This is a genomic window from Micromonospora sp. NPDC049051 (genome assembly GCF_043197575.1).
Lineage (GTDB): Bacteria > Actinomycetota > Actinomycetes > Mycobacteriales > Micromonosporaceae > Micromonospora.
In genome coordinates, this window is sequence record NZ_JBICTL010000002.1 from 875,016 (window position 1) to 932,686 (window position 57,671).

Below are 57,671 nucleotides of genomic sequence, written 5' to 3' on the forward strand. Positions count from 1 at the left end.
GACGCGGAGCGCCCCCGGAGCCGACCGGCCAACAACTCGAACACTACCCGCGTGGCCACCCGTGCCGCGCGGCGCCGGCTGCGTCCCGGCCGCCCGGCCGACTGGCGTCGCCGGGGTCAATCCTCTTCGCCGTACAGCCGCCGGCGCACCGAGAGCAGCTCGGTCTCCGGCCGGCCGGCCACCAGGCGCTCGCACGAGTCCAGCACCTCGCGGACGTGCGACGCCTCGGCGGCCACCACGGCCACGGCGATCTCGGCCCGACCGTGCAGGTCGAGCGCTCCGACTTCGGCGGCCGAGACCTCGAAGCGGCGCAACGCCGCCACGATCGGCCGTACGTATGATCTCTTGGCCTTGAGCGACCGGGAGTCGCCCGGCAGCAGCAGGTCGAAGACCGCGGTTCCGGTGAACATCGCCCCGGACGATACCCGTCCGGACCCCCACATGATCAAGGGGTTTACGCCTCTCGACGTAAACCCCTCGATCAGTGGTTCACCGGATCAGGAACGAGCCTTCTCCCGCATCTCGAAGGTCTCGATGACGTCGCCGACCTGGACGTTGTTGTAACCACCCAGGGTCAGACCACACTCGAAGCCCTCGCGCACCTCCGTGGCGTCGTCCTTGAAGCGCTTGAGCGAGCTGACGGTGAGGTTGTCCGCCACCACCGACCCGTCCCGCAGCAGGCGCGCCTTGGCGTTGCGCCGGATGATGCCCGACCGGACGATGCAACCGGAGATGTTGCCGATCTTGGACGAGCGGAAGACGTCGCGGATCTCCGCGGTGCCCAGCTCGACCTCCTCGTACTCCGGCTTGAGCAGGCCCTTGAGCGCCGCCTCGATCTCCTCGATGGCCTGGTAGATCACGGTGTAGTACCGGATCTCCACAGCCTCGCGGTCGGCGATCTCGCGGACCTTGTTGGCGGCCCGCACGTTGAAGCCGATGATCGTGACCGGCTCGGACGACGCGCTCGCCAGCATGACGTCGCTCTCGGTGATCGCACCCACGCCCCGGTGGATGATCCTGAGCTGGACCTCCTCCGGGATGTCGAGGTTGAACAGCGCATCCTCGAGGGCCTCCACGGAACCGGAGACGTCGCCCTTGAGCACCAGGTTGAGCGAGGTCTTCTCGCCCTCCTTGAGCTGCTCCATGAGCGTCTCGAGGGTGGCCCGGCCGCGCGAGTTGGCGAAGGACGCCGCCCGCCGCCGTGCCTGCCGCTGCTCGGCGATCTGACGCACCGTGCGGTCGTCCTCGGCCGCCAGGAACGTGTCACCGGCACCGGGCACCGCGGTCAGACCGAGCACCAGGACCGGACGGGCCGGACCTGCCTCGGCGACCTGGTTGCCGTTCTCGTCGAGCATCGCCCGGACCCGGCCGTGCGCCCCGCCGGCGACGATGGAGTCGCCCGCCCGCAGGGTGCCCTTCTGCACCAGCACCGTCGCCACCGCGCCGCGGCCCTTGTCCAGGTGCGCCTCGATGGCCACACCCTGCGCCGGACCGTCGATCGGAGCGGTCAGCTCCAGCGACGCGTCGGCGGTCAGCAGGACCGCCTCGAGCAGCTCGTCGATGCCGATGCCCGGCTTCGCCGCCACGTTGACGAACATGGTGTCGCCGCCGTACTCCTCGGCGACCAGGCCGTACTCGGTCAGCTGCTGGCGGACCTTGTCCGGGTTCGCCTCCGGCTTGTCGACCTTGTTGACCGCCACCACGATCGGCACGTCGGCCGCCTTGGCGTGGTTCAACGCCTCGATCGTCTGCGGCATGACACCGTCGTCGGCCGCGACGACCAGCACCACGATGTCGGTGACCTGGGCACCACGGGCACGCATGGCGGTGAACGCCTCGTGACCCGGGGTGTCGATGAAGGTCACCGCGCGGTCCTCGCCCTCGTGCGGCACGTGGACCTGGTAGGCACCGATGTGCTGGGTGATGCCGCCCGCCTCGCCGGCCACGACGTTCGCCTTGCGGATCGCGTCGAGCAGCTTGGTCTTACCGTGGTCGACGTGACCCATGACGGTCACCACCGGCGCACGGCTGACCAGGCGGTCCTCCGCGACCTCGGCGTCGAGGTCGATGTTGAACTGCGCGAGCAGCTCGCGGTCCTCGTCCTCCGGGCTGACGATCTGCACGTTGAAGCCGAGGTGCTCACCCAGCAGCAGCAGGGTGTCGTCGGAGCACGACTGGGTCGCCGTGACCATCTCGCCCAGGTTGAACATCTCCTGGACCAGCGAGCCCGGGTTGGCGTTGATCTTGTCGGCGAAGTCCGACAGCGAGGCGCCACGGGAGAGCCGGACGACCTGACCCTGACCCCGGGGGGCACCCGAGCTCATGGTCGGGGCCGACAGGTTGTCGAACTCCTGTCTGCGCTGCTTCTTGGACTTGCGACCGCGCGTCGGCCGGCCGCCGGGACGCCCGAAGGCACCCGCCGCGCCGCCACCACGGCCACGACCGCCACCACCGGGGCGACCACCGCCACCGGCGGGAGCACCCGGACGGAAACCGCCGCCCGGAGCACCGCCGCCGCCACCGGGACCGCCACGGTAGCCACCGCCACCGCCGCCGCCACCGGGACCGCCACGGAAGCCACCGCCACCGCCGCCACCGGGACCGCCACGGAAGCCACCGCCACCGCCACCGGGACGACCCGCGCCGCCACCGGGGCGACCGGCGCCACCGGGGCCGGGACGGCCGGTGGAGGGACGCTGGCTCGGCATGGACGCCGGGCTCGGACGCGGCGGCATGGAGGCCGGGCTCGGACGCGGCGGCATGCCGGCCGGGCTCGGCCGGGGACCACCGGCACCGGCGGCCGGAGGCCGCTGCTGCTGGCTGCCCTGGATGCCGAACGGGTTGTTACCGGCGCCGCGCGCCGGCGGACGCCCGCCCGGACGGCCACCCGGGCCCGGCGTCGGAGCGCCGGGACGGCCGGCGGCCGGGGAACCCGGACGCGGCGGCATGGCACCCGGACCCGGTCGGGGACCGGGACGGTTGCCACCGTCCGCCGGGGGCTCCCGGCGGACGTTCTCACGCTGCTGCTGCCGAGCGGCCTGGGCGGCCTTGACCGCCGCCTCCTGCTCGGCCTTCAGCGCGGCGGCACGTGCCTCGGCGGCCGCCACCTCGATGTCGTGGGCACTCGCCGGCTTGGCGACCGGGGCCGCGGGCTGCGGCGGACCGGGCACCGGGCCCTTGGGCTTCGGGCCGGGCGTCGGCGCGGCCGGCCGCCGGGGCGGCATCGGCTTGGCCGAGATCCGGGGGCCACCGGGGGCCGGGGAGGGCGTCGGGGTCGGGGTCGGCGCCGGGGCGGCCGCCGGCGGGGCGGCCGGCGCCGGAGATCCGGCTCCGGCGACGAACGCGCTACGCAGCCGTCGGGCGACGGGCGCCTCGACGGTGCTGGACGCGGACTTCACGAACTCGCCCATCTCCTTGAGCTTGGCGAGAACGGTCTTGCTTTCGACCCCGAGCTCTTTTGCAAGCTCGTGTACGCGGGCCTTACCTGCCACTGCACTCCTCACTCCGAGGTCGTGCGGGCAGCACCCGCAGCGACCTCACTCGTGCACTTGAAGCCTGGTCATTTCAGGGACTTCATCGTGTGCTCATGTCGGTCGTCCTACCTTGCTAGCGACCCTCGCCCGGTCGGGTTGACCGGACGTAGTGGTTGGCGCATCGACGTGCTCCGCGAGCTCACCGTGGTCGGGGACCCCGCTGATGCGCAGCGCGCGCCCGAAAGCGCGTCGCCGCACCGCTTGCGCGAAGCAGGCCGGATCCGGGTGCATGTTCGCTCCCCGACCCGGCAGCCTGCGGGCCGGATCGGGCCGAAGACTGTGACCAGCCCCGTCGCCGACCGCGACGATCCGCAGCAATTCGCTGGCCGGCGCACGTCGCCGGCAACCCACACAGGTGCGCTCCGGCAGCGCGCGTCGTACCACTGGAGAAAGTCTACCCCTAGGCGCCCGAGATCGCGCCGCCCGGTTCCGGGACGTGATCAGCTCCGCCCCGGCCGGAGGCGCCGGCCTGCTCGGCGTCGGACCGGATGTCGATCCGCCAACCGGTCAACCGGGCAGCAAGTCGGGCGTTCTGCCCCTCCCGGCCGATGGCGAGGGAGAGCTGGAAGTCCGGGACGGTGACCCGGGCGGTGCGGCTGGCCAGGTCGACCACCTCGACCCGCAGGGCCTTGGCCGGCGACAGGGCGTTGCCGACGAACGTCGCGGGGTCGTCCGACCAGTCGATGATGTCGATCTTCTCGCCGTGCAACTCGCTCATCACGGCCCGAACCCGTTGTCCCATCGGCCCGATGCAGGCGCCCTTGGCGTTGACGCCCTGGGTGGTGGACCGCACCGCGATCTTCGTACGGTGACCTGCCTCACGTGCGATCGCGCCGATCTCGACCGTGCCGTCGGCGATCTCCGGCACCTCGAGCGCGAAGAGCTTCTTCACCAGCGCCGGGTGCGACCGGGAGAGGGTGATCTGCGGGCCGCGCATCCCCTTGGCCACGTGCACCACCACGCAGCGGATCCGCTCGCCGTGCGCGTAGCGCTCGCCGGGGACCTGCTCGGACTGGGGCAGCACCCCCTCCAGCTTGCCGAGGTCGACGCTGACGATGCCCTTCTCGCTGCGCGCCTCGTGCGCCTGCACCACACCGGTGACCAGGTCACCGTCGCGGCCCACGTACTCGCCGAAGTGCACCTCGTCGGTGGCCTCCCGCAGCCGCTGGAGGATCACCTGCTTGGCGGTCATGGCGGCGATCCGGCCGAAGTCGTGCGGGGTGTCGTCCCACTCCCGTACGACGGTGCCGTCGTCGCCCAGCTCCTGGGCGTAGACCAGGGCGGCACCGGACTTACGGTCGATCTCCACCCGGGCGTGCGGTTCCGCGCCCTCGGTGTGCCGGTAGGCGGTCAGCAACGCGGTCTCGATCGCCGCGAGGATCGTGTCGAACGGGATCTCCCGCTCGCGCTCGAGTGCGCGCAGCGCCGCGAGGTCGATGTTCACCTCTCCTCGTCCTCCACATCATCATCTTCGTCGTCGAAGTCGTCGGTGTCGTCCATGTCGTCGGGTTCGTCCGCCTCCTCGATCTCGCCGAGGCGGTGGAACTCGACCTGCACCCGGCCGGGGCCGAGCTCTGCGTACGTCCAGGTGGCGCGGCCGGCGTCGGTCTCCAGCACCACGCGCTCGTCGTCGGCCTCGACCACCCGGCCGGTGACCTGCCGGTCGCCGGCGGGCTGCCCGGCCGGGGAGCCCGCGCCGCGCGCGGTCACCTTGACCAGCCGGCCGACGTTGCGCCGCCAGTGCCGGGGGAGGGTGAGCGGCCGGTCCACGCCGGGGGAGCTGACCTCCAGCTGGTACTCCCCGGCGACGATGTCGCCCCCGGCCTCCTCGGCCGCGTCGAGGGCCGCGGAGACGGCCCGGGACACCTCGGCGACGGCGTCCAGGTTGATCCCGCCGTCGGCGTCCACGATCACCCGCACCACGTGCCGCCGGCCGGCCCGGGAGACGGAGAGCTCCTCCAGGTCGTAACCGGCGCCGACGACCACCGGCTCGATCACCTCGCGCAGCCGGGCCCGCCGGGCGGCGAGGTCGCCGCGCGGGCCGCCGGCACGCTCCCCGCCCCTGGGGGCGTCGGCGCGTCGGGGCCTCCCCGCCGGACCCGTCGACCTCGTGGCACGGCCACGCTGCGTCATCTCCGCACCCTCCTGCTGATCGACGGCACCGATCGGCCGCCATGCCGGCACGCCACCGGAGCTGAGCGCCGGCGGCTGCGCAGAGCGTAACGCGCCTGCCGGGTACCGGGCCGGGCGGCGCACCGACGCCGGTGGCCCACGTACGGCCGGTGATGGTGTTGACTTGTCTGGTGGCGACCGGCAGAACGACACGACGCGGCGGGACGACCGGGCACTCCCGGCGGAAGGTGCTGCGCGCCGGGGTCCTCCTGGCGCTCGGCGGGGCGGCGGCGCCGCTGACCGGCTGCGGCCTCCTCGACCGCGGCGACGACCCCGCACCCGGGCCCGACCCGCTCACGCCACTGCTCGACGAGTCGCTCCGGCTCGCCGCCGGACACCGGGACGCCGCCGCCGCGCACCCCACGCTCGCCGGCCTGCTCACCCCGATCGCCGAGGCGCACCACGCGCACGCGACCGAACTGGCCCGGGTCATCGGCGTACCGCTGCCCTCGGCGTCCGCCACGCCCACGCCCGCCGCGCCGGGCGACCCGGTGGCGGCGCGGGCCGCGCTGCGCGAGGACGAACGCGCCGGCCGCGAGTCGGCGACCAGGGCCTGCGCGGCGGCGCCGGCCGAGCGGGCCGCGCTGCTCGCCTCGATCGCCGCCGCCCGGGCCACGCACGTGGAGGCGTTGAAGTGACCGCACCCACACCCACCGGGCCGGCCGGGGCGCTCGGCGCGGCGCTCACCGCCGAGTACGCGGCGATCTGGGCGTACGGGCCGATCGGGGTACGCCTCACCGGCGCCGCCCGGAACGCCGCGAGGGAGGCGGAGGCCGCGCACCGGCGCCGCCGCGACGACCTGATCGTGCAGTTGAGCGCCGGCGGCGGGAGCGTCCCGCCGGACCGGGCCGGCTACACGCTGCCGTTCCCGGTCACCGACCGGGCGAGCGCGCTGCGGCTGGCCGTCGAGGTGGAGGAGCGCACGGCCGCGTTCTGGCGGGCGGCGGTGCCGGCCACCACCGGCGCCGACCGGGACAAGGCCCTGGCCGCCCTGGTCGAGTACGCCCTGCGGGCCACCCGCTGGCGGCGGACGGCCGGCATCACCCCGCTCACGGTGCCCTTCCCGGGCCGCCCCAGCTGACCTGCCCGGCCCGTAGTCCGCGACTCCGGTTGCGGGTCGCATACCAGGTATGCATACTCCGGAGCCATGTCCATCCGTCACGGGCTGCTCGCCCTGCTCGAACGCGGCCAGATGTACGGCTACCAGCTCCGCGCCGCGTTCGAGGAGTCGACCGGCTCGACCTGGCCGCTGAACATCGGGCAGGTCTACACCACCCTGTCCCGCCTCGAGCGCGACGGGCTGGTCCGGTCGCTGCCCGAGAGCGAGGCGGGACAGCGCCCGTACGAGATCACCGACGCCGGACGGGCGGACCTGGCCCTGTGGTTCGCCACCCCGATCAGCCGCACCGACCGCCCTCGCGACGAGCTGGCCATCAAGCTGGCCCTCGCGCTGACCACCCCCGGGGTCGACGTCCGGTCGGTGGTGCAGACCCAGCGCAGCGCGACCATGCGGGCGTTGCAGGAGTTGACCCGGTTGAAGTACGCCAGCGACCGCCCCGAGGACCTGCCGTGGCGGCTGGTGCTGGACGCCATGGTCTTCCAGGCCGAGGCCGAGGTGCGCTGGCTGGACCACTGCGAGACGAGCCTGGTGCGCTACCGTCCGACGGAGCCCGGGCGCGTGCCGACGACGCCCGCCGAGGCGGTGGACCGGACGGACCAGGAGGCGAGACGGTGAGCACGGGGAACGGGCCGGCGGGCGGGAACCCCGCCACGCCCGTGCTCGACGTACGGGCCGTGCACCGCACCCACGGCGCCGGCGCGGCGGCCGTGCACGCGCTGCGCGGCGTCAGCCTCACCGTGCACGCGGGGGAACTCGTCGCCGTGATGGGGCCGTCCGGCTCCGGGAAGTCGACCCTGCTCGCCCTGGCCGGCGGGCTGGACGGCCCCACGGCGGGCGAGGTGTACGTCGAGGGCGAGCCGCTCGGCGCCCTCGACCGGCGGCGGCTGGCCCAGGTGCGGCGCCGCCGCATCGGCTACGTCTTCCAGGACCTCAACCTGCTCGGCAGCCTCAGCGCCGTGGAGAACGTCGCCCTCCCCCTCGAACTCGACGGGACGGGCGTACGGCGGGCCCGCCGCCTCGCGCTGGACGCGCTGGCCGAGGTGGGCCTGCCCGAGCTGGGCGACCGGTTCCCCGACCAGCTCTCCGGCGGGCAGCAGCAGCGGGTGGCGATCGCCCGCGCGCTCGTCGGGGAACGCCGGCTCGTGCTCGCCGACGAGCCGACCGGCGCGCTGGACTCGCAGACCGGGGAGGCGGTGCTGCACCTGCTGCGCCGGCGGGTCGACGCCGGAGCCGCCGCCGTGCTGGTCACCCACGAGGCGCGGCACGCCGCCTGGGCGGACCGGGTGGTCTTCCTGCGCGACGGGGTGCTGGTCGACACGACGGCGCCACTGGGCAGCGTGGAGCAGCTGCTGAGCGGCAGCGGTCGGTGAGCGCGGGCCGGGGCGGCCGGCTCGCCCGGGCGACCGGCTCCTGGTGGGCCGCGCTGCGGATCGCCCGGCGCGAGGCCCGGCGGGCGCGGGGGCGTACGGCGCTGGTGCTCGCGATGATCACGCTTCCGGTGCTGGTGCTGACCTTCACCGCCGTGAGCTGGCGGATGTCCGAGCTGACCCCGGTGGAGCGGGCCGACCGTCAGCTCGGCGCGGCCGACGCGGAGCTGAACTGGGTGACGCGGATCCCGATCGTGCAGAGCGCCTGGGCCGAGACCTGGCGCACCGACCCGGAGGAGGCTCCCCCGGCCGAGCCCGTCACCGCCGAGCAGGTGACCGCCCTCCTGCCGGCCGGGAGCCGCGTCATCCCGCTGCGCCGCTGGGTGTCGTTCGACGCCCGGATCGGCGAGCGGGTCGACGACACCCTCACGGGACGCGCCGTGGACCTCGCCGATCCGCTCGGCCGGGGACTCGTCCGGTTCCACTCGGGGCGGGCGCCGGCCGGGCCGGGCGAGATCGCCGTCAGCCCGGCGGGCCTGCGCCGCCTCGACGTCCGCCTCGGCGGCACCGTCACCTCCGGCGACGGCGTGCGCTCCTGGCGGGTGGTCGGGGTGGCCGAGTACCCCGACGACCTGGGCCCGGTGGTGACGCTGCACCCGTCGGACGGGCGGATGGAGACCGAGCCGGGCACGAGCTGGCTGGTCGACCTGCCCGGCGCCCCCGACGAGACCCTGTTCCGCCGGCTCAACGCGCACGGCGTCCTGGTGCACGCCCGTGTCCCCGCTCCGGCGTCGGGCACCGTCACGTTCCCGCCGTACGGCCGCTCCCCCCTGGACGTGGAGGGGATGAGCGTCTCGGTGCTCGTCGGCGGGCTGGGACTACTGGAGGTGGTGCTGCTCGTCGGGCCGGCCTTCGCGGTCGGCGTACGGCGGCGGCGCCGGGACCTCGCGCTGGTCGCCGTGGCCGGCGGGGACGACGTCCACCTGCGCCGGATCGTGCTGGCCGACGGCGTGGTGCTGGGCGCGCTCGGCGCCGTCGTCGGGGTCACGCTGGGCGTCGCCGCCGCGTTCGCCGGCCGCTCCCTCGTGGAGCAGCACCTCTTCGGCGTGCGCTTCGGCGCGTACCGCTGGTGGCCGGAGGCGATCGCGGCGATCGCCGCCGTCGCGGTGCTGGCCGGAGTGCTGGCCGCGCTCGCCCCGGCCTGGACGGCCGCCCGGCAGGACGTGGTGGCGGGGCTGGCCGGCCGGCGGACCCCGCCGGCACACCGGCGGCGCTGGTTGACCGTCGGGGCGGTCCTGGCCGTCGGCGGGGCCGCGGTGGCCGCGTTCGGGGCGGCCCGGACGGCGCCGGCGGTCATCCTGGCCGGCCTCGTCCTCGGCGAGCTGGGCCTGGTCTTCGCCACCCCGACGCTCGTCGGCCTGCTCGCCCGCCTCGGGCGGTCGCTGCCGCTGGCGCCCCGGATCGCGCTGCGCGACGCCAGCCGCAACCGGTCGTCGACCGCGCCCGCGATCTCCGCCGTGATGGCGGCGGTCGCCGGCAGCGTCGCCGTCGGGGTGTACCTGGCCAGCGACGACGCCCGGTCGGCCACGATGTACCTGCCGACCCTGCCGGCCGCCACGGTGCTGGTCACCGGATCGGACGGGGTTAGCCTGCCCGATCTGTCCCGGGTCAGCGAGGCCGCGCGCGCCCACCTGGGAGGCCGGACGGTGGCGCCGCTGGCGGAGCCCCGGTGCGGGACGGCCACCGACCTGTGCGTGGTCTCGCCGGTGCTGCCGGCCGAGCGCGTCTGCCCGTGGACGCCGGGCGACGGGCTGAGCCAGGCGGAGCAGCGACGGGCCCGCGCGGACGCCCGCTGCACGGGACCGGAGGACCACTACGGCCGGTACTTCCACGTGCTGGTGGACGACGGCACGGCGCTGCCGGTACTCACCGACGCCGCCACCGAGGACATCGCCGCCGCCACCGCCGTGCTGCGGGCCGGCGGCGCGGTGGTCACCGATCCGCGCTACGTGCGCGACGGTCGGGTCGACGTGCGGGTGACCCGCGCCGGGCAGGCCCGGCCCGATTCCCCGGCCGTCACCACCGTCGCCGCGTATCCGCTGCCCACCGCGCTGGGGGCGGACCGGCTGCTGCTCTCACCGGCGGCCGCCGAGCGGCTCGGTCTGCGCGTCCACCCGCTCGGCTGGGCGATCACCGCCGACGGCGCGCCCGACGAGGACCGGCAGGACCGGTTCGTCGCCGCCGTACGGCCGCTCGGCGCGCACGTGGAGATCGACCAGGGCGCCCAGGCCAACGCGGGACGGCCGCTGCTGCTCCTGCTGGCCGCCGCAGCCGGGGTGATCACCGTGGGCGCCGCCGGCATCGCCACCGGGCTGGCCGCCGCCGAGGGGCGGGCCGACCTGTCCACCCTCGCGGCGGTCGGCGCCGGCCCGGGGCTGCGCCGGCTGCTCTCGCTCTGCCAGTCCGGGGTGATCGCCGTGCTGGGCTCCGCGCTCGGCATCGTCGCCGGCCTCGGCTCCGCGTCGATCATCCTGACCGCCCTCAACCGCCGGTACGCCGCCCTGTGGCCCATCCCGGAGCCGTACCCGGTCGTGGTCCCGTGGATCACGCTCGGCGTACTGGTGGTGGTGCCGCTGGTCGCCATGCTCGGCGCGGGACTCCTCACCCGGTCCCGGCTGCCGATCGAGCGACGTCTCGACTGACGGGCCGCGAACGGGCACACTGGCTGCCGTGCCCGTACTGGGATCCCTCACCCGCCGGGTCGGTCACCACCGCTGGTTCGGTGCCGCCGTCCGCCTGCTCGTCCCCGCCGACCGCGTGGTCGGGCGGCTCACCCGGGGGCGGGTGGTCGCGCTCGGGCTCATCCCGTCGCTGGTCATCACGACCACCGGCCGCCGCTCCGGCAAGCCGCGCAGCAATCCGCTGCTCTACGTGCCCGACGGCGACGCGTACGTGGTGGTGGGCTCCAACTTCGGCCAGGCCCACCAGCCCGGCTGGGCGATGAACCTGCGCGCCGATCCCGCCGCCGAGGTCGCCGTCAAGGGCCGACACGTCCCGGTACGCGCCGACATCGCGACCGGCGCCGAACGGGACCGCCTCTGGACACTGCTGGTCACCGAGTGGCCCGCCTACCGCACGTACGCGCAGCGGGCCGGCAACCGGGAGATCCTCGTCTTCCGGCTGGTGCCCACCGGGCGCGGCGAGCCGGGCGGGCCGACCGCCCGCGAATAGGGTGGTCGGGTGACCGGCGCCGACGGCGAACCCCACCTGGACGACCCGCGGTGGGCGGTGGCCGAACGGGTCGCCGACGCGGTGCGCCGGCGGTTCCCGGCCGACGTGCTGGCGGTCGCGGTGCACGGCCCGCTGGCCCACGGCGACGACGACGGCGGCGGGAACGGCGAGGTCGGGCTGCTGGTGGCGACGTACCGGCCCGGCGGCGGGCCGTCCCCGGCGACCCGGCGGGTCGACGGCGTGCTGGTCGACCTGACCGTGGCCGGCGCGGACGACTACCTGCGGCAGGCCCAGGTCATCTCTCCACTGTGGCCGTTGACCGCCGACCGGTACGTCAACACCCGGGCACTCCACGACCCCACCGGCTGGCTGCGCACGCTGCGCGACGAACACCTGGGCCGGCTGGCCCGGGCCCGGCCGGGCGAGTTCAGCACGGCCGCCCGCCGGGCCTGGTACCGGGGCAGCGCGGCGCACGCCCGGGCCGCCCGGCTGGCCGAGTGGTACGAGACCGACCAGGCGCTGCTGATGCTCGGCGAGGCGCGGCTGGCGGCGGCCACGGTCAACGGCCTGCTCAGCCGCACCTACTTCCGCGACCCGGGCGACGCCGTTCGCCGCACCGGTCTGGCGGGCGCGGACATGACCGAGGTGGGCGCGGTGCTGACCCGCCAGGCGGAGGAGCTGGCGGCCCGGGGCCGTCCCGTCGACGGCACCGTCGACGATCTGCTCGACGGCTGACGGCACTCCTTGCCCGGCCGAGCTGGCGGGACCTCCTACCAGCCGAGCCGACGACACCCGCGCCGCAGCCGATCCAAGGGACCCGCGCCGCAGCCGGGCCGGCGGGGCCCCGGGCTCAGCCGAGTCCGCCCTGGACGCCGATGAGCGCGCCGATGAGGTAGGTGGCGCCCGCCGCCGCCGCGCCCAGCAGGAGCTGCCGCAGGCCGCCGGACCACCAGGGCCGGGCGGTGAACCGGGCGACCACCGCGCCGGCCAGGAAGAGCCCGAGCCCGCCGACCGCGAGCGCCAGCCCCAGGCTCGTCGCGCCGAACAGGTAGGTCAGCAGCGGCACCAGCGCCCCGACCGAGAAGAACAGGAACGACGAGATCGCCGCCGCCCACGGGCTCGGCTGCTCGTCCGGGTCGACGCCGAGTTCCTCCCGGACGTGCACCCGCAGCGCCTCCTCCGGGTTGCGCCGGACGGCCTGGGCCACCTCCATGGCGAGGTCGGGCGGCAGCCCCCGGGCGATCCACGCCTGGGCCAGCTCGCGCGCCTCGGCCTCGGGGTGCCGCTCCAGCTCGCGGCGCTCCTTGGCGACCTCGGCCGCGACCTGCTCGTTGGCCGAGCGCACGCTCGTGTACTCCCCCAGCCCCATCGAGATGGCGCCGGCCACCAGGCCGGCCACGCCGGTGAGCACGACGCTGCGGGGCGACACGCCGCCGCCCGCGACGCCGGCGATCAGGGCGATGTTGGTGACCAGACCGTCCATCGCCCCGAAGACGGCGGGGCGCAGCCAGCCGCCGGAGACGTCCGCGTGGTGCGCCTCACGCAGCGCCGCCGGGGTGTCCGTCACGGCAGGGTCAGGATCTCGTGACCGTCCTCGGTCACCACGATGGTGTGCTCGAACTGTGCCGTCCACCTGCGGTCCTTCGTCACCACGGTCCAGCCGTCGTCCCACATGTCGTACTGGTGGGTGCCGAGGGTGATCATCGGCTCGATGGTGAAGGTCATCCCCGGCTCCATCACGTCGGTGGGGCGGGGGCTGTCGTAGTGCGGCACGTAGAGCCCGCTGTGGAAGGCCTCACCGATGCCGTGGCCGGTGAAGTCGCGTACGACGCCGTAGCCGAAGCGCTTCGCGTACGACTCGATGACCCGGCCGATCACGTTGATCTGGCGGCCCGGGGCCACCGCGCGGATGCCCCGCATCATCGCCTCGTGGGTCCGCTCGACCAGCAGCCGGGGCTCCTCGTCGACCTCGCCCACGCAGAAGGTGGCGTCCGTGTCGCCGTGCACCCCGTCGAGGTACGCGGTGACGTCGACGTTGATGATGTCGCCGTCCTGGAGCACGGTCGAGTCGGGGATGCCGTGGCAGATCACCTCGTTGAGGCTGGTGCAGCAGGACTTGGGGAAGCCCTTGTAGCCCAGCGTCGACGGGTAGGCGCCGTGGTCGCAGAGGAACTCGTGCACGACCCGGTCGATCTCGTCGGTGGTCACGCCGGGCTTGCAGTGTTCACCGGCGAGCTGGGTGGCCTGCGCGGCGAGTCGACCGGCGACCCGCATCTTCTCGATCGTCTCCGGGGTCTGCACGTGCGAGCCGGTCCACTGGCGTGGGCTCTTCTTGCCCACGTACTCCGGGCGGACGATGTGGGCGGGCACGGGCCGCAACGGGGAGAGCGTGCCTGGGGTCAGCGGCGCACGGACGGTCATGCCCCGAGTTTATCGCCGCGAGCAGTGGTGACCCGCGCCACCGCCCGCCCGGAGCGGTCGGTTGCCGCGCCAGGCCTGCTGTGCCATTGTGGCTGCGTGGATCAAGGGGGTGGCGCATCTCCCGTCTTCTCCGTCAGCGCGGAGGTCGACGGCGGCCACCTGCACGTCCTGGTGACCGGCGAGGTCGACATGGCCACCGCCGACATCATGTTCCAGACCGCGCTGCGGGAGCCGGCCGAGCGGCTGACCCTCGACCTGCGGGCGGTCACCTTCTTCGACTCGGCGGCGATCCACGCCGTGGTCCGGCTGGCCCAGCAGTTCCCCGACGCGCTCACCGTGCTGCCGTCGCGGCAGGTCCACCGGGTGCTGGACATCTCCGGCCTGGGCGACCAGGCCTGGCTCCGCCCGGCCTGAGCCTGCTCCCCGTCGGAGCGCCGCCGCGGCGCCCGCTCGGAAGGGCGTCGGGTGCCGCGGTCAGGCCGCGAGGCGCCGGCGCAGCGTGACTTCGGTCCCCTCGGCGGTACGGTTCACCGACAGCTCTCCCAGCGCCTCGATCAGCGACAGCCCGCGCCCCCGGAAGCCCGATCCGGTCGACTCCCGCCACCGCCCGCTGTCGCGCACCGTGGCGACCACCGTGCGCTCGGAGATGGTCACCTCGACGCTGATCGTCGGCTCGCGCGGGTCGACCGGGTGCTCGATGGCGTTGGCGGCCGCCTCGGAGACGGCGACCGTCAGGTCGAACAGGTCGGTCTCGGTGACCCGGTGCGCGACGAGGAAGTCCTCCAGCCGCTTGCGCAGCACGCTGAGCCGGGTGGGATCGGCCGGCAGCCGCAGCGCGAACCGGTCGAGTTCGGCCGCCTCCAGGGCGAGCACCGCGACGTCGTCGCGCAGCGGCCGGCCGGCCACCCGCTCCACCACCGCGTCGATCAGGTCGGCCACGTGCTCGGCGGGGGTGGCCGCGTCCTGCCGCAGCAGGTCCAGCGAGGCGTCGATGCCGAGCTGCCGGTCCTCGATCAGCCCGTCGGTGTAGAGCAGCAGCCGGTTCCCGGCGGCCAGTTCCCCGTCGACGGTCTTGTAGGTCGTGCCGGGGATCGCCCCGACCGGCGGCCCGAGCGCCCGCCCGTGCAGGAACGCCACGTCGTCGCCGCGACTCAGCAGGGGGGACGGGTGGCCGGCGCTGGCGTACCGCATCCGGCCGGTGCGGGGACTGAACCACAGGCAGAACACCGTCGCGAAGGAACGGCCCTCCGTCGTGCCGACGAGCCGGTTGAGCCGGGTCAACGACTCGCCGGGGTCGAAGCCCTCCAGGACGTACGCCCGCAGCCCGTTGCGGAGCTGGCCCATCGCCGCCGCCGCCGGGACGCCCTTGCCGACCACGTCGCCGATGGCCAGCACGAGCTCGTCGTCGCCGAGCGCGATGACGTCGTACCAGTCCCCGCCGACCTCCACGTCGGCGCTGCCCGGCAGGTAGCGGCTGGCCACCAGGGCGCCCGGCAGCTGCGGCAGCGACCGGGGCAGCAGGCTGTGCTGGAGCGTGGTGGCGATGCGGTGCTCGGCCTCGTAGAGCTGGGCGTTCTCCAGCCGCACCCCGACCAGCCGGGCCAGCTGGGTGAGCGCGGCCTCGTCGGTGTGGATGCCGTCGCCGTCCGGGCGCCAGACCCGCAGCTCGCCGAGCCGCTCGCCGGCGGTGCCGGTCAGCGGCAGCACGAAGGACGGCTCGATCGAGGTCAGCCCGCCGCCGTCGGCCTCGAAGCGCATCCCGGTGGCGGAGACCACCACCCGGGCGGCCTCGGCGAGGCTCAGGGCGTGCCGCGCGGCGACCTGGAGCACGTCGGCCGTGGAGCGGGCCGTGTTGAGCGCCACCGCCGCGTCGGCCAGGGCCTGCAACCCCCGGATGATCTGGCCGCGGAGCTGCCCCAGCTCGACGTTGGCCCGCACCCGGGCGATCAGCTCCTGACCGGAGAAGGGCTTGGTGAGGTAGTCGTCGGCGCCCACCGCCAGCCCGGCGACCTCCTCGGCGGAGCCGGCCCGGGCGGAGAGCAGCACGATCGGCACGTGCCGGGTACGCGGGTCCGCGCGCAACGCGGCGACCAGCCCGAAGCCGTCCAGCCGGGGCATCATCACGTCGGTCAGCACCAGGTCGAACGAGCCGTCGACGGCGTGCCGCAGCGCCTCCACGCCGTCGGCGACCGCGACCACCTCCCAGGACGGCGAGAGCAACCGGTTGACGTGCTCGCGGAGGTCGGCGTTGTCGTCGGCGACCAGGATCCGGCCGGCGGCGCCGCTTCCCCGGGGCGTCCCACCGCCGTCGGCCGACGCGGCGCCCGTCCAGAGCGCCGTCTCCGCCACATAGAGGTCGGCGTGCGCCAGCTCGGCCTGTGCCGGGGCGCCGGTGTCGACGACCCGCTCGGCCGGCAGGTGCCCGGCGCCGAACGGGATGGTCACGGTGAACGTGCTGCCCTCGTCGACGCGGCTGCGCGCGGCCACCTCGCCGCCGTGCATCTCGACCAGCTCGCGGACCAGTGCCAGGCCGATCCCGGTGCCCTCGTGGCTGCGCGAACGCGCCCCGGGCACCCGGTGGAAGCGCTCGAAGATGTGCGGCAGCTCCTCCGGCACGATGCCGACACCCGTGTCGGAGACCTCCAGCCGGGCGGCGCCGTCGACCGCGCGGACGCGGACCCGGATCTCGCCGTCGAAGGTGAACTTCACCGCGTTCGAGACCAGGTTGAGGACGACCTTCTCCCACAGGTCCCGGTCGACGAAGACCGGCGCCGGCAGCGGCGGGCAGTCCACCACCAGCCGCAGCCCGGTCCGTTGGGTGGCGGAACGGAAGGTGCTGGCCAGGCGGGCGGTGTAGTCGGCGAGGTCGGTGGGCTGGTAGCGGGCGGCCAACCGCCCGGACTCGAGCCGGGAGAAGTCGAGCACCGTGTTGACCAGCTTGAGCAGCCGCAGCGCGTTGCGGTGCATGGTGGCGAGCCGGTCGGTGTACGCCTCGGGCAGCGCCGGGTCGGCCAGCAGGTCCTCCAGCGGGCCGAGCACCAGGGTGAGCGGGGTGCGGAACTCGTGACTGACGTTGGCGAAGAAGTTCGTCTTGGCGCGGTCGAGGGCCGCCAGCTCGGCGGCGCGGGCGCGTTCCTGCTCGTACGCCTGCTGCCGGCCGACGGCCCGCGAGACCTGCGCGGCGACCAGGTCGAAGAAGTCCCGGTACTCGTCGGTGAGCGGCACCCGGCGGGCGACACCGACCGCCAGCGTGCCGACGGTCTCGTTCCCGGCGGTGACCGGCAGCACCAGCGCCTCACCGGTCGCGTCGGCCGGCACCTCGGTGAGCAGGTCCGTCACGGCGACGGTGACGGCGCTGCCGGTGGCGGCGACCTCGGCCAGCCGCGCCGGCGGGGGCGGGACGACCACCCCGGGGTCGACACCGCTGCATCCGGCCAACGTCACGTCGCCCGCCTGGCCGGGCAGGTGCAGCAGCGCGAACGGCACGTCCGAGCGGTGCCGGTCGAGCACCTCGGCGGCGATGCGACCCAGCTCGGGCCTGCTGTCGACCTCGGCCAGCTCGGTGCCCAACTCGGCCAGCAGCCGCAGCCGGCGCTCCCCGACGACGCGGCCCGTGGTCTCGTTGACGATGCAGAAGACGCCGTCGACGGAGCCGTCGACGCCCAGGATCGGATCGTAGGAGACGTCGAAGTACGTCTCCTCCACGAAGCCCCGGCGGTCGAGCGGGAAGGGATGGTCCTGCGCGCGGTACGAGCGGCCGTCGCGCCGGACGCCCTCCAGCAGCGGCCCGAGCACGCTCCAGGTCTCGGCCCAGTGCACGCGCGCCGGCTGGCCCAGCACGTCGGGGTGCTTGCCACCGATCGTCGGGCGGTAGGCGTCGTTGTAGAAGGCGAGCTCGTCCTCACCCCAGAACATGACGATCTGCGCGCTGGAGGCGAGCATCAGGCCGACCGCGGAGCAGAGCGTCGTCGGCCAGCGGTCGGGGGTGCCCAGCGGGTGGCCGGACCAGTCGAGGCGACTCATCAGCTCGCCCATCTCGCCGCCGCCGGCGAACGCGGCGGCCAACAACGGGGGGAACTCGGGGTCCTGGCCTCCCTCGGACGGGTGCCCTCCGCCCACGCCCCCCTGGGCCGAACTCATAGTTCCTCCTGCTCCGGCCATCACCGCCTCGGCCCGATGATCCAACCGGCCGTGCCCCGCTTGGTACCCCGACGGACGAGCAACGTAACGCATACGGCGCCGTGAGCGCTGGTCATGTCCCCCCGACCAGCGGCCGGCTCAGAGCGGGGTGACGTACGCGCCCGTGATGCCGCCGTCCACGACGAACTGGGCGGCGGTCATGAAGGACGAGTCGTCGCTGGCCAGGAACGCCACCGCGGCGGCGATCTCCTCCGGTTTCCCGAACCGCCCCATCGGCACGTGCACCAACCGGCGGGCGGCGCGCTCGGGGTCGGCGGCGAAGAGTTCCAGCAGCAGCGGGGTGGCGACCGGGCCGGGGCAGAGCGCGTTGACGCGGATGCCCTCCCGGGCGAACTGCACGCCCAGTTCCCGGGTCATCGCCAGCACCCCGCCCTTGCTCGCCGTGTACGCGATCTGCGAGGTGGCCGCCCCCATCAGCGCCACGAACGACGCGGTGTTGATGATCGAGCCCTTGCCCTGCCGGCGCATGTGCGGGATGACGTGCTTGCAGCAGAGGTAGACACTCGTGGTGTTGACCCGCAGCACCCGCTCCCAGGCGTCCAGCCCGGTGGTCAGGATGGAGTCGTCCTCCGGCGGGGAGATGCCGGCGTTGTTGAACGCCACGTCGATGCGCCCGTGCCGCTCGGCCACCCCGTCGAAGAGGTCCCGTACGGCCGCCTCGTCGGCGACGTCCGTGGCGACGAACTCCCCGCCGACCTCCTCGGCGGCCCGCCCACCCGCCTCCGGGTCGACGTCCACGCAGACCACCCGGGCCCCCTCGGCGGCGAAGCGCCGCACGGTGGCCAGCCCGATCCCGCTGCCCGCTCCGGTGACCACGGCCACCCGGTCCTCAAGTCGACCCCGCACCTGATCACTCCTCCGTCGCGATGAACACGTTCTTGACGTCCGTGAAGGCGTGCAGCGCGTCCGGGCCCAGCTCGCGGCCCAGCCCGGAGCGCTTCATCCCGCCGAACGGGGTCCAGTACCGCACCGAGGAGTGCGAGTTGACGCTGAGGTTGCCCGCCTCCACGGCCCGCGCCATCCGCACCGCCCGGCCCACGTCCCGGGTCCAGATCGAGCCGGAGAGCCCGTACTCGGTGTCGTTGGCGAGGCGGATCGCGTCGGCCTCGTCGTCGAACGGGAGCACCGAGACGACGGGGCCGAAGATCTCCTCGCGCCAGTGCCGGTCGGCGGGCGAGTCGGCGAGCAGCACCGTCGGGGCGTGCCAGAAGCCGGGCCCGTCGGGGCGGGAGCCGGTGAAGGCGACGTTCGCCCCGTCGACGTACCCGGCCACCCGGTCCCGCTGGGCGGCGGAGATGAGCGGCCCCATCTCGGCGGTCTCCCGCGCCGGGTCCTCCACCCGCAGCGCGCGCACCGCCGGTTCGAGCAACTCCAGGAACCGGTCGTACGCCGGCCGCTGGACCAGGATCCGCGACCGGGCGCAGCAGTCCTGGCCGGCGTTGTCGAAGACGGCGTACGGGGCGGTGGCCGCCGCGCGCTCCAGGTCGGCGTCGGCGAAGACGACGTTGGCGCTCTTGCCGCCCAGCTCCAGGGTCAGCCGCTTCACCTGCGCCGCGCAGCCGGCCATGATCCGGGTGCCCACCTCCGTGGAGCCGGTGAAGCAGACCTTCCGTACGGCGGGATGGGTGACGAACCGTTCGCCCACCACGGATCCGGCGCCCGGCAGGACGGTGAACACGTCGTCGGGCACGCCCGCCTCGCGGGCCAGCTCGGCCAAGCGCAGCGCGGTCAGCGGGGTCAGCTCGGCGGGCTTGAGCAGCACGGTGTTGCCGGCCGCGAGCGCCGGCGCGAAACCCCAGGCGGCGATCGGCATCGGAAAGTTCCAGGGCACGATCACGCCGACCACGCCGAGCGGCTCGTGGAACGTCACGTCCAGCCCGCCCGGCACCGGGATCTGCCGTCCGGTCAGCCGCTCCGGCGCGCCCGCGTAGTAGTCGAGGACGTCGCGGACGTTGCCCGCCTCCCACCGCGCGTTGCCGATGGTGTGTCCCGAGTTGCGCACCTCCAGCCGCGCCAGCTCCTCCAGGTGCGCGTCGACCACCGCCGCGAAGCGCCGCAACACCCGCGCCCGCTCCCCGGGCGTCACCGCGCGCCAGCGTACGAAGGCCGCGTCCGCCCGCGCGATCGCCGCGTCGACCTCGGCGAGCGACGTGGCGGCGACGCGCCCCACGACCTCCCCGGTGGCCGGATCCACCACCTCACTCACGCCCACCCTCCCTCCCGCCGCCCCGCCCCAGGCGGCGTCGATCACGCAGTTGTGGTGCCGCATCAAAGCCGCCGATCATCCTCGACCGCCCACCGGAACCGCATGATCGACCGGCAGCGGGGCCCGGGGCCGGGCGGAGGGGTCAGAGGCGTTCGAAGCCACGGCGGAGTTCCCAGTCCGTGACGGCGGCGTCGAAGGCCGTCAGTTCGACTCGTGCCTGGTTGGCGTAGTGCGCGTGCACCTCGTCGCCGAACGCCCCGGCGGCCAGCGTCGAGCCCTCCCAGAGGGTCAGCGCGTCGCGCAGCGTGCCGGGGACGCGCTCGGCGGCCGGGTCGTCGTACGCGTTGCCGGTGCACTCCTCGCCCAGCTCCAGCTCCCGCTCGATGCCGTGCACGGCACCGGCGACGAGCGCCGCGATCGCCAGGTACGGGTTGACGTCCGCGCCCGGCACCCGGTTCTCCACCCGCATGCCCTGCCCGTGCCCGACCAGCCGCAGCGCGCAGGTGCGGTTGTCCGTGCCCCAGCGCAGCGCGGTGGGCGCGAACGATCCGGGCTGGTAGCGCTTGTACGAGTTGATGTTCGGCGCGAACAGGAGGCTGAACTCGCGCATGGTGGCCAGCAGCCCGGCCAGCACCCGCTGCCCGGTCGTCGACAGGTGCGCCGGCCCGTCGCCGAGCATCGCCGAGCGGCCGTCGGCGTCGCGCAGCGAGAAGTGGATGTGGCAGGAGTTGCCCTCGCGCGCGTTCGGCTTGGCCATGAAGGTGATCGACATGCCCTCCTGGGCGGCGATCTCCTTCGCCCCGTTCTTGTAGATCACGTGGTGGTCGGCGCAGGCCACCGCCTCGTCGTAGCGGAAGGCGATCTCGTGCTGGCCGAGGTTGCACTCCCCCTTCGCGCTCTCCGGGGTGAGCCCCGCCCCGGCCATCTCCCGCCGGATGCGGCGCAGCAGCGGCTCCACCCGGGCCGTGCCGAGCAGGGAGTAGTCCACGTTGTACTGGTTCGCCGGGGTCAGGTCGCGGTAGCCGCGCCGCCAGGCCTCCTCGTACGAGTCGCGGAACAGCACGAACTCCAGCTCGGTGCCGGCGTACGCGGTCAGCCCGTGCGCGGCCAGCCGGTCGAGCTGGCGGCGCAGGATCTGCCGGGGCGAGGCGACGACCGGGGAGCCGTCCGGCCAGGCCAGGTCGGCCAGGAGCAGTGCGGTGCCCGGCTGCCAGGGCACCGGGCGCAGCGTGTCGAGGTCCGGCACCATGGCGAAGTCGCCGTAGCCGCGGTCCCAGCTCGACATCGCGTACCCGTCGACGGTGTTCATGTCGACGTCCACGGCCAGCAGGTAGTCGCAGCCCTCGCTGCCGTGCGCGGCCACCTCGTCGAGGAAGTAGGGCGCGTGGAACCGCTTGCCCTGCAACCGGCCCTGCATGTCCACCAGGGCCAGCACGACGGTGTCGATCTCGCCCTCGGCGACGGCGACCCGCAGCTGTTCCAACGTGAGCGGAGCTTTCCTCATCGGCGGGCCTCCATCACCAAGGTCTACTGGCTGAACCGGTCGACCGTCAATGCCCTGCCCGGCATCCCGGCAACCGCCCCGGGGCCGCCGGACCTGCCGCGCACCGCAGCCGCCCGACCTGCCGGCCGCCGGTGGGGCGGGCCGGCCGAGCCGGGCAAATTGCGTTGCCGTGCGGGCGCGTGGACCGCATGCTTGAGCCCGTGACCAGGCCCGATCGCGACGGGCCACCGCCGGGCGCTCGGACCGCCCGGCACGCGGCGGCGCGGGGCACGTCACCTCTCTCTCACCCGTACGGCGCTGCGCCGTACCGACGCCCGCCCCGCGCCGTCCGCACCGCACCGCACCGGTCCACCCGAGCCACCGCACGGGTTCAGGCGAGCGTCAGTCCCACCACCCAGAGCGCCGCCACGAGCAGGCCGGCGAGGAACTCGACCAGCATGGCCAGGCCCGCCGCCGCCACCGCCTGCTTCGTCGCCGGCCAGGCCAGCCGGGAGTCGCCCAGCCGCAGCCGCTCCGCCGCCCACACCCCGCCGACGAAGCCGAGCACCAGCCCGATCACCGGGATCACGAAGAAGCCGACCAGCCCCAGCAGGCCACCGGCCAGCAGCGACGAGGTCGGCACCCCCGTGCGTTTCAGGTTCCGCCCCGGCCAGGCGTACTTGACGACCGTGCCGCCGGCGACGACCACGGTCGCGGCGGCGAGCACCGCCCAGCGGCCGGGCCCGGCGCCGCCGAAGACCGCCCAGACGAGCACCCCGCCCCAGCACAGCGGCAGCGCCGGCAGGCCGGGCACCACCACCCCGGCGAGCCCGGCGACGATCGCCAACCCGGCGAGTACGGCGACCGCCGCCTCGCTGTCCGTCAGGCTCATGCCGTCGTCTCCTGCTCCTCGGCGCGCAGCCGGGCGGTGATCTCCGCCGCCGGGGCGGGCGGGCCGAAGAACAGCCCCTGCCCGCTGTCGCAACGCAGCGCGCGCAGCCGCTCCGCCTGCACCCCGGTCTCCACCGCCTCGGCGGTGACCCACAGCTCCAGCGCGTGCGCCAGCCGGACCAGCGCGTCCACGATCCGCTCGTCCCGGTGGTCGGCCACCGCCCCGGCGTCCGCGCCCCGGATGCCCTCGACGAACGGCCCGGCCAGCTTCAGGCAGTGGATCGGCAACCGGCGCAGGTACGCCAGGTTGGAGTAGCCGGTGCCGAAGTCGTCGATCGCCATCCGTACGCCGAGGGCGGCCAGCCGGTGCAGCGACCGCAGCGGCTCCCCGGCGGTGCCCATCACCGCGCTCTCGGTCAGCTCCAGTTGCAGCAGGTCCGCCGGCAGGCCGGTGGAGGCCAGCGCGTCGGCGACGGTGTCGACGATCCCCGGATCGTCGGCCTGCCTTGCGGCCAGGTTGACGCTGACCACCAGCCCGGCGCGGGGGAACTCCCGCCGCCACGCCTCCGCGTCCCGGCAGGCCTGCCGCAGCACCCACTCGCCCAGCCGGACGATCAGGCCGGTCTCCTCGGCCAGCCCGATGAACCGGTCCGGCCCGATCAGGCCCAGCTCCGGGTGCTGCCACCGGACCAGCGCCTCGACGGCCAGCGTCGAGCCCTCCAACAGGGACACGATCGGCTGGTAGTGCACGACGAACTCGCCCCGGTCCAGCGCCGCCGGCAGCCCGGCGGCGAGGGCGGAGCGGGCGATGTCCCGGGCGCCGCGCTCCGGGTCGTAGACCGCCCACCGGCCCCGCCCCTCCGCCTTCGCCCAGTAGAGCGTGGTGTCGGCGGCCTTCATCAGCTCCGAGGCGCTCGTCGCGCTGGCGGGGCACTCGACGACGCCGACGCTCGCCGACACCGCGACCTGGTGCTCGCCGATGCGGACCGGGACGGAGACCGCGGCCAGGGCCATCTGGGCGACCTCGACCGCGTCGTCGATGCCGGCGCCGTCGTCGACCAGGATGACGAACTCGTCGCCGCCCATCCGGGCCACGAGGTGGCCCCGCCCGGCGACGCAGTCGGCGAGCCGCTCGGCGATCACCACGAGCAGCCGGTCGCCGAGGTCGTGGCCGAGGCTGTCGTTGATCGCCTTGAAGCCGTCCAGGTCGAGGAAGCAGACCCCGACCCGGTGGGCGGCGTCGGCGCCGTCGAGGACCCGGCCCAGCGTCTCGAAGAACAGGGTCCGGTTGGGCAGGCCGGTGAGCGGGTCGTGCAGCGCCTGGAAGCGCAGCCGCTGCTGGAGTTCGTACCGCTCGGTGATGTCCTCGATCATCGCCACGGTGAACCGGGGCCGGCCGTCGTCGTGGCGGATCAGCGAGACGGACAGGTCCGTCCAGACCACACTGCCGTCCTTGCGGTAGTAGCGCTTCTCCACCCGGGCCCGGTCCTGCTTGCCCTCGATCAGCTCCTGGTAGAGCTCCCACATGCCCGCCGCGTCGTCGGCATGGAACAGCGCGGCCACGTTGGTCTGCCGCAGCTCCTGGATCGAGTAGCCCAGCATGCCCGCGAACGCCTGGTTGACGTCGATGATCTGGCCGTCGACGCCGGCGATGCCGATCCCCGTGGCGGCCCCCACGAAGACCGCCCGGAACCGGGCCTCGCTGTCGCGCAGGGCCTGCTCCACCTCGTCACGGGCCTGCCAGGCCGAGCGGGCGATCCGCTCCTGCTGGGCGAAGGTGCGCTCGCGCAGGGCCCGGGCGAAGCCGGCCGCGAGCCCGCCCTGCAACGCCGCGACCCGTTGTGCCGTCTCGCCCCGGTGGGCCCGGCCCGGCAGCACCCGGGCCGGGAACCGGTGGCCGAGCGCCTGCACCGACCAGTCGAGCACCCGGGGCTCGGTCAGGTGCTCCTCGACCAGTGCCCGCCCCACCTCCTCCGCCGGCAGGGCCGAGAACGGCTCGGCCAGCAGCGCCTCGGCCAGCCGGACGGTGTGCAGGTGCAGCAGGCGCTCCGTCTCGGCCGCGCTGAGCGGCACGAAACCGAGCCGGCGCACCGCCCGCGCCCACTCGGCCGCGTAGCGCTGGGCGCCCGACCGGCTGAGGTCGTCGCCGCCGGGCTCCGGGACGGCGGCCATCGGATCAGGCGGCGGGCAGGTCGTACCGGGCGACGCCGCCGAAGGCGCCGAACCGCTCCGGGTGCTCGTCCACGTCGGAGGGCGAGTCGGGCCGCCACAGCGGCATGTGCACCACGCCCGGCTCCAGCAGCGTCCAGTCGCCGAAGAAGCTCGTCACCTCGGCCCGGGAGCGCAGCGTGATCTCGGTGTCGGTGCGCGCCGAGAGGCGCTGCGCGTCGAGCATCTCCTGCGGCTGGTCCTCGAACGTGGAGTGCGAGACGACCAGATGACTGCCCGGGGCCGCGGCGGCCCGGAGGGCGGCCAGGATGTCACCGGGGCGGTCGGCGTCCGGGATGAAGTGCACCACCCCCGCGAGCAGGATGCCCAGCGGCCGGTCGAAGTCGAGCAGCCCGAGGTCGCGGGCTCCGGCCAGGATCCGCTCCGGCTCCCGCAGGTCGGCGTGGATCACCCCGGTCAGTTCGTCGCCGGCGAGCAGCTCCCGGCTGTGCGCCACGGCGACCGGGTCGATGTCGACGTAGACCACCCGGGCCTTCGGGTTGGCCGCCTGGGCGACCTCGTGCACGTTGCCGACGGTGGGGATGCCCGAGCCGATGTCGAGGAACTGGTCGATGCCGGCGTCGAGCAGCGTACGCACGGCGCGGCGCAGGAACTCCCGGCCGGCACGCATGGTCGCCGCCAGGTTCGGGGTCATGCTGGCGATCTGCTCGGCGAGCTGCCGGTCGATCTCGAAGTTGTGCGCCCCGCCGAGGAAGTAGTCGTAGACCCGGGCCGCGCTCGGCCGGGAGAGGTCGATCTCGGCGGGAAGTCCGTCCGGCATCTGCACTGCTGCACCCCAAGTCGTCGCCGCGGTGCGGGAGGGAGCCGGCGTCGGGGCGCGTGCGGGCACGCGCGGCACGCCGACCGACCCGCGGATCGTGTGGTGCTCACCACTCTAGGCCGCGAACTCCACGCTCCGGGAGGTCCCATGACCCACTTCGTCGGCGCCGCCGCCGCTCCGGTGCCGCCCGGGGGTCAGGCGGCTTCGAGGAGGAGGGAGATGCCCTGCCCGACCCCGACGCACATGGTGGCCAGCGCGCGCCGGCCACCCCGGTGGCGCAGCTCGATGGCGGCCGTCAGGGCGAGGCGGGCGCCGCTGGCGCCGAGCGGGTGCCCGAGCGCGATCGCCCCGCCGTTCGGGTTGACGTGCTCGGCGTCGGTGGGCAGGCCCAGCTCGCGCAGCACCGCGACGGACTGCGCGGCGAACGCCTCGTTCAGCTCGATCACGTCGACGGCGTCGAGACCGAGGCCGAGGCGGTCGAGCAACTTGCGGGTGGCCGGCACCGGGCCCACCCCCATCACCCGCGGCGGTACGCCGGCCGAGGCGGCGCCGGCGACGCGGGCCAGCGGGGTGAGGTCGTAGCGGGCCACCGCCGCCTCGGAGGCGACCAGCAGCGCCACCGCGCCGTCGTTGACGCCCGAGGAGTTGCCGGCGGTCACCGTGCCGCCCTCGCGGAACGGGGTGGGCAGCGCGGCGAGCTTCTCCAGTGAGGTCTCCCGGGGGTGCTCGTCGACCTCGACGAGCCTGGTCTCGCGCCGGCCCGCCGGCACGGTCACCCCCACGATCTCCTCGGCGAACCGGCCGGCGGCCTGCGCCTTCGCGGCCCGCTGCTGCGACCGGTACGCGAACTCGTCCTGCTCGGCGCGGCCGACGCCGTACGCGGCGGCGACGTTCTCCGCCGTCTCCGGCATGGAGTCGATGCCCCAGTGCCTCTCCATCAGCGGGTTGACCAGCCGCCAGCCGATGGTGGTGTCGTAGACCTCGGCGGTGCGGGAGAACGGGGTGGCCGCCTTGGGCAGCACGAACGGGGCGCGGCTCATGCTCTCCACCCCGCCCGCCACCACGAGGTCGGCCTCGCCGGCCACCACCGACCGGGCCGCGCTGGCGAGGGCGTCCAGGCCGGAGCCGCAGAGCCGGTTGACCGTGCTGCCGGGCACCTCCTCGGGCAGCCCGCCGAGCAGCGCCGCCATCCGGGCCACGTTGCGGTTGTCCTCGCCGGCCTGGTTGGCGCAGCCCAGGATCACGTCGTCGACGCGCGCCCAGTCCACCGACGGGTGCCGGGCGACCAGCTCGCGGATCACGTGCGCGGCCAGGTCGTCGGGGCGGACGGCGGCGAGGGCGCCGGCGTACCGGCCGATCGGGGTGCGGACACCGGCCACCAGGTAAGCCACGGTCATCGACGCGATCCTTCGGGGGTGGGGGAAGGGGCGGGGCGGGCGGCCCGGGTCCCGGGGGACACCCGGCCGCCAGGATATCCGTGCCCGCAGCGGATAGGTTGGCGGCATGGCCCGGCCCCAGTTCAGCGCAGAAACCAGCGGCGGCGGCGAGTTCGTCCGCCAACCCAACCGGTTCACCGGGAGGGTCACCGTGGACTCCGACTCGCCGCCCGGTGGCGGGCCGGACGCGCAGGACCGGTGGCCGCTGGAGCCGGGCCGCTACCGGCTGATCTGGTGTCGGGCCTGCCCGTGGGCACACCGGGCCCGGATCGTACGCGGCCTGCTCGGTCTGGAGGACGCGATCTCCCTCGGCACGGTGGACCCGATCCGCGACGAGCGGGGCTGGCGGTTCGCCCTCGACCCCGACGGGTTCGACCCGGTGCTCGGCATCGGCTTCCTCTCCGAGGCGTACCTCGCCACCGATCCCGACTACACGGGTCGGGTCACCGTGCCGGCGCTGGTCGACACGCTCACCGGGCGGGTGGTCACCAACGACTATCCGCAGCTCACCCTCGACCTCTCCACCGAGTGGCGCGGGCTGCACAAGCCGGACGCACCGGACCTCTACCCGGTCGAGCTGCGCCCGGAGCTGGACGCCCTGATGGCGGAGATCCACCGCGACGTCAACAACGGCGTCTACCGGTGCGGCTTCGCCACCTCGCAGGCCGCGTACGACGAGGCGTTCACGGCCCTCTTCGCCCGCCTCGACGCGCTGTCGGAACGGCTGGCGGGCCGGCGCTACCTGATGGGCGACGCGATCACCGAGGCCGACGTGCGGCTGTTCACCACCCTGATCCGCTTCGACGTGGCGTATCACGGGCACTTCAAGTGCAACCGGCACAAGCTCACCGAGATGCCGGTGCTGTGGGCGTACGCCCGGGACCTGTTCCAGACCCCGGGCTTCGGCGAGACGGTCGACTTCGACCACATCAAGCGGCACTACTACGGCACCCACGGGGCGATCAACCCGACGGGGATCGTCCCGCTGGGGCCCGACACCTCCGGCTGGACGACGCCGCACGGGCGTGGCTGAGCCGCCCCGGGCCGACCCGCGCGCCGCACCACCCCGGGCCGCCGCCGCGTCGGCTTCGGCCGGCTGCGTCGTCGGGGGCGCGGTCGCGGTGACGGTCGCCGTGGTCGCCGGTCCCGGGCCGGGCCTGACCGGGTACGTCAGCGAGGCGGGCGTCACCGACAGCGCGTACGCGCCCGCGTACCGGATCGGGGTCTTCGCCCTGGCTGCCGGCCTGCTGCTGCTCGCGGCGGCGCTGCCCCCGGCGCTGCGGGCGGCGGCCGGGCTGCTCGCGGTCGGCAGCGTCTTCGCGCTGGTCTCCGGGGCGGTGACGTGCAGCGCCGGTTGCCCGCTGCCGCCGTTCGAGCAGGCGACCACGGCGGACCTGGTGCACGGCGCGGCGAGCATCCTCGCGGTGGCCGCGGTGGTCCTCGCGATGCTGGCGATCGCGCTCACCCGGGCCGCCGAGCCGGTGCTGCGCCGGCTCGCCGTGGTGGCCCTGGCGGTGGCCCTGCCGTTGGCGGGCGCGACCGCCGTGGCGCTCGTCACGGTCGGGCGCGGCGGCCTGATCGCGGTCCTGGAACGGCTGTTGCTGCTGGTGGCCGTCCTCTGGGGCGCGGCCACCGCGACCGTCGTCGCCCTGCGCCGGCGGGCGAGGGCACCCGGTTGACGCCCGGTGGGGCAGGAGCACAGCACGACCCGACGAGCCGGGAGGGGCCCGCACCGGCGCCCTTCCACCCCCGGAGAGGATGACCACATGAGTGTCCTGTTCACCCCGCTGACTCTGCGCGGCGTGACCCTGCCCAACCGGATCGCCCTGGCGCCGATGTGCCAGTACACGGCCGGTCCGGACGGCCTGCCCACCGACTGGCACCTGGTGCACCTCGGCGCCCGGGCGGTCGGCGGCGTCGGCCTGGTGATGACCGAGGCCACCGCCGTACTGCCCGAGGGACGGATCAGCCCGCAGGACACCGGGCTCTGGTCAGGCGCGCACGTCGACGCCTGGCGGCCGGTGACCGCGTTCGTCGCCGCGCACGGCGCGACGCCGGTCGTGCAGCTCGCGCACGCCGGGTTCAAGGCGTCGACGTACCGGCCGTGGGCGCCCCGGCGCGGCGGGGTGCCCGACGCCGAGGGCGGCTGGACGCCGGTCGGCCCGGGCTCCGCGCCGTTCGTCGCCGACTACCGGGTGCCGACCGCGCTGGACGAGGCGGGCATCGCGGGCGTCGTCGAGGCGTTCGCGGCGGCGGCCGAGCGGGCGGTCGACGCCGGCTTCGCCGCCGTGGAGATCCACGCCGCGCACGGCTACCTGCTGCACGAGTTCCTCTCCCCGCTCACCAACCACCGCGACGACGGCTGGGGCGGGGACCGCTCCGGCCGGATGCGGCTGACCCTGGCGGTGGCACGGGCGGTCCGCGCGGCGGTCGGCGAGCACGTGCCCGTGCTGACCCGCATCTCGGCCACCGACTGGGATCCGGCGGGCTGGACGGCCGACGACAGCGTGGTGCTCGCCGGCGAGCTGGCCGCCGCCGGGGTGGACCTGGTCGACTGCTCCTCGGGCGGCGCGTCGCCCACCGCGACCATCCCGGTCGGCCCGGGCTACCAGGTGCCGCTGGCCGCCCGGGTGCGCCGGGAGGCGGGCGTGGCGACCGGCGCGGTCGGCCTGATCGTCGAGCCCGAGCAGGCCGAGGAGATCGTCGCGTCCGGTGACGCCGACCTGGTCCTGCTCGGGCGGGAACTGCTACGCGACCCGTACTGGCCGCACCGGGCCGCCGCCAAGCTCCGCGCCACCCCCACCTGGCCGGCCCAGTACGCCCGCGCCTGACCCTCGGGACGGGTCAGCCGGCCAGGTGGGACCAGTGTGGTTCGAGGTCGCGCCACGGTCCCTGGGCGGCCACCGTGCCGGAGGACAGCACCACGACGTGGTCGGCCCGGACCAGGGCGGCCCGCTTCGAGGTCGAGCCCACCACCGTCACCCCGTGCTCGCGCAGCGCCTCCCACAACGCCAGCTCGGTGGTGACGTCCAGCGCCGAGGAGACGTCGTCGGCCACCAGCAGCTCGGTACGCGGGGCGAGCGCCCGGGCCAGCGCCAGGCGCTGCAACTGCCCGCCCGACAGGCGGGTGCCCTTGTGCCCGATCAGCAGCCCGAGCCCGCCGCCGGCCGCCGCCAGGTCGTGGTCCAGCTGGGCGGTGGACACCGCCGCCGCGGCGTCCACCTGGTGGCCGAGGGTGATGTTGTCCGCCACCGTGCCGGAGAGCACCCGTGGCAGCTGGCCGACGTAACCCACCTGGTGGGGGCGCAGGAACAGCTCCGGCTCGGTGACAGGGTCGCCGTTCCAGGTCAGCCGGCCGGTGTGCGGGGCGATGCCGGCCAGCGCCCGCAGCAGCGACGACTTGCCCGAGCCGACCGGCCCCACGACCAGCACCAGCTGGCCGCGTTCCACCGTCAGGTCGACGTCGCGTACGGCCACCGTCCCGTCGGTGTGCCGGACGCCGAAGCCGGTCAGCTCCAGGCGGCGCAGCGGGTGCCGGGTCGGCACGACGGGTGCCGGGGCGGTCCCGGCGCCGAGGTCCACCTCCGGCACCGGCGCCGAGTACGCCTCCACGCCGGCCATGGCCACCGTGCGTCCGGTCCACACCCGCGCCGACGGGACCTGTGAGATCAGCGACGCCGTCGTCCAGGCGAACCACCGGGCGGCGGCCAGGGTGGCCACCGCGACCAGCGTGGCGCCGGCCGACAGCTGCCCGGCCAGGAAGAGCGCCCACGCGCCGATCGGCAGCAGGCCGCTGACCAGCGACGGGGTCGACCGGGACCAGACCTGCACCGAGATCTCCCGGCGTTGCCGGTCGCTGCGCACCACGTCGAGGTCGGCCAGGTGACGCAGCACCGGGCGGGTGGCCCCGGCGAGTTTGACCGTACGGGCGGCCGACAGCGAGGAGACCAGGGCGGTGGCGAACGCGGCCCGTGCCGCGACGGTGGCCCGGGCGCACCGTTCCAGGTGGGGGCCGAACAGCATCGCGGCCAGCCCGGAGACCAGCATCGTGCCTGCGAAGAACAGCCCCGGAACCACGCTGCCGGTGACGGCGGTCATCGTGACCAGGAGCAGCAGCGAGATCCCCTGGTCCATCAGGTTGTCGGCGAGCTGCACCACGCGTTCGGTGTCGCCGCCCTGGGCCACCACCTCCGCCGGCGTGTGCCGGCTGACCCGGCGGGGCCCCGTCTGGCCGTGCACCAGGCGCAGGCTGATCCGCAGCATCTGCCGGACCCACCACCGCGGGAAACGCAGGCCGGTGATGTACGGCACCGGCAGGGTCACCAGCAGGCCGGCGACGATTCCCAGCGCCGGTTTCCACGGGTCGCCGGTGCCGTCGACCACGTCGGCCCAGAGCCAGGGCAGCACCGGCCCCTCCAGGCCGAGGAGCACGATCAGCAGGAACAGTGAGAGCGAGGCCAGCCCGTACCGGGCGTCGTTCAGGCACAGCCGCAGGATCTCCCGCAGCCCGCGCAGCCCTCGGGGAGCCGGCTCCGGCGACGCCTGGGCACCGCCGTCCCTGCCCGCCACCGGGTCGACGGGTCCGGCCGACGGCGCGGTCGGGGGCGCGGCGGACGACACGGTCACCGGCGGCGCGGTCGGCGTCTCCACCGGCGGCGTGGCCGGCGGGAAAGCCTCGTGCGGGGCGGTGGACGGCCACGGGTCCGACGGGCCGGTCAGCAGGTCGACCCCGCCGGAGCCGCTCGGGAGCGCGTGGGCGTACGCGGTGGCGTGGCTGGTGGCGAGCAGTTCGGCGAAGCGTTCCGAGGCGTGCAGCGGCGCGGCCTCGACCACCGCGCCGTCGGCCAGCACCACCACCTCGTCGCAGCGGCGCACGGAGGAGAGGCGGTGCGCGATGACGATGCCGATCCGGTCACGCAGCAGCCGCTCGGTGGCCTGCTGCACCCGCGTCTCGGTCACCGGGTCGAGGCGGGCGGTGGCCTCGTCGAGGATCACCACGTGCGGGTCGCGCACCAGGATCCGGGCGAAGGCGACCAGCTGCTCCTGGCCCGCCGAGAGCACGTGCCCGCCGTCGCCCAGCCGGGTGTCCAGGCCGGCGGGCAGCTCGGCGATCCAGCCGTCCAGCCCCAGCTCACGCAGCGCCCGGGCGGCGGCGTCGAGCAGGTCCGGTTCGAACAGCGCGACGTTCTCGGCGAGGGTCCCGGCGAGGATCTCGGTACGCTGCGGCACCACGGCGATCCACCGGCGCAACGCCTCGACGTCGAGGTCGCACACGTCGTCGCCGGCCAGGAAGACCGTCCCGCGTGGCACGTCGACGGCCCGGGTGAGCACCTTCGCCAGGGTCGACTTACCGGAGCCGGTCCGGCCGACCAGCGCGTACGAGCGGCCCCGGGTGAAGGTCAGGTCGACGTCGCGCAGCACCGGCCCACGCTCGTCGTCGGCACCCGCGTAGCGGAAGGTGAGGTCCCGCACCACCAGGTCCCCCTCCGCCGGGGCGGCCCCGCCCCGGGGCTCCTGGGGCGAGTTCGCCAGCAGCAGCACGCGTCCCCACGCGCCGAGGGCGTACTGGAGTTCGGGGACCATCCGGCTGACGTGCTCGACGGTCATGCCGAAGCCGACGACGAGCAGCCAGATCGCGGTGAGGCGGGCGCTGTCGACCCGGCCGGTGACCAGCGCCCACGCACCGCCGAGCACCACGGCCGCGATCCCGGCCCGGATGGCGCCGGCGGCCACGGTGGTGACCTGGGCCGACATCCGCCACACCCGTACCCCCCGGCGCAGCACCTCGGCGGCCCGCCGGGCGTAGAGGCGCAGCACGTACGGCCGGGCCAGGCTGGTACGCACGTCGTCCTGGCCGTGGATGGCCTCCTCCATCACGGCGGCGAGGTCGGACCAGGCCTCCTCCTCGGCCATCCGGGCCGGGCCGATCCGCGCGGTGGGCTTGCGCAGGCCGGCCGCCAGCAGCACGGTGAGCAGCAGCATCCCGACGCCAGCCGGCCACCACAGCACCAGGGCGACGACGGTCGACAGCACGCCCGCGGTCAACCCCTGCGCGATCCGTACGCCCTGGTTGCGCACCGACGCGGCGACCTGGTAGACGTCGCCGTCGATGCGGTCGAGCAGCTCGCCGACGGGGGTGGTCTCCAGGGTCGGCAGATCCTGCCCGAGCGCGACCCGGCACAGCCGGCGCCGGACGTCGGCGGACCAGTCGGCGGTCAGCCCGGCCATCAGCAGGCTCACCGCCAGATCGGTGAGGACGGCCGCCACCAGCGCCACGACGAGCAACGCGAAGTACCCGGCGGCGCGGTGCACCAGGACGGGGCCGGCCAGCGCGGCGGCGGCGGCCTGACCGCCGGCGCCGAGCACGATCAGGCAGGTCACGATCGCCATTCGGCGGGGCGAGGTGGCCCACATGTCCCGGAGCAGACGCATGGCAAAGTCCCTTCGGGCAAATGGGGGCGGAGTATCCAGCCTGGTCGGTGGAGCCGACCGGCTCAACGCATTTACCGGCCGTTCACCTGGCCGGAGACCGGCGCGGGGGCCGCCCCGGCCGAGGCCGGTCCGGGCAGGGGCTGCGCCGGCCGAGGGCTGCGCCGGCCGAGGGGCCGCTCCGGGCGAGAGCCACGCCGGTGGCTCAGAAGAGCACCGGGTGGCTCAGAAGAGCACCGTGGCGAGCGTGCCGACGGGGCGGAACCCGCAGCGCTCGTAGACCCGGCGGGCGGGCAGGTTGAAGTCGTTGACGTACAGGCTGACGGTCGGGGCGACCTGAAGCAGCGCGTCGCGCACCACCGCCGCCATCGCGGCCGACGCGATGCCCCGGCCCCGCCAGGCGGGGGCCACCCAGACACCCTGCACCTGGGCGGTCCGGCGGGTCACCACCGCCAGCTCGGCCTTGAACACCACCTCACCGTCGACAAACCGGGCGTACGCCCGGCCGCTCCGGACCAGGTCGGCGACCCGCCGCCGGTAGCCGCGACCGCCGTCGTCGGCGAGCGGCGACACGCCGACCTCCTCCGTGTACATCGCCACCGCCGCCGGGAAGAGCCGGTCGACCTCGCTGGCGCGCACCCGCCGCACCTGCGGGTCCGCCCGCAGCGCCGGCAGCGCGTCGGTGGCCAGCAACGGCTGGTTGGGGCGTACGTCCCGGGCCGGCCCCCAGACGGCGGAGAGCCGGTCCCAGAGGCCGAGCACGGCGTCGGCCCGGCCCACGATCGACGAGCAGAACCGCTCCTCACCGGCGAGCAGGTCGGCGTACGCGGCGACGGCCGGCTCGGTGGCGAGCACCGGGGTGAGGTTGCCGCCCAGCCAGCAGATCGACTCCAGGTTGCGGCGGCTGCCGTAGCCCAGCACCCGCCCCTCGGCACGCCACCAGGCCAGGCCCCGCGCGGTGACCCGCTCGGCGACCTGCGCGCCCGCGAACGGGTCGAGGTCGAGCAGCCGCTCGACCGCGCGGCGCTCCGACTCCCCCAGTTGCCGTACCGGCACCGTCAGCACGGTTACCAGCCTGCCAGATCCGCCCGGTGCCGCGCGGGCCGTGTGACGAGTGGGACGACAGTCGCCCAACCCGTCGGACCCAGCGGCCGGGGTGCCCGTCGCCGTGGTGACGCGGGCACCCCGGCCGGCGCGACGGGTCAGTGCACGGTGACGGTGGCGCCGGGGAGCAGGCCGCGCAGTTCCTCGGGCAGTTCGGCGCCCATCTCGTCGGCGATGCGCAGCGCCTCCTCGATGAGGGTCTCGACGATCTGCGCCTCGGGGACGGTCTTGACGACCTTGCCCTTGACGAAGATCTGGCCCTTGCCGTTGCCGGAGGCCACCCCGAGGTCGGCCTCGCGGGCCTCGCCCGGGCCGTTCACGACACAGCCCATGACGGCGACCCGCAGCGGCACCGGCAGCCCTTCCAGGCCGGCGGTGACCTCCTCGGCGAGTTTGTAGACGTCGACCTGCGCCCGACCGCAGGACGGGCAGGAGACGATCTCCAGGCCACGCTCGCGCAGCCCGAGCGACTCCAGGATCTGGTTGCCGACCTTGATCTCCTCCACCGGCGGGGCCGACAGGGAGACCCGGATGGTGTCGCCGATCCCCTCGGCCAGCAGCGCGCCGAAGGCGACCGCCGACTTGATGGTGCCCTGGAAGGCCGGGCCCGCCTCGGTGACGCCCAGGTGCAGCGGGTAGTCGCACTTCTCGGCGAGCTGGCGGTACGCCCGGATCATCACCACCGGGTCGTTGTGCTTGACCGAGATCTTGATGTCGCGGAAGCCGTGCTCCTCGAACAACGAGCACTCCCACAGCGCCGACTCGACCAGCGCCTCGGCGGTGGCCTTGCCGTACTTGGCGAGCAGCCGCTTGTCCAGCGAGCCGGCGTTCACGCCGATCCGGATGGGCACGCCCGCGTCGCCGGCCGCCTTCGCGATCTCCTTGACCTTGTCGTCGAACTGGCGGATGTTGCCCGGGTTCACCCGGACCGCCGCGCAGCCGGCGTCGATCGCGGCGAAGACGTACTTCGGCTGGAAGTGGATGTCGGCGATCACCGGGATCTGCGACTTCTTCGCGATCGCCGGCAACGCCTCCACGTCGTCCTGGCTGGGCACGGCGACCCGGACGATCTGGCAGCCGGACGCGGTCAGCTCGGCGATCTGCTGGAGCGTGGCGTTGACGTCGGAGGTGAGGGTGGTGGTCATCGACTGCACCGACACCGGCGCACCCCCACCGACCGGCACCGGACCGACCATGATCTGGCGGCTGACCCGGCGCGGGGCGAGCGGCGGGGGCGGCACGGCGGGGATACCGAGACTGACAGCGGTCACTTCAGGCACTCACCTTGAGAAGAGCGTGATCGGGTTGACGACGTCCGCGGTGATGGTCAGCAGCGTGAACACGCCACCGATCAGGATCACCGCGTACGTGAGGGGCATGAGCTTGAGGTAGTCGACGCGCCCCGGGTCGGCGCGGCCGATGCGGGCGTAGAGCCAGGAGCGGGCCCGCTCGAACCAGGCGATGGCGATGTGCCCGCCGTCCAGCGGCAGCAGCGGCAGCAGGTTGAACACGCCGATGAAGAAGTTCAGCGAGACGAACAGCATGAAGAACAGCAGCCAGGCGTCGTTCTCGACGGCCTCGCCGCCGAGCCGGCTGGCGCCGACCACGCTGATCGGGGTGTCGATGTCCCGCTCCTCGCCGGTGATCGCCGCCCACAGGGCGGGGACCTTCTGCGGGATGCGCTTCATCGCCTCGTAGGTGTTGACCGCCATGTCGCCGGTGAAGTCGGCGGTCGCGCCGAACGCGCCGACCGGCCCGTACGTGATCCGGGTCGGGGTGCTGGGCACGAGGCCGACGCCGAGCGCGGCGACCGGGGCGACCTGGCCCTTCGGGTCGTCCAGCGGGGGCCGCTGGGTCTGCGCGAGCACCGTGCTGGTCGTCGCCGGCTGCCCGTCGCGGACGTACGCGATCTGCGCGGTGTCGCCCGGCTTGAGGCTGCGCAGGGTGGTGAGCAGTTGGCCGTAGTCGTTGATCTGCGTGCCGTTGATGGCGGTGATCCGGTCGCCGTCGCGCAGCTGCGCCTGGGCGGCCGGGCTGGCCGGGTCGGCGGTGGTGCACTCGCGCAGGGTGTTCTCCGGGACCACGCACTTCGACAGCTGGATGACCGCCGGTTCCTTGCGGATCTCCGCCTCGGTGGTCGGGAACTGCGGGTTCGGCAGGCCGGCGCTGACCGCGATGATCCAGAGGGCGATCAGGGCGAGGGCGAAGTGGGTGATCGAGCCCGCGGACATCACGATCGTCCGCTTCCACACCGGGTAGCGCCACATCGCGCGCGGCTCGTCGGCCGGGTCGACGTCGTCGTCCTGGGGGGTCATCCCGACGATCTTGCAGAAGCCGCCGAGCGGGATGCCCTTGATGCCGTACTCGGTCTCGCCCCGCTTGAAGGACCAGAGGGTGGGGCCGAAGCCGACGAAGTAGCGGGTGACCTTCATGCCGAAGGCCTTGGCGGTGAGCATGTGCCCCGCCTCGTGCAGGCTCACCGAGACGAGGATCGCGAGGGCGAAGAGCACCACCCCGAGCAGGTACGCCATCAAGCTCCTTCCACCGAACCCGCGATGATGATCTCCTGCGCGTGCGCGCGCGCCCACGACTCCGCCGCGAGCACGTCTTCGACCGTACCTGGTTCGTCGAAATCGGGAGCGTCCTCCAACACCCGCTCGAGGGTGTCGACGATGCCGAGGAAGGGCAGCCGGCCGGCCACGAACGCGGCCACGCACTCCTCGTTCGCCGCGTTGTAGATCGCCGGCCGGCAGCGCCCGGCCTCGCCGGCGGCCTTGGCCAGCGCGACGGCCGGGAACGCCTCGTCGTCCAGCGGCGCGAACTCCCAGGTGTGCGCCTTCGTCCAGTCGACGGCCGCGGCGGCGTCGGGCACCCGGTCGGGCCAGCCGAGGGCGACCGCGATCGGCAGCCGCATGTCCGGCGGGCTGGCCTGGGCGATGGTGGAGCCGTCGACGAACTCGACCATCGAGTGGATCACCGAGGTCGGGTGCACGGTCACCGTGATGTCGGCGTACGGCACGTCGAACAGCTCGTGCGCCTCGATCACCTCCAGCGCCTTGTTGACCATCGTGGCGGAGTTGATCGTGATGACCTGACCCATGTTCCAGGTCGGGTGGGCGAGCGCCTGCTCGGGCGTGACCTGCGTCAACTCGTCGCGGCGCCTGCCCCGGAACGGGCCGCCGCTGGCGGTGACGATCAGCCGCCGCACCTCGCCCCGGGCACCGGAGCGCAGGCACTGGGCGAGCGCGGTGTGCTCGGAGTCGACGGGGACGAGCTGCTCCGGTCGCGTCACGGCGGCCTTCACGAGCGAGCCGCCGGCCACGAGCGACTCCTTGTTGGCGAGCGCGAGCGTACGCCCGGCGCGCAGCGCGGCCAGGGTGGGCGCGAGCCCGAGCGAGCCGACCACCCCGTTGAGCACGACGTCGCACGGCCACTGCGCCAGCTCGGTCATCGCGTCGGGGCCGGCAACGATCTTGGGCAGCTTGAAGTCCCCGGTGGCCCAGCCGCGCCGGCTCGCCTCGGCGTAGAAGGCGAGCTGGAGGTCCTGCGCGGCGGACGCCTTCGCCACCCCGACCGCCTCGACCCGCAGTTCGAGGGCCTGGGCGGCGAGCAACTCGACGTTGCCGCCACCGGCGCCGAGCGCCACCACCCGGAACCGGTCCGGGTTACGCCGCACGATGTCGATGGCCTGTGTGCCGATCGAACCGGTGGAGCCGAGCAGAACAAGATCACGTGGGGATGTCACCGACCCATTCTTCCCCACCATCCCTGTGCCCCCGCTGGGAGCCTCAGCCCTCCGCGCCGGCCTGCCCCTCCGGCGCTTCCTTCTCCTCCTCGGGTGCTTCCTCGTCGAGGAGGTCGGCCGGGTCGACGGAGAACGCGAACGGCTCGATCATGGTGAAGGTGCTGCCGGCCGCCGCCGCGCTCAGCGGTCGGTACTCCCCCTCAGCCAGCTCGAACAGGGTCATGGTCGGCACCCGGTTGCGCAGGTCGACCCGGAGGAAGAAGGGGACACCGGCGGCGGCGTACTCACGCGGCCGGTCGATCACGTCCTTACGCCGATTTCCTGGTGACACGATCTCGCCCAGCAGGACGGCCTGACCGATGTCGACGGCCGGTCGCCCACCGCCCGAGGACCGGAGCACGGCGACGTCGGGGATGAAGAGGTCCTCGCCGGAGACCACGTTGATTTCGGGGTACACCCACAGGCCTGCCCGACGGGCGGCACGGTGCAGAAGGTAGGGCAGTTCACGTTCGACCGACTGGTGGTCGATTCCGGCGTGTGGGGTCACGATCACGCTTCCGCTCAGGACCTCAACCTTGGGGCCGTTGGTCTCCGGCAACAGGTCGAGGGCGAGCTGAGCGGTCCATGGCTCGTCGCGCCACCGCAGCACGTCGAACGACGGCCCGGTGGGCTGCGGCGCGGGGTCGGGTTGCTGCGGCGCCGGCTCGGGAGCGAAAGCTGCCTGGGCCATCCGGGCTCACCCCCTCAGCGGACATTCTGCTCAGGTCAGCCTAGCCGCCGCAGCCCCCGACGCACGCCATCGCACAACCAGTGCGGCACCCGCCCGGCGAGCACAGGTGTCGCCCCCGAGTGCGCGGCGGAGGTCCTTCATCAGCAGCAACAGGCGCATCGGGTCGGTGGGGTTGGCCTCGAACTTGGCCAGCCGCTGGTAGAAATCGCGGGCGGCTTCGGTCTCGCCTGTGATCAGGACACCATGTGCGCTACCCAGCCGTTTTAAGGTACATGGCGTCCTGATCACGAGTGATTGGTCCGGCGTTCGGTAAAAGGCGCCAGCGAACCAGCTCACAATTCGGACGAGGCGTCACGCAGCGGCATCCGTACGCTGGCCGGTGGCCCGTGATCAATGACCGGTTGACGCTGGCCCGGGCGGAACGCGGCCCGAAGCCCGGCAGAACGTCAACCTAACTTCAGTGCCCACAAAGGTGCCGCTGGCCCCATGCCGATGCCCGGCCGAGGCATGCGTGCGGCGGCACCGAGACGCACCTGGTCGGACACCGCCTCGCCGAGGTACTGCTGACGGATTGGCCTTCGGCACCCCCGTGAGACGCAGGGCGCCGAAGGACCTCTTAAGGGGCCGCGGCCGTGCGGCACATTCTGGGCAGTCCAGGCTGACCGCCGCACCACGTCGCACACCGACCTGTGATGTAGCGCCTTGACAAGCCCCACAATCCGTTCGTCCCACTTCGCTGTCCGCAAATAATCCTGACGTAAATCAGCTACCCCAGGCTAGCCCAGTCAATGTCCGGATCCTCGACGACCTCAACCATGGACGGCCGGTCGAGGCGCTGCCCGTTCATGTGACCGGCGACCCAGTCGACACACTCGGGACGGCCCCCCGAGCGCCCATGACAGAACTCCTCCACCGCAGCCTGCACTTGGGGGACTGGAAGGGCGCTTGCCGGGTCGTGAAAGAGCGGATACCCGGGGTCCGACACGACACGTGGGTCGAAATCGAGAGGGTCAGGGTTGTCAGACACCCAAACGGAATCATAAAACCCTCCCCTACTTGGGAATCCCTCGTCAACGAACCACACCAAGGCACCGTATCCGTAGCGCTGATTGACCGCGACACGCAGGTTGCTTCCTGCCACCGAGACGCTGTCGGCACACCGCCGGTCAGCGAGGCAGAACCATGCGTCTTCGCCGGGAAAATAGCTGCCTGCAATCTGCTCTTCTGCTTGCAACCCCTCCATGACTTCGACGATAAGCCGCGACGTCTCGTCGAAACTCACAGCATATCTCCACTCACCCCTGAAGAACACGCTCAGCAACACAGCCCCTCACTTCTTGTTCACTCAACTAGCGCACGCCCATGAAGCGCGACATTCTGCAAAGCGCCTGCCGCATCTCTGAACCAAACCGTCATGGTCGAGCCCCGGGGAAGAATCGCCGCAACCGCTGACGAGCATGAGAACTTCCCTACACACGGTCCACCTGAGTGGTTGATCACAACGTCTATCGACCTCACGCCTGCCTGCCGCATGCGCCAAGCAAGCTTCGTCTCCACGTGAGTGATTGAGGCATGAGGACCACTGGCCGGGTTCGCTATGTCTGGTGAATCCATGAGGAAATCATTGATATCGTCCGAAGAGGCCGAGTGGCCACTCTTGAACGGAGCTCCAACTCTGGAGGCACCCGAGTCCGAGACCTTCACAACCTGTCCGACCGTTGGGTCACCTTTCGCACGCGAAGGAAGCCCGTCAGCGATACTGCCGACATCGCAGTTGTGCACGAGGACCGACGTGCCGCCAGTTACGACATAGTACGTGTGGATGTCGTCGACGGTGAGGTCGTACGTGACGTGTTCGGCGTGGTATTTCCGGACCGCCCCGACCTGCACGTACGTGCCGGCAGAGGTCCGCAGCAGCTCGCCCGGCTTCAGGTCACCGGCGTCGACCCAACTCTCCCGCGTGACGGACCAGAACTTGTGGTGGTCCGTCGTGGTGAGCGTGTCGTCCCCGTCGGTCCCCTCGACCGTGACGTCGACGTACTCCTTGTCGCTGTCGGTACGGATCGTGTGCGTGACCTGGCGGGCCTCGGTGCGGCCTGACTCCGGGTCGGTGGCGAGCACGGTGTCACCCGGTTCAACCTGTTCGATCGCCTTGCGCGTGCCGTCGGCGAGCAGGACGAGGGTGCCGGCGACGAAGCTGTTCTTGCCGGAGCAGCCGCCACTGTCCTTCTTGGTCTTGGCTTTCGCCTTTGCCGCCAGCGCCTTGGCCCGCGCCGCCGCAGCCGCCGCAGCCCGCCTGGCCGCCGCCTCCGCGGCCGCCTTCGCCGCGGCGGCCTTCTGGGCCGCTTCCCTGGCCGCCGCCGCTGCCGCCGCCTTCGCCGCCTCGGCGGCCCGTTCGGCGTTGCGCAGGATGGCCCTGGCCCAGTCGAGTTCCTTGAGGAAGGTGACGACCGCCTTGCCGGCCCGGAAGATCGACTCGGCGATCTTCTTCGCCTTGAAGATCTTGCCCCAGGGCAGCGCCCCGATGACCATCGAGACGCAGGCGCCCAGGTCGCCCTTGAGGCAGTTGATGATGTCGTTGATCCCGAGGAACTCCATCAGGATCTGGCCGCCGGCCTCCAGCACCACGTCCAGCAGGCTCTTGCTCTGGATCTGCTGGGCCCTGGCGACGTCCTCCGGGTTCGACTGCGGGGCTCCCGTCGCCGCTGCCGGCTCCGGGGTCGCCCCGGTCGGATCGGTGTACGACGTCGGGTTGTTGTCGGCGTACGTGTACGGCGAGGTCGCCGCCCCGCCCATCGGCATCGGATCGGTGCTGGTGAACCGGCCCGTGCCCGGGTTGTAGTTACGGGCCCGCAGGTAGTAGTTGCCGCTGCCGGTGGTGGAGTCCTGGTACGCCCCGCCGTACTGCAACGGGTTCTCCGGCGCGCCGGCCTGACCCTCCGCCCCGCCGCCGCCCAGCGTCGGCCCGACGCGCGGGTTGCCGAACGGGTCGTAGTCGTAGCCGACCTGCGGCGTGCCGGTCGGGGTGAGCATGTTCGCGACCCCGCCGAGCCAGTCGTGGGTGTACGCGTGCGCCCCGCTCGCCGGGTCCAGCAGCGCCAGCGGCTCGTCGTCCGGGCCGTACGTGAAGCCGCGCTTCTCGGCGGTCTGCCCGTTGGCGTCGGTCACGGTGTCGACGGCGATCTGGGGCAGGGTGCCAGAGACGTCCCAGGACCAGCGCTGGGTGGCCTGTTCCGGCTTGCCCGGGTCGGTGGTGGCGGTCAGCCGCAGCCCGTCGGCGCCGTAGCCGAAGACCGCCTCCCGGCCGGCGACCTTCGCCTTGGCCAGGGTGTTGTCGAGGTGGTACTCGAAGCGGTCGGTGCCGGCCCGCGTCTGGTTGCCGTTGACGTCGTAGCCGTACTCCTTGGTGGTGACGTGCCGGGGCTCGAACAGGATCTCCTTGGTGAGCTGGTTGGCGTCGTCGTAGTGGTAGGTGGTGGTGTCGTTGCCGGCGCTGCCGCTGCGCTTCTGGCTGAGCCGGTTGCCCATCAGGTCGTAGCGGTAGTCGATCCGCCCGGTCGGCTTGCTCCTGTCATCACAGGAGGTGGCCGCGTAGCAGGCCGAGGTGAGCCGGTCGGCCTTGTCGTAGGCGTACGCGACGGACTCCGAGGTGCCGCCCCGGGTGGTGACGACCCGGGTCGGGTTGCCGACGGCGTCGAGTTCGAGTTGGAACGCCGACACCGGGTCCTGCGGCACCGGGACCGGGGTGACCGGGGCGGAGGGTTCCGACGCCTTCCCGGCGCCGTCCCTGTCGTGGGCGGCGACGGTGAAGGTGTACGCCGTGCCGGCGTCCAGCCCGTTCACCACCGCGCTCGTGGCGTTCGCGCCGACGGTGGTGGTCCTGCCGCCCGGCGAGGCGGTCACCGTGTAGCCGGCGACGTCGTTGTCCCGCGGCGGCTTCCAGGAGACGACCGCCAGGCCCGCGCCCGGCTGGGCGGTCACCGCGGTCGGCGCGTCGGGGCGGTCACCGAGGGCGAGCAGCCCGCCGTCCGGCAGCTTGGCCTGTTGCGCCTCGGGCGCCCGTTCGGTGCCGATGGCGGTCAGCCGGCCGGCGTCGTCGTACGTGCGCCGCTCGATCAGCCCGGTCGCGGCCGGTAGCCGGGTGACCTCCCGCCGGCCCGCCACGTCGTAGTCGAATCCCCAGGTCGCCGGGGTCGCCCCGACGGATCCACCCGAGGCGGTCAGCGTCTTCATCTGGCTGTCCGCGTCGTACGTCGCGGAGACCCTCGTGCCGTCCGGGTACTCGCGCAGCGTGATGTTGCCGCGCGCGTCGTACTCGTAACGGAACTTCTCCTCCAGGTCGGCCTCGACGCGGGTGACGGACTGGATCTGGTCCTCGTCGTCGTAGGCGACCGTGCGGTGACCGGTCGGGTCGACGTACGCGGTGGTCCGGTCCTTGGCGTCGTACCGCCAGGAGTAGCGCGGCCCCTCGCTGCCGAGGGTGCGGGTGTCGCGGCGGTTGACGATGTCGTACGTGTCGACGATGGTGCGCCTGGCCCGCTCCTCGGAGGTGAGCCGCTCGTGCTCCCGGCGGGTCAGGCTGGAGACGCGGTTGCCCTCGACGTCGTAGCCGTACTCGGTGACCCGGCCCAGCGGGTCGGTCTCCCTGGTCAGCCGGCCGCCGTCGTCGTACGACATCCAGGTGCGGTTGCCGTTCGGGTCGCGTACGGAGGCCACCAGGCCGTCGTCGAAGTAGTCGTAGACGGTGGTGTACCGGGTCGGGTCGAACAGGTCGCGTGGGGCGTCCGGGGTGCGCACGGTGCGCGGCAGGTTGTCGTCCCGGTAGGTGTAGTGCGTGGTGCGGTTCTTGGCGTCGGTGACCGAGGTCAGCCGGTTGTTGGCGTCGTAGCGGTACGTCGTGGTGTGGTCGAGCGGGTCGACGACCTTGGACGGGTTGCCGGCCAGGTCGTACTCGTGGTGGGTGGTGAAGCGCTCCCCGTCGGCGCCCGGGAGGTTGCCCCGGGGCTCGGTGGAGCTGGCCAGCATGCCGTCGTCGTCGTAGACGAAGGTGCTGATGCCGCCGGTCGCCCGCTTCGTCTTGACCTTGTTGCCCGCCTCGTCGTACTCGTACTCGACGACGCCCTGCTGCGGGTCCTTGATGCGGGTCTGCTGGCCGTTGTCGTCGTACCCCATCTCGGTGCGGCGTCGCAGGTTGTCCTGGGTGGCGGTGACGTTGCCGACGTTGTCCCGCTCGAACGTCGACTGCTTGTTGTGCTCGTCCGTCTTGGACGTGGTCCGGTCCAGTTCGTCCACGCCGATGTCGCGCTTGACGGTGATGCCACCCGGATAGGGGCGTTCCATCCGCAGCGGGTTGTCGTTGGCGTCGTAGAAGTAGGTGGTGGTGAAGTCGGCCGCGTTCGCGCCGGGCAGGTTGCCGCGCGGCGAGGTGACCTTGTGCAGCAGGCCCTTGGCGTTGTAGCGGTAGGTCGTCACCGGGTCCGGCTGGTCGTCCAGCTCCAGCCGGGCCGAGGCGCGCCGCCCCGCGTCCGTGTACGTGTAGGACATCGTCCGGCGCGGATCCTTGACGACCTTGAGCAGGCCGTTGTCGAGGTACCGGTACTCGGTACGGGCGCCCATCGGCGTCGTCTGGGACCGCGTGCGGCCCACGTCGTCGTAGCTGGTCCGCCACGGGTGGGCCTTGCCCGGCTCGTGCACCTCCGTGGTGCGGTCCTGGGCGTCGAACTCGTAGCGGGTCGTGTAGTCGCCACGGTCGGCCTTCGGCACGGTGCCGCGCGGGTCGGTCACCGCGATCTGCCGGCCGACCCGGTCGTACGCGAACTCGACCCGGCGGCCCATCGGCGAGACGACCGCCTTCGGCAGGCCGCTGTTCGGGTGGCCGACCGGCAGGTACTCGTACCGGGTCACCTTCTTGCGCTGGTCGGTCCGGGCGACGAGCAGGCCGCGCTCGTCGTAGGCGTAGGTGATGGTGTTCTTCTTCGCGTCGGTGCTCTTGACCAGCTCGTCGAACTCGTTGTATTCGTCCTCCCAGACCTTGCCGTTGCCGTCGGTGTGCCTGGTCGGGTTGTTCCGGGCGTCGTAGGTGGTCTTCTCGTCGAAGTTCAGTGACTGCGGCGCCTTCCGGCGCGTCCGGTTGCCCCGGTCGTCGAACTCGGACTCGTGCTGGCTGTGCTTGCCGTTGACCACGAGACCGCGGTTGAGCGCGCCGTCGTAGCGGTGGTGCTCCGAGTCGCCGTTGCCGCGCTGGGTGTAGACCAGCACGTTGCCCCGGTAGCCGTCGTAGATCCGCACCCCGTCGGCGTCGGTGGTCAGCGACTCCTGCCGGTCGGCCCGCCACTCGAACGTGGTCGCCTTGCCCAGCGCGTCGAACTGCCGCACCACCCGGTCGCCCTCGTCGTACTCGGTGCGGACCTCGACGACCTTGTCCGGGTTGGTGACGGTCGTGAGCAGGCCGTCCGGGTCGTACCCGTACTTCCAGAGCTTGCCGCGCGCGTCCAGGTGCGCGGTGAGCAGCGTGCCGGTGTAGAAGAACTTGACCCTGCGGTGGTCGGGCAGGCTGATCTCGCGGATCAGGCCGCCCTCGACCGCCGCCTTCGCCACCCGCCCCGAGGCGTCCGTGATCGTGATGCCGGATTCGGTGTACGCCAACCGCACGCCCATGCCGCGCGGGTTGAGGATCGAGACCAGCCGCCCCTGCGCGTCGAAGGTGTGGGCGATGTTCCGGGGGGTGGTCAGCTCCCAGCCGTCCCCGGCCCTGCGCAGGTTCGACCGCACCCCCGGCGGCCGGCGGTAGCTCTCCCCCTCCAGCCGGTACGTCGCCTCGGCGCCGTCCTCGGCCCGGACGATCGCGCCGCCCTCGGTCGCGGTCACCGTCATGCCGTACGACCAGGCCCAGCCGCCGCCGAGCGGGCCGACCCCGTTGGCGGACGAGTAGGTGCGGGAGGAGTTGAACGGCACCCCGAACGACGCCATCGCCAGGTCCTGCTCGACCTGGACGAAGGACCCGATGGCGGTGTTGACGCCGTTGGCCCGGATCGCCTGGCCGGCGCTGGTCAGCGCGAGCGCGTTGCCGCAACCGCAGCCGGCCGCCTGACCACGCGGGATCGCCGGCGGCTCGATGGTGGCCCGGGGCTGTGCCTCGGAACGCTCCGAGATGACCTCGCGGCCCTCGTCCAGGATCGCCGTGATGGTGACCTCGTAGGTCCGGCCCGCGTCGAGCACCCAGCCCTGGTCCTTGCCGAACGACCGGCAGTAGTCGCGCTGGCCGGAACAGGCCGACCCGGCGATCTCGTCCCGGGTGAGCGTGGTCGACGCCTGCTCGGTCTGCGACTGCTTGTCGTACGCGGTGACCCGCCAGGTCGACCAGGCGGGGGCGTCGGCGTCGACGTTGAAGTACAGGCTCAGCGAGGTGTCCCCGAGCAGGAAGCCGGGCCGCAGCAGCACGTCGGTGAAGACCCGGTCCTCGGCCGCCACCCGAGCACTGGTGCGCCGGTCCCAGTCGGCCCGGGCCAGTGCCCGCGGCGTGCCGTCGGCGCGCACCTCCGGGGGTACCACGGGTGGACGCTTGTCCGGTGGAAAGGCGGTGTCGGGGCGTACGCCCTTCGGCATCGGCCGGTCGACCGGCCCCTGCCCGGGCGCGGGTGCCGGGATCTGCGCCGCCCGCGCCCAACTTCTCTCGGCTGGCGGCGCCAGCGTGACGATCAGGATCAGCATGCAGAAGCCGGCCAACCAACGGCTACGGCTCAGCACAGTACGACTGGACAAGGTGGGATCCTCCCCCGTGGACGGATATGCCTGTCGTTTCCGGTTGATCCGTAGCCGAGAATAGACGCTTCTCTATAAGTTGCCTTGGTCGGCTTTATGACAGAAACCCGCTTCGTAAATCCAGGAAGAGACCCTGCGGGATCATCGATCTTCATAGTCATCCGGCGATTCCGGCCGGGCCGACCGCGTCGCCACGGGGCCACCTCAACCCGCCGCCCCCGCCTCAGGCACCGCCACTCACCAGCCGACCCTCGCCGCACCGCGCCGCCGGCACGGCAGAATCAGGCGGTGCGCAATTGCAGCACTGCACTTTGCCTTGTGCACTGCGGACGCACGCCTCGCCCGCATTTCGGATCGCCGGACACCGCCGAATTCCGCCCCGGCGATCAGGACGGCATGGACGTCACCCAGCCTTTTCAAGGCCCATGGCACCGTGATCACCATTGGCCGGCCCGACGCTCGTGGATCGCGTCAGCGACTGGCGACATTCGGGCGCAGTCGGGGCGCCGGCGGGCGCACCTCACGACGCGGCGGCCCGAGCCCGTCGCAAGCCTCCGCGCGGTGCAGGAATCTTTCAATGCATCGATGACTGTGGTTGAATTCCGCCATGCGAAGAGGCCTCGTCTGGCTGGCGGCCCTGCTGGTCGCCGCCCCACTGCTCGTCAGCCCGGGCGTAGCCCAGGCCGCCACCGCCACCCCGTCGCTGGTCATCGCCAGCGACTTCCCCGACCCCGACGTCGTCAAGTTCGGCAGCACCTACTACGCGTATTCGACGAACAACGGCCACGGCAACGTCCCGGTCGCCACGGCCACCTCGCTGACCGGAACCTGGACCCGCAGACCCGACGCGATGCCGACGCTCGGTGCCTGGGCCAACGGGGGCCTGACCTGGGCGCCCGACGTGTCGCAGCGGGCCGACGGCCGCTACCTGCTCTACTACACCGCCCGCAGCCGGGCCACCGGCCGGCAGTGCCTCGGCGCCGCGCTGGCCACGTCGCCGCTCGGGCCGTTCACCTCCGTCGGCACCCAGCCGCTGGTCTGCAACGCCGGCGAGGGCGGCGACATCGACGCGGCGAGCTTCACCGACAGCACCGGGCTGCGTTACCTGCTCTACAAGGACGACGGCAACGCCATCGGCCAGCCGACGAGCCTGTGGCTGCAACGGGTCGCGGCTGACGGCGTGACCCTCCAGGGCGCCAGGGTGGAGCTGCTGCGCAGCGGTCGCGCCGAGGAGGGCGGCATCATCGAGGCGCCGGTGCTGACCAAGGTCGGCGCGCAGTACGTGCTGTTCTACTCGCTCGGCGGTTACGGCGGCGACGGCTACCAGACCAGCTACGCCACCTCGACCTCGCTGACCGGCCCGTACACCAAGGCGTACCGCTCGCTGATGACCACGGCGTCGCTGGACTCGGCCGTGCGGGGGCCGGGCGGCGCGGACGTGGTCCGCGAGGCGGGCGGCGACCACATCGTGTTCCACGGCTGGATCAACAACTACTCCGCCCGCGGCATGTACGTGGCGGCGCTGGGCTGGGCCGGCGGGTACCCCGTGGTGCGGGGCAGCCGGGTGCGCTACGAGGCCGAGCGCGGCACGCTCAACCACTGCGCGGCGCGCACCGCCGCGAACACGTCACAGGGCCAGGTCGTGGCGTACATCGACTACGCGGACAGCTGGGTCGAGGTGACCGTCTTCGCGCCCCGGGCCGGCGGGTACCGCGCGCACGTGGCCTACGCCGCCGGCTACGGCGACGCCCAGCACACGCTGACGGTCAACGGCGCGAACCCGAAGGTCGTCACCTACCCCAACACGGGCTGGGACGTCTGGCGGCAGGTGGGCGTCGACGTCACGCTGAACGCGGGCTTCAACACGCTCCGGTTCACCTATCTGAGCCGCTGGGCGGAACTCGACTTCGTCGAGGTCGCGTAACACGAACACCCGGATGCCAGCTGGCCGGCTGCCTCGAGATCTTGGTAGGAAACGGCCCTTGGAGGGGCACTATCTTGCCAAGATCTCGAGGCAGGACGAAAGCAGACGGAACGACGCGGGCCGAGGCGGCCGGTGGCACGTGGAGCCGCGCCGGAAACCGCCGGGTCGGTTCAGGCCGACGCGTCGAACTGACCCACACGGGCAGCCCTGACGACCGACGGGCTCACCGAGCGGTTTCTCACCTGGGCCCAACCGGTCGTGGCGCGGCCTCTCAGGCGGGAGCGAGGCAGAACACGACGTCGACGAAGTCGGAGCGCTTCTCCCAGTTGGAGTAGTGGAAGTCGACGTAGTCCGGGGCCTCCGCCTTGCACAGTTCGATGGCCTGCCCCTCGTCGGTGACCGGCCGCTCGATCCGCGCCAGGACCCGCTGGGTCCCGTTGCCACAGGGGGCGGCCTTCAGTACCAGCGTCTCCGCCTGCCTGACGATGCGTACACACTGCTCGGCCTGCACGAACTGTTCGTCACCGTTGGCCTTCACCGTCGAGGTGGGGGCTCCAGCGTCCACCGACGTGGTCGGCACCGGCGGCGGCGGATTGCGGGAGTCGGCCCACTCGATCATCTGGAACACCAGTCCGACGATGCCGGCGATGGCCGCAGCCGCGCCCAGCCAGCGGAAGAGGGCCCGCACCCAGCCCCGGCCCGGCTCGCTCTCGTCATCCATCACGCGCCTCCGACATCGATCGTTCACCGAGGACGTTGAGGTGGATCAGGAATTCACACTGACACACGCCGAGAAGGGCACCGAGCCCTGGAATCCTGCCGCGCGAGGGCCCGCGTACGCACGTTTGCGCAGGTGAAGGCACCTCCAACGGTTGCGGGTTCCGATTTCGCCCGCCGGCGGCGAGCGCCGACAGTCAGATGTCCGACGGACACCGCCGCCTCGTCGGGGGCCGGGCCGTCCCGTCCTACGGGCAGCCGCTCCGCCGGCAGGGTGCGCCGTGACACGCCGCTCACCGAAGGGGCGGGGGCACGACCTCGTCCGTGGCGGCGGTCAGCACGAAGGTCTCCAGGGACTCGCCGCCGTACCAGTCGGTGCGGCGGCCCACGTGGCTCATGCCGAGTCGGCGCGCCACCGCCATCGACGCCTCGTTGCCGGGCGCCACGACGGCGTAGACCTCCCGGGTGCCGGTCGCCAACTCCCGGGCCACCAGGGCGCGGGCCGCCTCGGTGGCGTACCCGTGGCCCCACGAGTCGGGGTGCAGGTGCCAACCCACCTCGATGTCGTCGGTCGGCACGCGCTCGTCCCGCCCCGGCAGCGGCTTGAGCAGCACCGTGCCGGCCACCACGCCGGTGTCGCGGACCTCGATCGCCCAGGTGCCGTACCGGCCGCCGTGGTCCGCGTGCCGCTCCCGCCACATCGCCAGCCGGTCGGCGGCCTGCGCGGGGTCGGTCAGCGGCAGGCCGGGCGCGCCCAGCCAGCGGGCGACCTCGGGACGGGAGTAGATGTCGAAGAGCCGGGTCAGGTCGGCCGGGTCCGCCGTCCAGTCCCGCACGACCAGGCGTTCCGTGGCGAGAATTCCCATTCCCGCGATCCTAGGGAGCAGCGGACGACCGAGGGCCGCCGGGCCGCCCACCGGCAGACGCCCGAGGGGTGCTGCCGGCGGCCGGTCAAGAGGTAATGCCGGGCCGGCTCCCGGCGGGCGGTCGGGGGGCGCCGGGCCGGTCGGGGGGGCGGACGACGGGACGGGCATGAGTGGCAACGACGTTGATCTATGCAAGTCTCTTACGATCATCGATGGTTATTGGTTGAATACCTTCACCTTCCGCCACCGTACCCCTCACCTCCGGAGGCACCTCTTGAGACTCGCCACCGCCGCGCGCGCCCTGGTCGCCGGGCTGACCGGAGCCGCCATGGTGCTGCTCGGCCCGGCCGGATCCGCGTCCGCGGCGACCACCACCGTGGACAACGCGACCGCCGGGAGCTTCACCGCCAGCGCCAACTGGGGCACGTCGTCCTGGGCCGGCCAGAAGTACGGCGCCGACTACCGGTTCGCGACGCCCTACACCGGCGGCAGCGACGCCGCCTGGTTCAGCGCGTCGGTCGCGGCCACCGGCGCGCACCTCGTCGAGGTGTGGTACCCGGCGGACGCCGGTTACAACAGCGCCACCCCGTTCATCGTCGCCACCAGCGGCGGCAACCAGACCGTGATCGTGGACCAACGCGCCAACGGCGGCCGTTGGGTCAGCCTCGGCACGTTCACGCTGGCGGCCGGGGAGCACCCCGTCGTCGGGGTGAGCCGCTGGACCACCGCCACGGGCTACGTCGTCGCGGACGCCGTCCGGATCACCCCCACCACCGGCACCCCCGCCACCTTCTCCCTGCCGCTGGCGAAGAGCGCGCTGCCCCGCAGCGAGTACGACGACCCGCACCACGACTACCCCGCCATCGACCTGCCCGTCGGCACCGGCACCAGGGCGTACGCCGTGCGGGCCGGCACCGTGACGATCATCAACGACAGCTCCTGCGGCCAGGGCGTCAACCTCACCGGCACCGACGGCGCGGTGTACACGTACTGCCACTTCTCGGCGTGGTCGGTCACCAACGGCGCGACGGTGGCGCCGGGGCAGCAGATCGGCCTCACCGGCAACACCGGCAACTCCACCGGGCCGCACCTGCACTTCGGCATCCGCACCGGCAGCACCCGGCGGTGCCCGCAGAACTTCCTGCTGGCGCTCTACGACGGGGTGACCCCGCCGGCGGCGACGAGCCTGCCCACCACCGGCTGCTACTACGCCACCCTCGGCGCCAGCGAGGTCCCGCCGCTGGGCTGACCGCACGTCGCGTCCCCGCCGGAGCCGCCGGACCCACCCTGTCCGGCGGCTCCGCCGTACGCCGGGACGACAAGGACGCCGGCTCCGCCGTAGGCCGGGACCACAAGGACGCCGGCTCCGCCGCGCATCGGCACCCCGACCGGGCGGGCCGGGGCCGCCGCGAAGCCCGGACGCCGCAGGCGTCGATCCGGTTGCGGTCGGCGGTACGGTGCGTGACGCGAGGCGGTACGGGGAAAGAAGCCGCGATGGGCGACGGATGGCGGCGGGCGAAACGGGTCACCGGTGCGGCGTTCCGGCCGCTGCGGGGGCGGGACCTGTCCCTGCACGCCGCCGCCATCACCTTCTACGGGGCGATCGCCGTGGTGCCGGTGGCCCTGCTGGCGATCTGGCTGACCTCGCTGCTGGCCGGCGCGGACCGCGTACGGCGGCTCACCTCGCACGCCGTCGAGACGCTGCCGGACGCGATCGGCGCGCCCCACGCGGTGCGGGCGCTGGTCGAGGCCGGGGTGGGATTGACTCCTCTGCTGGCCCTGGCGTCGCTGCTGCCGGCGTCGCTCTACGGCGAGGGGCTGCGCCGCGCCTTCGTCTCGGTCGCCATGCCGCGCAGCGAGGAGTCGCTGGTCGGCTGGCGGGGCCGGCTGCTGTTGCTGCCGCTGCTGGCCCCGGCCCCGGCCCTGCTGCTGTCGATCCTGCTCGCGCTGCCCACCACCACCGGGCTGGTCCGGCAGGGCGGCTGGATGGGCGTGCTGGGGGTGGTGCTGTCGTTCCTGGCGGTCTGGCTGGTGCTCACCCCGGTGCTGCTCTGGCTGTTCCGGGTGGTCGGCCCGGCGTCGCCGGACTGGCTCTCCGCGCTGGGCGTCGGGTCGTTCACGGCGGCGAACCTCTCCGGTTTCCTGCACGGCTTCGTGCTCTTCGCCTCGCTCCCGATCGACCTGGGGGTGCCGTTCGGGGGCTTCGACGAGATCGGGGCGGGGGTGGCGGTCCTGCTCTGGCTCTATCTCTTCCACGTGATCGTGCTGGCCGGCTACTCCGCCACCCTCGCCCTCTCCGCCTGGCGCGCGCGCCGCGCTTGACCGCCACGTTCGTCGCCGCGCCGCCCGTCGACCGGGCGCAGGATCAGCGTCGGAACGGGCCGGAGACCTCGTAGGTGATCCCGTCGCTGCCGGTGATGCTGCCGGAGGGCCCGCGCTGGGAGGAGAAGTAGAGGCGCGACCCGTCGGGGGAGAACGCCGGGCCGGTGATCTCCGAGTCGGACTGGCCGAGCAGGCGCAGGAACGGGCTGACCACCCCGGCCGGGGTGATCACGTTGATCTCCATGTTGCCGCCGTCCTCGGCGACGTAGAGGTCCCCGCCGGCCGTGCCGGTGATGTTGTCCACGCCGGTCAGCGGCGCGGCTCCCGCCGGCACCAGCGAGTCGTCGTAGGCCAGGTCGAGGCGCTCGTTCACCGCGTCGTACGCCCACACCCGGTTGTCGCCCTTGGTGGTGAACCAGCAGGTGTTCCGGTCGTACCAGCAGCCCTCGCCGCCGTCGAAGTGCCGCGCGGCGTCGACCTGCCGGCGGGTCGGCGTCGGAAAACCGTCCCGGTCCGGCAGGTCCCGCCAGGTCACCGGCCCGGTCACCTGGTCGGCCGGGGCGCAGAGCACCTGCACCCTGCCGGTGCGCAGGTCGCCCCAGGTGTCGGGGACGAAGCGGTAGAAGCAGCCGTCGTCCTCGTCCTCGGTCAGGTAGACCACCCGCCGCTGCGGGTCGCAGGCGGCGGCCTCGTGGGTGAACCGGCCCATCCTGGTCCGTTCCTCGGCGGCCCGGCTGCCGTCCGGCCAGGTCTCGAAGACCCGGCCCAGCGGCACCTCCTCGCAGGAGAGCCAGGTGCCCCACGGGGTCGGCCCGCCGGCGCAGTTGACGTTGGTCCCGCCGAGGATCCGGTACGCCGCCGCGACCGAGCCGTCGGCCCGGAACCGCACCGCCGAGGCGCCGCCGACCAGGGGCACCTCGGAGTTGGAGACGTAGATCCAGCCGTCGCCGGCCCGGAAGCAGGCCCCGCCGTCCGGCGCCCAGTGCCACACGTACGACGTGCCGGGCACCCGCTGCCCGGAGCGGGCCACGATCCTGCCGGTGAAGCCGGCCGGTAACTGGAGGCCGTTGCCGTCGGCGGCGAGCAGGTCGCCGTACGGGCTGGGGCCCGGCTGGGCGGGGGCGGCGAGCGCGGCGCCGGCCCAGAGGCTGCCGGCGAAGGCGGCGCCACCGGCGACGGTGGCACGCAGCAGGGTACGACGGTCCATCAGAGGCCTCCCGGAGGGGACGGGGACGGTGTCCTGTCGACGCTAGAGCCCAACAAGACATCGATGGAAGCCTCTATTTGGTGAACGCGGCGTGACGGGTCTCCGGGGCCACCGGCCCGGGCTCGTCGGACTCGCGGAGGCCGAAGCGCCGGTAGACCCGCCCGAGCGGGCCGGGCGCCCACCAGTTCCACCGGCCGAGCAGCCGCATCGTGGCCGGCACCAGCAGCGCCCGGACCAGCGTCGCGTCCACCACGATCGCCACGATCATGCCGATCCCGATGAGCTTGATGTACGCCATCTCGCCCGTCGCGAAGCCGGCCACCACGATGATCAGCAGCAGCGCGGCGGCCGTGATGATCCGCCCGGTGCGCTGCAACGCGACCGCCACCGACGCGGTGTTGTCGCCCGTACGGTCCCACTCCTCACGCACCCGGGAGAGCAGGAACACCTCGTAGTCGGTCGCCAGCCCGAAGAGCACGGCGAGCATGAGGATCGGGTTGCTGGGTTCGATGAAACCGGTCGGGGTGAAGCCGAGCAGGTCGGCGAAGTGCCCGTCCTGGAAGATCCAGACCACCACGCCGAACGACGCGCCGATCGACACCAGGTTCATCAGCACGGCCTTGACCGGCAGCACCACCGAACCGAAGGCGAGGAAGAGCAGGACCAGGATCGCGGCGGCCATCAGCAGGGCCATCCAGGGCAGCCGGTCGGCGAGGCCGTCGATCAGGTCGAGGTCGGCGCCGGGCCGGCCGCCGACGAGCACCTCGGCGCCGGCCGGCGGAGGCAGGTCGCGCAGCGCCCGGACCACGTCGTGCGCCGCGTCGCCGGTCGGCTCGCCCGGATAGGTCACCGTCAGCAGCGTCGACGCGCCCCGGTTGGCCGCCACCTGCACCCTGGTCACGCCCGGCACGGCGTCCACCCGGTCGACGAAGGGCCGCACCTGCTCCGGGGACGCCCCGGAGACCAGCACGTCGATCGGCGCGATCGTGCCGCCGGGGAACTCCGCGGCGATCCGCTCGGAGACCACCCGGGGCTCGGCGGAGGCGGGCAGCACCCGGTCGTCGAACCCGCCGAACTCCATCCGCAGGACCGGCGTGGCCAGCAGCAGGAGCAGCACGGTCACCCCGACCAGGTAGCGCACCGGGCGGCGCATCACGCTGTGCGCGATCCGGGCCCAGGCGCCGCCCGTCGCGCCCTCCGCCGGCCGCCCACCGCGCGCCCCACGCCGCCACGGCAGCGGTACGCGCAGCGCGTCGATCCGGTGGCCGAGCACCGCGAGCAGGGCCGGCAGCACGGTCAACGCCGCCAGCATGGCGACCAGCACGGCGGCCATCCCGCCGAGCGCCATCGAGCGCAGGAACGCCTGCGGGAAGATCAGCAGGCTGGCCATGGCGGTCGCGATGGTGAGCCCGGAGACCAGCACCGTCCGCCCGGCCGTGGCCATGGTCCGGCGGATCGCGGCCGGGGTGTCGTGCCCGGCGGCCAGTTCCTCGCGGAACCGGCTCACCACGAAGAGCGCGTAGTCGACCGCCATGCCCAGGCCGATCAGGGTGATGACGTTGATGGCGAAGACCGACACGTCGGTGACCATGTTGAGCAGCCGGACGGCGACGAACGCGCCGAGGATGGCGAGCCCGCCGATGAGCAGGGGCGTGGAGGCCGCCACCAGCCCGCCGAAGATCAGCACGAGCAGCACCAGCAGCACCGGCATGGAGAGCAGTTCCGCGCGGGTGATGTCCTCCGTGGTCTGGGCGTTCGACTCCTGCAGGGCCGCCGTGGCGCCGCCGACCTCGGTCCGTACGCCGGGCGCCGCGAGGGCGGGCCGCAGTTCCTCGTACGCGGCTGCCTTGTCGTCCTTGTCGGCGGCCCGGAGCTGGATCAGCGCGTAGGTGGCCCGGCGGTCGGTGGAGAGCAGCGCGGGGGCCTGGGTGTCGTACCAGGTGGTAACGCTGGTGATGTCCGGACGCGCGCGGAGCCCGGCGACGGTGGCCGCGACCGGGTCACGGAAGGCGGGCTGGTCCACGGTCGGCCCGGCGCTGGACCAGAGCACGACGAGGTCGGCGCCCTGCGGACCCAGCTCACGGGTGATCCGCTCGGCGGCCCGGCTGGACTCGCTCGCCGGGTCGTCGAAGCCGCCGCCGGTGAGCTGCCCGAAGACGCCGACGCCCCAGGTGGAGCCGACCGCGACGAGCACCAGGGCGGCGGCCAGCACCGACCAGCGCAGTCGGACCACCATGTGTCCCCACCAGGCGAACATTCGCCTCTCCCTCCACAGCTGGTCAGCTGCTATCATCGCTAATTCCGGTGAACAGCGTTAACTATCGCAACGGTGAATTGTCTGGTCAAGGTGATTGTCGATGGCCGCACCCACTCGGCGGGAACGCCTGCGCAAGGCGACCGTCGCCGAAATCAAGGACGGGGCACGCCGCCTGTTGGTGACGGGTGGGGTCGACGCGATATCGCTGCGGGCCATCGCCCGTGACATGGGCATGACGGCGCCGGCCATCTACCGCTACTTCCCGAGCCTGGAGGCACTGGTCTCCGCGCTGGCCGGCGACCTCTACGACGAGTTGCGGCGCTGCCTGGAGGCGGCCCGCGACGACGCCGGGCCCGATCCGGTCGACCAGCTGCTGACCATGTCCCGGGCATTCCGCGCCTGGTCGGTGGCGCACCCCGCCGAGTTCGGGCTGATCTTCGGCGCCCCGCCCCCCGGGCGCAACGCCCCCGTCGACGACCGCGACCACCCCGGCGCCCGTCTCGGGGCGGTCTTCCTCCGGCCGATCCTCGACCTGTGGCGCCGGTCGCCGTTCCGCGTCCCACCCGGCGAGCTGCTCCACCGACGGCTGGGCGGGTTGCTGGAGCCGCTGCGGCTCAGCCACGGCGAGGTGCCGGTCGAGGTCGCGTACGCCTTCCTCTCCGGCTGGACCCGGCTCTACGGGCTGGTCGCCATGGAGGTCTTCCACCAGTTCGACTGGGCGGTCACCGACACCGAGGCGCTCTTCGAACTGGAGCTGGAGACGTTCACCGCCCAACTGCTGCACGACCCGTCCCCGGGCGGCAGCCGGCCGGCCGGAGCGGGCTCCGCGGCTGCCGGCTCCGCGCCCGATGCGGCTCCGGTGCCCGGCGCGGTCCGGGCACCCGATGTGGCTGCCCCGCGTCGGGACGCACCGGCCGGCGGCGAAGGGCTGACCGGCGGCGGCCCGGGGCAGTAGGCTCCCCCGGCATGGGTGACGAGCTGCCGACCCGGGCCGACGTGGTGATCGTCGGGTCCGGGCACAACGGTCTGGTGTCCGCGATCCTGCTCGCCCGCGCCGGGCTCGACGTGCTGGTGCTGGAGGCGGCGGACGTCATCGGCGGGGCCACCCGCACCGAGGCCCCCTTCCCCCGGGTGCCCGGGCTGCGCCACTCCACCGGGTCGTACCTGCTCGGGCTGATGCCGCCGGAGCTGCTCGCCACGCTGGGCGTACGCATCCCGGTGCTGCGCCGCGACCCGCACTACTTCCTGCCCACCCCGGGCGGCCCCGGCTCGCCGTACCTGCTCTTCGGCAGCGACACCGCCGCCACCCGGGCGCAGCTCGCGGAGTTCTTCTCCCCCGCCGACGTGGCCGCCGACGACGCCCTCCAGGCCGAGCTGGCCGCGCTGCGCGAGGACCTCGCCCCCGCCTGGCTGGCCGAGCCGCTGCCCGTCGAGGAGACCGCCGAGCGGTACGTCCGGCCGGCGCTGCGGCAGGTCTTCGTCGACCTGGTCCGCGGCTCGGTCGCCGCGCACCTGGCCCGCTTCGACTTCCGCTCCGAGCTGCTCATGAGCATGTACGCC

43 protein-coding genes and 1 pseudogene (1 of these 44 only partly in view) are annotated in these 57,671 nt (G+C 73.4%); 16 read left to right on the forward strand and 28 right to left on the reverse strand.

Annotated features, from left to right (window positions below; all coding sequences use genetic code 11):
* Positions 1 to 116: 116 nt before the first annotated feature.
* From ACGFIR_RS11160 to rimP, 5 genes are all read right to left on the reverse strand, one after another.
* Entirely contained in the window at positions 117 to 410 is a 294-nt protein-coding gene (locus tag ACGFIR_RS11160) for a DUF503 domain-containing protein (protein WP_101414636.1), read from the reverse strand.
* 87 nt (positions 411 to 497) lie between these two features.
* Positions 498 to 3,491 carry a translation initiation factor IF-2 gene (gene infB, locus ACGFIR_RS11165; RefSeq protein ID WP_393004271.1) on the reverse strand — a complete coding sequence of 998 codons (2,994 nt, stop codon included), beginning with the start codon at positions 3,489 to 3,491 and terminating at the stop codon, positions 498 to 500.
* 93 nt (positions 3,492 to 3,584) lie between these two features.
* Complete coding sequence (locus ACGFIR_RS11170) at positions 3,585 to 3,917, reverse strand: YlxR family protein (protein ID WP_393004273.1); 333 nt, start codon at positions 3,915 to 3,917, stop codon at positions 3,585 to 3,587.
* A 16-nt stretch (positions 3,918 to 3,933) separates the two neighbouring features.
* The gene (gene nusA / locus ACGFIR_RS11175; RefSeq protein ID WP_393004275.1) at positions 3,934 to 4,977 is read right to left on the reverse strand and encodes a transcription termination factor NusA; all 1,044 of its coding nucleotides are present in this window, start codon (positions 4,975 to 4,977) and stop codon (positions 3,934 to 3,936) included.
* Entirely contained in the window at positions 4,974 to 5,666 is a 693-nt protein-coding gene (gene rimP, locus ACGFIR_RS11180; RefSeq protein ID WP_393004277.1) for a ribosome maturation factor RimP, read from the reverse strand. Before rimP ends, nusA begins: the two co-directional genes overlap by 4 nt.
* Positions 5,667 to 5,893: 227 nt before the next feature.
* On the opposite strand from rimP, the gene ACGFIR_RS11185 reads away from it, so the two are divergent.
* From ACGFIR_RS11185 to ACGFIR_RS11215, 7 genes are all read left to right on the forward strand, one after another.
* A complete protein-coding gene (locus ACGFIR_RS11185) occupies positions 5,894 to 6,343 on the forward strand; it encodes a hypothetical protein (protein ID WP_393004725.1) in 450 nt (149 codons plus the stop codon).
* On the forward strand, positions 6,340 to 6,786 hold the full coding sequence (locus tag ACGFIR_RS11190) for a ferritin-like domain-containing protein (protein ID WP_393004279.1): 447 nt from the start codon (positions 6,340 to 6,342) through the stop codon (positions 6,784 to 6,786). Before ACGFIR_RS11185 ends, ACGFIR_RS11190 begins: the two co-directional genes overlap by 4 nt.
* Positions 6,787 to 6,852: 66 nt before the next feature.
* On the forward strand, positions 6,853 to 7,440 hold the full coding sequence (locus ACGFIR_RS11195) for a PadR family transcriptional regulator (RefSeq protein WP_393004281.1): 588 nt from the start codon (positions 6,853 to 6,855) through the stop codon (positions 7,438 to 7,440).
* Positions 7,437 to 8,195 (forward strand): ABC transporter ATP-binding protein, encoded by a 759-nt coding sequence (locus tag ACGFIR_RS11200; protein WP_393004283.1) that lies wholly within the window; start codon positions 7,437 to 7,439, stop codon positions 8,193 to 8,195. Before ACGFIR_RS11195 ends, ACGFIR_RS11200 begins: the two co-directional genes overlap by 4 nt.
* The gene (locus ACGFIR_RS11205; protein WP_393004285.1) at positions 8,192 to 10,894 is read left to right on the forward strand and encodes an FtsX-like permease family protein; all 2,703 of its coding nucleotides are present in this window, start codon (positions 8,192 to 8,194) and stop codon (positions 10,892 to 10,894) included. The genes ACGFIR_RS11200 and ACGFIR_RS11205 overlap by 4 nt, the downstream gene beginning before the upstream one ends.
* A gap of 28 nt (positions 10,895 to 10,922) precedes the next feature.
* Complete coding sequence (locus ACGFIR_RS11210) at positions 10,923 to 11,423, forward strand: nitroreductase/quinone reductase family protein (RefSeq protein WP_393004287.1); 501 nt, start codon at positions 10,923 to 10,925, stop codon at positions 11,421 to 11,423.
* Positions 11,424 to 11,432: 9 nt separating this feature from the next.
* The gene (locus ACGFIR_RS11215) at positions 11,433 to 12,158 is read left to right on the forward strand and encodes a nucleotidyltransferase domain-containing protein (protein ID WP_393004289.1); all 726 of its coding nucleotides are present in this window, start codon (positions 11,433 to 11,435) and stop codon (positions 12,156 to 12,158) included.
* Positions 12,159 to 12,273: 115 nt separating this feature from the next.
* Here the strand turns inward: ACGFIR_RS11215 and ACGFIR_RS11220 are convergent, their stop codons facing one another.
* Both ACGFIR_RS11220 and map read right to left on the reverse strand, forming a co-directional pair.
* Complete coding sequence (locus ACGFIR_RS11220) at positions 12,274 to 12,990, reverse strand: VIT1/CCC1 transporter family protein (protein WP_393144522.1); 717 nt, start codon at positions 12,988 to 12,990, stop codon at positions 12,274 to 12,276.
* Positions 12,987 to 13,844, reverse strand: a complete 858-nt coding sequence (map, locus tag ACGFIR_RS11225) for a type I methionyl aminopeptidase (RefSeq protein ID WP_393144524.1) — start codon at positions 13,842 to 13,844, stop codon at positions 12,987 to 12,989. Before map ends, ACGFIR_RS11220 begins: the two co-directional genes overlap by 4 nt.
* Before the next feature lie 96 nt (positions 13,845 to 13,940).
* On the opposite strand from map, the gene ACGFIR_RS11230 reads away from it, so the two are divergent.
* Positions 13,941 to 14,258 (forward strand): STAS domain-containing protein, encoded by a 318-nt coding sequence (locus tag ACGFIR_RS11230; protein ID WP_393004295.1) that lies wholly within the window; start codon positions 13,941 to 13,943, stop codon positions 14,256 to 14,258.
* Between the two features lie 60 nt (positions 14,259 to 14,318).
* On the opposite strand, the gene ACGFIR_RS11235 is transcribed toward ACGFIR_RS11230, so the two are convergent.
* From ACGFIR_RS11235 to pcaF, 8 genes are all read right to left on the reverse strand, one after another.
* Positions 14,319 to 17,984 (reverse strand): SpoIIE family protein phosphatase, encoded by a 3,666-nt coding sequence (locus tag ACGFIR_RS11235; RefSeq protein ID WP_393144526.1) that lies wholly within the window; start codon positions 17,982 to 17,984, stop codon positions 14,319 to 14,321.
* A gap of 138 nt (positions 17,985 to 18,122) precedes the next feature.
* Positions 18,123 to 18,890, reverse strand: coding sequence for a 3-oxoacyl-ACP reductase (locus tag ACGFIR_RS11240; RefSeq protein WP_393144528.1), 768 nt, complete (start codon positions 18,888 to 18,890; stop codon positions 18,123 to 18,125).
* A gap of 4 nt (positions 18,891 to 18,894) precedes the next feature.
* Positions 18,895 to 20,250 carry an aldehyde dehydrogenase family protein gene (locus tag ACGFIR_RS11245; protein WP_393144530.1) on the reverse strand — a complete coding sequence of 452 codons (1,356 nt, stop codon included), beginning with the start codon at positions 20,248 to 20,250 and terminating at the stop codon, positions 18,895 to 18,897.
* 142 nt (positions 20,251 to 20,392) lie between these two features.
* Complete coding sequence (locus ACGFIR_RS11250) at positions 20,393 to 21,754, reverse strand: glutamine synthetase family protein (protein ID WP_393144532.1); 1,362 nt, start codon at positions 21,752 to 21,754, stop codon at positions 20,393 to 20,395.
* A 370-nt stretch (positions 21,755 to 22,124) separates the two neighbouring features.
* Positions 22,125 to 22,625, reverse strand: a complete 501-nt coding sequence (locus tag ACGFIR_RS11255; RefSeq protein ID WP_393004305.1) for a DUF456 domain-containing protein — start codon at positions 22,623 to 22,625, stop codon at positions 22,125 to 22,127.
* A complete protein-coding gene (locus ACGFIR_RS11260) occupies positions 22,622 to 24,796 on the reverse strand; it encodes a putative bifunctional diguanylate cyclase/phosphodiesterase (RefSeq protein WP_393144534.1) in 2,175 nt (724 codons plus the stop codon). Before ACGFIR_RS11260 ends, ACGFIR_RS11255 begins: the two co-directional genes overlap by 4 nt.
* Before the next feature lie 4 nt (positions 24,797 to 24,800).
* Positions 24,801 to 25,619, reverse strand: a complete 819-nt coding sequence (locus ACGFIR_RS11265) for an SAM-dependent methyltransferase (protein WP_393144536.1) — start codon at positions 25,617 to 25,619, stop codon at positions 24,801 to 24,803.
* A 188-nt stretch (positions 25,620 to 25,807) separates the two neighbouring features.
* Positions 25,808 to 27,010: a 3-oxoadipyl-CoA thiolase gene (pcaF, locus tag ACGFIR_RS11270; RefSeq protein ID WP_393144538.1), complete on the reverse strand. Its 1,203-nt coding sequence runs from the start codon at positions 27,008 to 27,010 to the stop codon at positions 25,808 to 25,810.
* A gap of 106 nt (positions 27,011 to 27,116) precedes the next feature.
* Between pcaF and ACGFIR_RS11275 the strand changes: the two genes are divergently transcribed.
* The 3 genes from ACGFIR_RS11275 (at position 27,117) to ACGFIR_RS11285 (ending at position 29,880) form a co-directional block, all read left to right on the forward strand.
* Positions 27,117 to 28,082, forward strand: a complete 966-nt coding sequence (locus ACGFIR_RS11275; protein ID WP_393004313.1) for a glutathione S-transferase family protein — start codon at positions 27,117 to 27,119, stop codon at positions 28,080 to 28,082.
* Entirely contained in the window at positions 28,075 to 28,728 is a 654-nt protein-coding gene (locus ACGFIR_RS11280; protein ID WP_393004315.1) for a DUF998 domain-containing protein, read from the forward strand. Before ACGFIR_RS11275 ends, ACGFIR_RS11280 begins: the two co-directional genes overlap by 8 nt.
* An 87-nt stretch (positions 28,729 to 28,815) precedes the next feature.
* The gene (locus ACGFIR_RS11285) at positions 28,816 to 29,880 is read left to right on the forward strand and encodes an NADH:flavin oxidoreductase/NADH oxidase (RefSeq protein WP_393144540.1); all 1,065 of its coding nucleotides are present in this window, start codon (positions 28,816 to 28,818) and stop codon (positions 29,878 to 29,880) included.
* A gap of 13 nt (positions 29,881 to 29,893) precedes the next feature.
* Here the strand turns inward: ACGFIR_RS11285 and ACGFIR_RS11290 are convergent, their stop codons facing one another.
* From ACGFIR_RS11290 to ACGFIR_RS11330, 9 genes and pseudogenes are all read right to left on the reverse strand, one after another.
* Positions 29,894 to 31,312, reverse strand: coding sequence for an ATP-binding cassette domain-containing protein (locus ACGFIR_RS11290; RefSeq protein ID WP_393144752.1), 1,419 nt, complete (start codon positions 31,310 to 31,312; stop codon positions 29,894 to 29,896).
* A 768-nt stretch (positions 31,313 to 32,080) separates the two neighbouring features.
* Positions 32,081 to 33,481 (reverse strand): annotated as a pseudogene (locus ACGFIR_RS11295) (ATP-binding cassette domain-containing protein); the annotation flags it as partial.
* Positions 33,482 to 33,703: 222 nt separating this feature from the next.
* The gene (locus ACGFIR_RS11300) at positions 33,704 to 34,543 is read right to left on the reverse strand and encodes a GNAT family N-acetyltransferase (RefSeq protein WP_393004321.1); all 840 of its coding nucleotides are present in this window, start codon (positions 34,541 to 34,543) and stop codon (positions 33,704 to 33,706) included.
* 137 nt (positions 34,544 to 34,680) lie between these two features.
* Positions 34,681 to 35,853, reverse strand: coding sequence for a flavodoxin-dependent (E)-4-hydroxy-3-methylbut-2-enyl-diphosphate synthase (ispG, locus tag ACGFIR_RS11305; protein WP_393004323.1), 1,173 nt, complete (start codon positions 35,851 to 35,853; stop codon positions 34,681 to 34,683).
* Positions 35,854 to 35,862: 9 nt separating this feature from the next.
* The gene (locus ACGFIR_RS11310) at positions 35,863 to 37,113 is read right to left on the reverse strand and encodes a M50 family metallopeptidase (RefSeq protein WP_393004325.1); all 1,251 of its coding nucleotides are present in this window, start codon (positions 37,111 to 37,113) and stop codon (positions 35,863 to 35,865) included.
* On the reverse strand, positions 37,113 to 38,327 hold the full coding sequence (dxr, locus tag ACGFIR_RS11315) for a 1-deoxy-D-xylulose-5-phosphate reductoisomerase (RefSeq protein ID WP_393004327.1): 1,215 nt from the start codon (positions 38,325 to 38,327) through the stop codon (positions 37,113 to 37,115). Before dxr ends, ACGFIR_RS11310 begins: the two co-directional genes overlap by 1 nt.
* Positions 38,328 to 38,370: 43 nt before the next feature.
* On the reverse strand, positions 38,371 to 39,057 hold the full coding sequence (locus ACGFIR_RS11320) for a Uma2 family endonuclease (RefSeq protein ID WP_393144542.1): 687 nt from the start codon (positions 39,055 to 39,057) through the stop codon (positions 38,371 to 38,373).
* 766 nt (positions 39,058 to 39,823) lie between these two features.
* Positions 39,824 to 40,381, reverse strand: a complete 558-nt coding sequence (locus ACGFIR_RS11325; protein ID WP_393144544.1) for an Imm1 family immunity protein — start codon at positions 40,379 to 40,381, stop codon at positions 39,824 to 39,826.
* Between the two features lie 17 nt (positions 40,382 to 40,398).
* Entirely contained in the window at positions 40,399 to 46,818 is a 6,420-nt protein-coding gene (locus tag ACGFIR_RS11330; protein WP_393144546.1) for a polymorphic toxin-type HINT domain-containing protein, read from the reverse strand.
* A 607-nt stretch (positions 46,819 to 47,425) separates the two neighbouring features.
* Between ACGFIR_RS11330 and ACGFIR_RS11335 the strand changes: the two genes are divergently transcribed.
* The gene (locus ACGFIR_RS11335; protein WP_393004333.1) at positions 47,426 to 48,742 is read left to right on the forward strand and encodes a family 43 glycosylhydrolase; all 1,317 of its coding nucleotides are present in this window, start codon (positions 47,426 to 47,428) and stop codon (positions 48,740 to 48,742) included.
* A gap of 271 nt (positions 48,743 to 49,013) precedes the next feature.
* On the opposite strand, the gene ACGFIR_RS11340 is transcribed toward ACGFIR_RS11335, so the two are convergent.
* A complete protein-coding gene (locus tag ACGFIR_RS11340) occupies positions 49,014 to 49,463 on the reverse strand; it encodes a hypothetical protein (protein WP_393144548.1) in 450 nt (149 codons plus the stop codon).
* A 289-nt stretch (positions 49,464 to 49,752) separates the two neighbouring features.
* Entirely contained in the window at positions 49,753 to 50,325 is a 573-nt protein-coding gene (locus ACGFIR_RS11345) for a GNAT family N-acetyltransferase (RefSeq protein ID WP_393144550.1), read from the reverse strand.
* A gap of 274 nt (positions 50,326 to 50,599) precedes the next feature.
* Here ACGFIR_RS11345 and ACGFIR_RS11350 point away from each other — a divergent pair, with 274 nt between their 5' ends.
* Positions 50,600 to 51,574 carry a peptidoglycan DD-metalloendopeptidase family protein gene (locus tag ACGFIR_RS11350; protein WP_393144552.1) on the forward strand — a complete coding sequence of 325 codons (975 nt, stop codon included), beginning with the start codon at positions 50,600 to 50,602 and terminating at the stop codon, positions 51,572 to 51,574.
* A 245-nt stretch (positions 51,575 to 51,819) separates the two neighbouring features.
* Entirely contained in the window at positions 51,820 to 52,647 is an 828-nt protein-coding gene (locus ACGFIR_RS11355; protein WP_393004341.1) for a YhjD/YihY/BrkB family envelope integrity protein, read from the forward strand.
* 43 nt (positions 52,648 to 52,690) lie between these two features.
* Here ACGFIR_RS11355 and ACGFIR_RS11360 read toward each other — a convergent pair whose 3' ends face one another.
* Together ACGFIR_RS11360 and ACGFIR_RS11365 are read right to left on the reverse strand one after the other, a co-directional pair.
* Positions 52,691 to 53,854 (reverse strand): alkaline phosphatase PhoX, encoded by a 1,164-nt coding sequence (locus ACGFIR_RS11360; RefSeq protein ID WP_393004343.1) that lies wholly within the window; start codon positions 53,852 to 53,854, stop codon positions 52,691 to 52,693.
* Positions 53,855 to 53,927: 73 nt separating this feature from the next.
* Positions 53,928 to 56,111 carry an MMPL family transporter gene (locus ACGFIR_RS11365; RefSeq protein WP_393144554.1) on the reverse strand — a complete coding sequence of 728 codons (2,184 nt, stop codon included), beginning with the start codon at positions 56,109 to 56,111 and terminating at the stop codon, positions 53,928 to 53,930.
* Positions 56,112 to 56,211: 100 nt separating this feature from the next.
* Between ACGFIR_RS11365 and ACGFIR_RS11370 the strand changes: the two genes are divergently transcribed.
* The gene (locus ACGFIR_RS11370) at positions 56,212 to 57,066 is read left to right on the forward strand and encodes a TetR/AcrR family transcriptional regulator (protein ID WP_393144556.1); all 855 of its coding nucleotides are present in this window, start codon (positions 56,212 to 56,214) and stop codon (positions 57,064 to 57,066) included.
* Positions 57,067 to 57,077: 11 nt separating this feature from the next.
* Positions 57,078 to 57,671, forward strand: the 5' end (the start) of a protein-coding gene (locus ACGFIR_RS11375; protein ID WP_393004349.1) for a phytoene desaturase family protein. The gene runs 999 nt beyond the window's last position; the window shows 594 of its 1,593 coding nt (coding positions 1-594); the start codon lies at positions 57,078 to 57,080; its stop codon lies off the right edge, out of view.

Bases quoted from the DNA above. Each gene is read 5' to 3' on its own strand.
- ACGFIR_RS11160 (WP_101414636.1), bottom strand. From the start codon at position 410: ATGTTCACCGGAACCGCGGTCTTCGACCTGCTGCTGCCGGGCGACTCC.
- rimP (WP_393004277.1), bottom strand. From the start codon at position 5,666: ATGACGCAGCGTGGCCGTGCCACGAGGTCGACGGGTCCGGCGGGGAGG.
- ACGFIR_RS11195 (WP_393004281.1), top strand. From the start codon at position 6,853: ATGTCCATCCGTCACGGGCTGCTCGCCCTGCTCGAACGCGGCCAGATG.
- map (WP_393144524.1), bottom strand. From the start codon at position 13,844: ATGACCGTCCGTGCGCCGCTGACCCCAGGCACGCTCTCCCCGTTGCGG.
- ACGFIR_RS11235 (WP_393144526.1), bottom strand. From the start codon at position 17,984: ATGAGTTCGGCCCAGGGGGGCGTGGGCGGAGGGCACCCGTCCGAGGGA.
- ACGFIR_RS11250 (WP_393144532.1), bottom strand. From the start codon at position 21,754: ATGAGGAAAGCTCCGCTCACGTTGGAACAGCTGCGGGTCGCCGTCGCC.
- ACGFIR_RS11255 (WP_393004305.1), bottom strand. From the start codon at position 22,625: ATGAGCCTGACGGACAGCGAGGCGGCGGTCGCCGTACTCGCCGGGTTG.
- ACGFIR_RS11260 (WP_393144534.1), bottom strand. From the start codon at position 24,796: ATGGCCGCCGTCCCGGAGCCCGGCGGCGACGACCTCAGCCGGTCGGGC.
- pcaF (WP_393144538.1), bottom strand. From the start codon at position 27,010: ATGACCGTGGCTTACCTGGTGGCCGGTGTCCGCACCCCGATCGGCCGG.
- ACGFIR_RS11275 (WP_393004313.1), top strand. From the start codon at position 27,117: ATGGCCCGGCCCCAGTTCAGCGCAGAAACCAGCGGCGGCGGCGAGTTC.
- ACGFIR_RS11285 (WP_393144540.1), top strand. From the start codon at position 28,816: ATGAGTGTCCTGTTCACCCCGCTGACTCTGCGCGGCGTGACCCTGCCC.
- ACGFIR_RS11290 (WP_393144752.1), bottom strand. From the start codon at position 31,312: ATGCTGCGGATCAGCCTGCGCCTGGTGCACGGCCAGACGGGGCCCCGC.
- ACGFIR_RS11310 (WP_393004325.1), bottom strand. From the start codon at position 37,113: ATGGCGTACCTGCTCGGGGTGGTGCTCTTCGCCCTCGCGATCCTCGTC.
- ACGFIR_RS11320 (WP_393144542.1), bottom strand. From the start codon at position 39,057: ATGGCCCAGGCAGCTTTCGCTCCCGAGCCGGCGCCGCAGCAACCCGAC.
- ACGFIR_RS11335 (WP_393004333.1), top strand. From the start codon at position 47,426: ATGCGAAGAGGCCTCGTCTGGCTGGCGGCCCTGCTGGTCGCCGCCCCA.
- ACGFIR_RS11340 (WP_393144548.1), bottom strand. From the start codon at position 49,463: ATGGATGACGAGAGCGAGCCGGGCCGGGGCTGGGTGCGGGCCCTCTTC.
- ACGFIR_RS11345 (WP_393144550.1), bottom strand. From the start codon at position 50,325: ATGGGAATTCTCGCCACGGAACGCCTGGTCGTGCGGGACTGGACGGCG.
- ACGFIR_RS11355 (WP_393004341.1), top strand. From the start codon at position 51,820: ATGGGCGACGGATGGCGGCGGGCGAAACGGGTCACCGGTGCGGCGTTC.
- ACGFIR_RS11360 (WP_393004343.1), bottom strand. From the start codon at position 53,854: ATGGACCGTCGTACCCTGCTGCGTGCCACCGTCGCCGGTGGCGCCGCC.
- ACGFIR_RS11365 (WP_393144554.1), bottom strand. From the start codon at position 56,111: ATGTTCGCCTGGTGGGGACACATGGTGGTCCGACTGCGCTGGTCGGTG.
- ACGFIR_RS11370 (WP_393144556.1), top strand. From the start codon at position 56,212: ATGGCCGCACCCACTCGGCGGGAACGCCTGCGCAAGGCGACCGTCGCC.